Annotated in this window: 52 protein-coding genes (1 of these 52 only partly in view); 24 read left to right on the top strand and 28 right to left on the bottom strand. The window is 68.6% G+C overall.

All coding sequences use genetic code 11. The features are described 5' to 3' along the window. The 3 genes from ICN82_RS09850 to ICN82_RS09840 all read left to right on the top strand — a co-directional run. Window positions 1-805 carry the 3' portion of an efflux RND transporter permease subunit gene (locus tag ICN82_RS09850; RefSeq protein ID WP_193182149.1) on the top strand. It extends 2,750 nt beyond the left edge of the window, so only the last 805 of its 3,555 coding nucleotides appear in the window; its start codon lies off the left edge, out of view; its stop codon occupies window positions 803-805. 55 nt (window positions 806-860) lie between these two features. Continuing rightward, window positions 861-1,517 carry a DUF2161 domain-containing phosphodiesterase gene (locus ICN82_RS09845; RefSeq protein WP_193182147.1) on the top strand — a complete coding sequence of 219 codons (657 nt, stop codon included), beginning with the start codon at window positions 861-863 and terminating at the stop codon, window positions 1,515-1,517. Between the two features lie 66 nt (window positions 1,518-1,583). After that, entirely contained in the window at window positions 1,584-2,708 is a 1,125-nt protein-coding gene (locus tag ICN82_RS09840; protein WP_193182145.1) for a cytochrome-c peroxidase, read from the top strand. A gap of 61 nt (window positions 2,709-2,769) precedes the next feature. On the opposite strand, the gene ICN82_RS09835 is transcribed toward ICN82_RS09840, so the two are convergent. From ICN82_RS09835 to ICN82_RS09815, 5 genes are all read right to left on the bottom strand, one after another. After that, complete coding sequence (locus ICN82_RS09835; protein WP_193182143.1) at window positions 2,770-3,354, bottom strand: HNH endonuclease; 585 nt, start codon at window positions 3,352-3,354, stop codon at window positions 2,770-2,772. Window positions 3,355-3,524: 170 nt separating this feature from the next. Further along, window positions 3,525-4,199, bottom strand: a complete 675-nt coding sequence (locus ICN82_RS09830) for an alpha/beta hydrolase (RefSeq protein ID WP_193182142.1) — start codon at window positions 4,197-4,199, stop codon at window positions 3,525-3,527. Further along, a complete protein-coding gene (locus tag ICN82_RS09825) occupies window positions 4,196-4,828 on the bottom strand; it encodes a DNA-3-methyladenine glycosylase family protein (RefSeq protein ID WP_193182140.1) in 633 nt (210 codons plus the stop codon). Before ICN82_RS09825 ends, ICN82_RS09830 begins: the two co-directional genes overlap by 4 nt. Before the next feature lie 58 nt (window positions 4,829-4,886). Next, window positions 4,887-5,903 carry an aldose epimerase family protein gene (locus tag ICN82_RS09820; protein ID WP_193182138.1) on the bottom strand — a complete coding sequence of 339 codons (1,017 nt, stop codon included), beginning with the start codon at window positions 5,901-5,903 and terminating at the stop codon, window positions 4,887-4,889. 83 nt (window positions 5,904-5,986) lie between these two features. Further along, entirely contained in the window at window positions 5,987-6,796 is an 810-nt protein-coding gene (locus tag ICN82_RS09815) for a 2-dehydro-3-deoxygalactonokinase (RefSeq protein WP_193182136.1), read from the bottom strand. Between the two features lie 119 nt (window positions 6,797-6,915). Here ICN82_RS09815 and ICN82_RS09810 point away from each other — a divergent pair, with 119 nt between their 5' ends. After that, window positions 6,916-8,010: an ABC transporter ATP-binding protein gene (locus ICN82_RS09810; RefSeq protein ID WP_193182134.1), complete on the top strand. Its 1,095-nt coding sequence runs from the start codon at window positions 6,916-6,918 to the stop codon at window positions 8,008-8,010. A gap of 29 nt (window positions 8,011-8,039) precedes the next feature. On the opposite strand, the gene aroB is transcribed toward ICN82_RS09810, so the two are convergent. Both aroB and ICN82_RS09800 read right to left on the bottom strand, forming a co-directional pair. After that, window positions 8,040-9,158: a 3-dehydroquinate synthase gene (gene aroB / locus ICN82_RS09805; protein WP_330998984.1), complete on the bottom strand. Its 1,119-nt coding sequence runs from the start codon at window positions 9,156-9,158 to the stop codon at window positions 8,040-8,042. Then, window positions 9,142-9,702, bottom strand: coding sequence for a shikimate kinase (locus tag ICN82_RS09800; protein WP_193182130.1), 561 nt, complete (start codon window positions 9,700-9,702; stop codon window positions 9,142-9,144). Before ICN82_RS09800 ends, aroB begins: the two co-directional genes overlap by 17 nt. Window positions 9,703-9,823: 121 nt before the next feature. Between ICN82_RS09800 and ICN82_RS21505 the strand changes: the two genes are divergently transcribed. The 3 genes from ICN82_RS21505 to ICN82_RS09790 are packed head-to-tail and all read left to right on the top strand — an operon-like array spanning window position 9,824 to window position 12,364. Further along, window positions 9,824-9,955, top strand: coding sequence for a hypothetical protein (locus ICN82_RS21505; RefSeq protein ID WP_269142388.1), 132 nt, complete (start codon window positions 9,824-9,826; stop codon window positions 9,953-9,955). Continuing rightward, window positions 9,945-11,414 (top strand): hypothetical protein, encoded by a 1,470-nt coding sequence (locus tag ICN82_RS09795; protein WP_193182128.1) that lies wholly within the window; start codon window positions 9,945-9,947, stop codon window positions 11,412-11,414. The genes ICN82_RS21505 and ICN82_RS09795 overlap by 11 nt, the downstream gene beginning before the upstream one ends. Further along, window positions 11,411-12,364: a site-specific tyrosine recombinase XerD gene (locus tag ICN82_RS09790; protein ID WP_193182126.1), complete on the top strand. Its 954-nt coding sequence runs from the start codon at window positions 11,411-11,413 to the stop codon at window positions 12,362-12,364. The genes ICN82_RS09795 and ICN82_RS09790 overlap by 4 nt, the downstream gene beginning before the upstream one ends. A gap of 24 nt (window positions 12,365-12,388) precedes the next feature. On the opposite strand, the gene ICN82_RS09785 is transcribed toward ICN82_RS09790, so the two are convergent. From ICN82_RS09785 to ICN82_RS09775, 3 genes are read right to left on the bottom strand one after another with little or no spacing between them, the layout of a single operon-like run. Beyond that, window positions 12,389-13,447, bottom strand: a complete 1,059-nt coding sequence (locus ICN82_RS09785; RefSeq protein WP_193182124.1) for a patatin-like phospholipase family protein — start codon at window positions 13,445-13,447, stop codon at window positions 12,389-12,391. After that, a complete protein-coding gene (locus ICN82_RS09780; protein ID WP_193182122.1) occupies window positions 13,444-13,983 on the bottom strand; it encodes a carboxymuconolactone decarboxylase family protein in 540 nt (179 codons plus the stop codon). The genes ICN82_RS09785 and ICN82_RS09780 overlap by 4 nt, the downstream gene beginning before the upstream one ends. Window positions 13,984-13,999: 16 nt before the next feature. Next, window positions 14,000-14,773 (bottom strand): 3-hydroxybutyrate dehydrogenase, encoded by a 774-nt coding sequence (locus ICN82_RS09775; RefSeq protein ID WP_193182120.1) that lies wholly within the window; start codon window positions 14,771-14,773, stop codon window positions 14,000-14,002. Between the two features lie 447 nt (window positions 14,774-15,220). On the opposite strand from ICN82_RS09775, the gene ICN82_RS09770 reads away from it, so the two are divergent. From ICN82_RS09770 to ICN82_RS09755, 4 genes are all read left to right on the top strand, one after another. Further along, window positions 15,221-16,999 carry an extracellular solute-binding protein gene (locus ICN82_RS09770; RefSeq protein WP_193182180.1) on the top strand — a complete coding sequence of 593 codons (1,779 nt, stop codon included), beginning with the start codon at window positions 15,221-15,223 and terminating at the stop codon, window positions 16,997-16,999. A 62-nt stretch (window positions 17,000-17,061) separates the two neighbouring features. After that, window positions 17,062-18,582 carry a class I adenylate-forming enzyme family protein gene (locus ICN82_RS09765; RefSeq protein WP_226898402.1) on the top strand — a complete coding sequence of 507 codons (1,521 nt, stop codon included), beginning with the start codon at window positions 17,062-17,064 and terminating at the stop codon, window positions 18,580-18,582. Next, window positions 18,569-19,201, top strand: coding sequence for a DsbA family oxidoreductase (locus ICN82_RS09760; RefSeq protein ID WP_193182116.1), 633 nt, complete (start codon window positions 18,569-18,571; stop codon window positions 19,199-19,201). The genes ICN82_RS09765 and ICN82_RS09760 overlap by 14 nt, the downstream gene beginning before the upstream one ends. A gap of 67 nt (window positions 19,202-19,268) precedes the next feature. Further along, window positions 19,269-20,492 carry an MFS transporter gene (locus tag ICN82_RS09755; RefSeq protein WP_193182114.1) on the top strand — a complete coding sequence of 408 codons (1,224 nt, stop codon included), beginning with the start codon at window positions 19,269-19,271 and terminating at the stop codon, window positions 20,490-20,492. Window positions 20,493-20,544: 52 nt separating this feature from the next. Here the strand turns inward: ICN82_RS09755 and mfd are convergent, their stop codons facing one another. After that, window positions 20,545-24,006: a transcription-repair coupling factor gene (mfd, locus tag ICN82_RS09750; RefSeq protein WP_193182111.1), complete on the bottom strand. Its 3,462-nt coding sequence runs from the start codon at window positions 24,004-24,006 to the stop codon at window positions 20,545-20,547. 28 nt (window positions 24,007-24,034) lie between these two features. Beyond that, window positions 24,035-24,541: a component of SufBCD complex gene (locus ICN82_RS09745; RefSeq protein ID WP_193182109.1), complete on the bottom strand. Its 507-nt coding sequence runs from the start codon at window positions 24,539-24,541 to the stop codon at window positions 24,035-24,037. Window positions 24,542-24,665: 124 nt separating this feature from the next. Between ICN82_RS09745 and hemB the strand changes: the two genes are divergently transcribed. The 4 genes from hemB to ICN82_RS09725 all read left to right on the top strand — a co-directional run bounded on the left by hemB (window position 24,666) and on the right by ICN82_RS09725 (window position 29,527). Continuing rightward, on the top strand, window positions 24,666-25,664 hold the full coding sequence (hemB, locus tag ICN82_RS09740) for a porphobilinogen synthase (protein WP_193182107.1): 999 nt from the start codon (window positions 24,666-24,668) through the stop codon (window positions 25,662-25,664). A 131-nt stretch (window positions 25,665-25,795) separates the two neighbouring features. Beyond that, window positions 25,796-26,359 (top strand): lipid-binding SYLF domain-containing protein, encoded by a 564-nt coding sequence (locus ICN82_RS09735; protein ID WP_269142389.1) that lies wholly within the window; start codon window positions 25,796-25,798, stop codon window positions 26,357-26,359. 92 nt (window positions 26,360-26,451) lie between these two features. Beyond that, entirely contained in the window at window positions 26,452-28,920 is a 2,469-nt protein-coding gene (locus ICN82_RS09730; protein ID WP_193182103.1) for a penicillin acylase family protein, read from the top strand. A 79-nt stretch (window positions 28,921-28,999) separates the two neighbouring features. Continuing rightward, complete coding sequence (locus ICN82_RS09725) at window positions 29,000-29,527, top strand: winged helix-turn-helix transcriptional regulator (protein ID WP_193182101.1); 528 nt, start codon at window positions 29,000-29,002, stop codon at window positions 29,525-29,527. A gap of 296 nt (window positions 29,528-29,823) precedes the next feature. On the opposite strand, the gene hflX is transcribed toward ICN82_RS09725, so the two are convergent. The 9 genes from hflX to dusB all read right to left on the bottom strand — a co-directional run bounded on the left by hflX (window position 29,824) and on the right by dusB (window position 41,584). Then, entirely contained in the window at window positions 29,824-31,104 is a 1,281-nt protein-coding gene (gene hflX, locus ICN82_RS09720) for a GTPase HflX (protein WP_193182178.1), read from the bottom strand. Continuing rightward, window positions 31,104-31,337 carry an RNA chaperone Hfq gene (hfq, locus tag ICN82_RS09715; protein WP_108263468.1) on the bottom strand — a complete coding sequence of 78 codons (234 nt, stop codon included), beginning with the start codon at window positions 31,335-31,337 and terminating at the stop codon, window positions 31,104-31,106. The genes hflX and hfq overlap by 1 nt, the downstream gene beginning before the upstream one ends. 147 nt (window positions 31,338-31,484) lie before the next feature. Next, window positions 31,485-32,999: a TrkH family potassium uptake protein gene (locus ICN82_RS09710; RefSeq protein WP_193182099.1), complete on the bottom strand. Its 1,515-nt coding sequence runs from the start codon at window positions 32,997-32,999 to the stop codon at window positions 31,485-31,487. A 7-nt stretch (window positions 33,000-33,006) separates the two neighbouring features. Continuing rightward, window positions 33,007-34,383, bottom strand: a complete 1,377-nt coding sequence (trkA, locus tag ICN82_RS09705; protein WP_193182097.1) for a Trk system potassium transporter TrkA — start codon at window positions 34,381-34,383, stop codon at window positions 33,007-33,009. Window positions 34,384-34,447: 64 nt separating this feature from the next. Beyond that, entirely contained in the window at window positions 34,448-35,863 is a 1,416-nt protein-coding gene (gene ntrX / locus ICN82_RS09700; RefSeq protein WP_193182095.1) for a nitrogen assimilation response regulator NtrX, read from the bottom strand. A 16-nt stretch (window positions 35,864-35,879) separates the two neighbouring features. Then, window positions 35,880-38,132: a sensor histidine kinase NtrY-like gene (locus tag ICN82_RS09695; protein ID WP_193182093.1), complete on the bottom strand. Its 2,253-nt coding sequence runs from the start codon at window positions 38,130-38,132 to the stop codon at window positions 35,880-35,882. A gap of 67 nt (window positions 38,133-38,199) precedes the next feature. Next, window positions 38,200-39,564, bottom strand: coding sequence for a response regulator (locus ICN82_RS09690; protein ID WP_193182091.1), 1,365 nt, complete (start codon window positions 39,562-39,564; stop codon window positions 38,200-38,202). Then, on the bottom strand, window positions 39,564-40,640 hold the full coding sequence (locus ICN82_RS09685) for a two-component system sensor histidine kinase NtrB (protein WP_193182089.1): 1,077 nt from the start codon (window positions 40,638-40,640) through the stop codon (window positions 39,564-39,566). The genes ICN82_RS09690 and ICN82_RS09685 overlap by 1 nt, the downstream gene beginning before the upstream one ends. Then, window positions 40,637-41,584, bottom strand: coding sequence for a tRNA dihydrouridine synthase DusB (gene dusB / locus ICN82_RS09680; RefSeq protein WP_193182176.1), 948 nt, complete (start codon window positions 41,582-41,584; stop codon window positions 40,637-40,639). The genes ICN82_RS09685 and dusB overlap by 4 nt, the downstream gene beginning before the upstream one ends. Before the next feature lie 219 nt (window positions 41,585-41,803). On the opposite strand from dusB, the gene ICN82_RS09675 reads away from it, so the two are divergent. The 3 genes from ICN82_RS09675 to ICN82_RS09665 are packed head-to-tail and all read left to right on the top strand — an operon-like array spanning window position 41,804 to window position 43,931. Then, window positions 41,804-42,964 carry a bifunctional 2-C-methyl-D-erythritol 4-phosphate cytidylyltransferase/2-C-methyl-D-erythritol 2,4-cyclodiphosphate synthase gene (locus ICN82_RS09675; RefSeq protein WP_193182087.1) on the top strand — a complete coding sequence of 387 codons (1,161 nt, stop codon included), beginning with the start codon at window positions 41,804-41,806 and terminating at the stop codon, window positions 42,962-42,964. Beyond that, the gene (locus ICN82_RS09670; protein ID WP_193182084.1) at window positions 42,961-43,461 is read left to right on the top strand and encodes a phosphatidylglycerophosphatase A family protein; all 501 of its coding nucleotides are present in this window, start codon (window positions 42,961-42,963) and stop codon (window positions 43,459-43,461) included. The genes ICN82_RS09675 and ICN82_RS09670 overlap by 4 nt, the downstream gene beginning before the upstream one ends. Continuing rightward, window positions 43,458-43,931, top strand: coding sequence for a CinA family protein (locus ICN82_RS09665; protein ID WP_193182082.1), 474 nt, complete (start codon window positions 43,458-43,460; stop codon window positions 43,929-43,931). Before ICN82_RS09670 ends, ICN82_RS09665 begins: the two co-directional genes overlap by 4 nt. Window positions 43,932-44,003: 72 nt before the next feature. Here ICN82_RS09665 and ICN82_RS09660 read toward each other — a convergent pair whose 3' ends face one another. After that, a complete protein-coding gene (locus tag ICN82_RS09660; RefSeq protein ID WP_193182080.1) occupies window positions 44,004-44,450 on the bottom strand; it encodes a type II toxin-antitoxin system RatA family toxin in 447 nt (148 codons plus the stop codon). Between the two features lie 69 nt (window positions 44,451-44,519). On the opposite strand from ICN82_RS09660, the gene hpt reads away from it, so the two are divergent. From hpt to ICN82_RS09645, 3 genes are all read left to right on the top strand, one after another. Further along, window positions 44,520-45,059, top strand: a complete 540-nt coding sequence (hpt, locus tag ICN82_RS09655; protein WP_193182079.1) for a hypoxanthine phosphoribosyltransferase — start codon at window positions 44,520-44,522, stop codon at window positions 45,057-45,059. Window positions 45,060-45,163: 104 nt separating this feature from the next. Continuing rightward, entirely contained in the window at window positions 45,164-46,054 is an 891-nt protein-coding gene (locus tag ICN82_RS09650) for a cytochrome c (protein ID WP_193182077.1), read from the top strand. 131 nt (window positions 46,055-46,185) lie between these two features. Then, the gene (locus ICN82_RS09645; RefSeq protein ID WP_193182075.1) at window positions 46,186-46,662 is read left to right on the top strand and encodes a bacterioferritin; all 477 of its coding nucleotides are present in this window, start codon (window positions 46,186-46,188) and stop codon (window positions 46,660-46,662) included. Between the two features lie 83 nt (window positions 46,663-46,745). Here the strand turns inward: ICN82_RS09645 and lipA are convergent, their stop codons facing one another. After that, entirely contained in the window at window positions 46,746-47,702 is a 957-nt protein-coding gene (gene lipA, locus ICN82_RS09640; protein ID WP_193182073.1) for a lipoyl synthase, read from the bottom strand. 330 nt (window positions 47,703-48,032) lie between these two features. Here lipA and ICN82_RS09635 point away from each other — a divergent pair, with 330 nt between their 5' ends. Next, window positions 48,033-48,578 (top strand): peroxiredoxin, encoded by a 546-nt coding sequence (locus ICN82_RS09635; protein ID WP_193182071.1) that lies wholly within the window; start codon window positions 48,033-48,035, stop codon window positions 48,576-48,578. Window positions 48,579-48,692: 114 nt separating this feature from the next. Here the strand turns inward: ICN82_RS09635 and ICN82_RS09630 are convergent, their stop codons facing one another. After that, window positions 48,693-49,814, bottom strand: coding sequence for a DUF6456 domain-containing protein (locus ICN82_RS09630; protein ID WP_193182069.1), 1,122 nt, complete (start codon window positions 49,812-49,814; stop codon window positions 48,693-48,695). A gap of 239 nt (window positions 49,815-50,053) precedes the next feature. Here ICN82_RS09630 and ICN82_RS09625 point away from each other — a divergent pair, with 239 nt between their 5' ends. Both ICN82_RS09625 and guaA read left to right on the top strand, forming a co-directional pair. After that, the gene (locus ICN82_RS09625) at window positions 50,054-50,410 is read left to right on the top strand and encodes a DUF6477 family protein (RefSeq protein ID WP_193182068.1); all 357 of its coding nucleotides are present in this window, start codon (window positions 50,054-50,056) and stop codon (window positions 50,408-50,410) included. Between the two features lie 30 nt (window positions 50,411-50,440). Beyond that, on the top strand, window positions 50,441-52,021 hold the full coding sequence (gene guaA / locus ICN82_RS09620; RefSeq protein WP_193182066.1) for a glutamine-hydrolyzing GMP synthase: 1,581 nt from the start codon (window positions 50,441-50,443) through the stop codon (window positions 52,019-52,021). A gap of 157 nt (window positions 52,022-52,178) precedes the next feature. Here the strand turns inward: guaA and ICN82_RS09615 are convergent, their stop codons facing one another. The 4 genes from ICN82_RS09615 to ICN82_RS09600 all read right to left on the bottom strand — a co-directional run. Then, entirely contained in the window at window positions 52,179-53,195 is a 1,017-nt protein-coding gene (locus ICN82_RS09615; RefSeq protein WP_193182064.1) for a nuclear transport factor 2 family protein, read from the bottom strand. A gap of 113 nt (window positions 53,196-53,308) precedes the next feature. After that, window positions 53,309-53,851 (bottom strand): PNPOx family protein, encoded by a 543-nt coding sequence (locus ICN82_RS09610; protein ID WP_193182062.1) that lies wholly within the window; start codon window positions 53,849-53,851, stop codon window positions 53,309-53,311. After that, window positions 53,844-54,911, bottom strand: a complete 1,068-nt coding sequence (locus ICN82_RS09605; protein ID WP_193182061.1) for a lipocalin-like domain-containing protein — start codon at window positions 54,909-54,911, stop codon at window positions 53,844-53,846. The genes ICN82_RS09610 and ICN82_RS09605 overlap by 8 nt, the downstream gene beginning before the upstream one ends. Beyond that, the coding region (locus ICN82_RS09600; RefSeq protein ID WP_193182060.1) for an FtsX-like permease family protein at window positions 54,901-56,181 on the bottom strand (1,281 nt) is incomplete at its 5' end. The genes ICN82_RS09605 and ICN82_RS09600, both read right to left, overlap by 11 nt.

The raw sequence follows: 56,181 nt of genomic DNA, 5'->3' as shown, positions 1-56,181 counted from the left end.
CAATGAACGCATCGCGCGGCTGACCGAATGGCTGGCCGACAATCCTCTGCCCCCCGGGGTCGGATGGGAATGGACCGGCGACCAGGAGGAACAGCAGGAGACCGCGGATTTCCTGGGCAAGGCCTTCATCGCGGCGCTGTTTCTGATGTTCATCATCCTGCTGGCGCAGTTCAACAGCCTGTACAATTCGGTGCTGGTGCTTCTGGCGGTGGTGCTGTCGACGGCCGGCGTGCTGATCGGCATGCTGGTCATGCAGCAGCCCTTCAGCTTCATCATGACCGGCACCGGCGTGGTGGCGCTGGCGGGGATCGTGGTGAACAACAACATCGTCCTGATCGACACCTATCAGGAATACAGCCGCTACATGCCGCGGATCGAGGCGATCATCCGCACCGCCGAGGCCCGCATCCGTCCGGTCCTGCTGACCACGCTGACGACCATGGCGGGGCTGATGCCGATGATGTTCGGACTTAGCCTGGATTTCGTGGGCGGCGGGGCCACGATCGACAGTCCCACCGCGCTGTGGTGGAAACAGCTGGCGACGGCGGTGGTCTTCGGGCTGGGCGTGGCCACGGCGCTGACCCTGGTCTTCACCCCGGCCATGCTGGCGGCGCGGGTCTGGGCGGGAACCTATGCCATGGCCTTCCTGCGCTGGATCGAACGCTGGTCCGGCGGGCGGCGCAGCCGCGCGGCCGAGGACTGGCTGCTGCGCCGCCGCGCCCGGCGCCAGGCGGCGCCCGAGATCCTGTGGGATACCGGCCAGGCGGAGGCGGAAGCGGCCCGCCGGATGCGCGCGGCGGAATGACGGCCGGCGGCGGCGGGGGATTCCCTCCGCCGCCGATCCGCCCTAGGGTCGCGCCATGACCCGCTGCCGCGAAACCGACCTCTATGCCCCGCTCAAGGCCTTCCTCGAATCCCAGGGATACGAGGTGAAATCCGAGGTGGCGGGCGCCGATATCGTCGCCTGCCGCGGCGACGAGCCGCCCGTGGTGGTGGAGATGAAGACCGGGTTTTCCCTGGCCCTGTTCCACCAGGGGATCGCGCGCCAGGCCGTCACCGACGCCGTCTATCTCGCCGTGCCGCGCAGCACCTCCCGGGCCTTCCGCGACAATCTGGGGCTCGCGCGGCGGCTGGGTCTGGGGGTGCTGTCGGTGCGGCTGGCCGACGGGTTCGTCGAACCGCTTTGCGATCCCGGCCCCTTCGTGCCGCGCAAGGTGCCGAAGAAACGCGACCGGCTGCTGCGCGAATTCGCCCGGCGCGCGGGGGATCCCAATACCGGCGGGCGTCGCGGGGCCATCGTCACCGCCTACCGGCAGGATTGCGAACGTCTGGCGCGGCTTCTGCTTCAGCAGGGCGCGCTGCAGGGGGCGGTGGCGGCGCGCGCGGCAGGCGTGCCGGCGGCCACCGCGATCATGGCGGCCAATCACTATGGCTGGTTCGACCGGGTCTCCCGCGGGGTCTACGGGCTCAGCGATGCCGGGCGCAGCGCCGCGGCCGCGCTTTCCGATGCCGTCTGAGACCGCGTCGCGGTTGCGGCGCGAAAGTCCGATTGTTATGCTCGGGAAACGCCGCCGGATCTTCTCATGCGCCGCCTTTTCCTGACCGCCCTGCTGACCCTGTCCGGGCTGTGCCCCGCTGCCGCCCAGGGGCCGGACAGCCTTGTCGATCTGGGCCGGGCGCTGTTCTTCGAGACCGCCCTTTCGGCCAATCGCACGCAATCCTGCGCCAGCTGCCACATGCCGGAAGCGGGGTTTTCCGATCCGCGCGGCGCGGCCTCGCCGGGGGATGACGGGATCAGCCTGGGCGACCGCAACGCCCCGTCGATCGGCTATGCCGTTCTCACGCCCGATTTCCACCGCCGCGAGGACGGCCGCTATGCGGGCGGGCAGTTCTGGGACGGACGCGCCGGGGGGCTGGCCGCGCAGGCCGGAATGCCGCCGCTGAACCCGGCCGAGATGGGCATGCCGGACGAGGCCGCGGTGGTCGCGCGGCTGCGGGCGGATCCGGATTACGTCTCGGCCTTCGCGCGGCTTTTCGGCGCGGATGTCCTGGAGGACGCCGAAACCGGATATCGCGCCATGACCGAGGCGCTGGCGGCTTATGAGGCGGGCCCGGATTTCGCGTCTTTCGACAGCAGGTACGACCGCTACCTGCGCGGCGAGGCCGAGCTGACCCGCGAGGAGGAACTGGGCCGGATCCTGTTCTTCTCGCAGCAATTCACCAATTGCAACCAGTGCCACCAGCTGGGCCGCTCGGAGATGGACCCGCGCGAGACCTTCACCAGTTACGAATACCACAATATCGGCACGCCGCGGAACACGCGGCTGCGCGGGCTGAACGGCATCGCGCCGGATCTGGTGGACGAGGGGCTGTTCGCCAATCCGCTGGTCGCCGATCCGGCCGAGCGGGGCAAGTTCAAGACCCCGTCGCTGCGCAATGTTGCGGTCACCGGTCCTTACATGCATAACGGCGTCTTCGAGGATCTGCGCACGGTGGTCCTGTTCTACAACCGGTACAATACCCGCGATCCCGACCGGCTGATAAATCCCGAAACCGGGGCGCCCTTCGGTCCGGCACCGGTGCCCGAAACCCTGTCCATGACCGAACTGACCTCCGGGCCCGCCCTGGACGATCAGCGCATCGACGCGATCGTCGCCTTCCTGCGGACGCTGACCGATGCCCGCTATGAGCCGCTTCTGGAGGACTAGCCCGCCGCCCCCGGCGGTTGCACCTGAAAACCCTCATGCAGGGCATTGAAAGTACGGTTATTCAGCTTTCCAGTTCTGCATCCCAGTAAAGGTAGTCGACCCAGCTGTCATGGAGGAAGTTCGGCGGGAAGCGGCGGCCCATGTTGCGCATCTCTTCCGAGGAGGGACGCCGCGGCGGCTTCTGCAGGCGGAACCCCACCTGTTTCAGCGTCTTGGACCCCTTGCGCAGGTTGCACTTGCCGCAGGCGGCAACGACGTTTTCCCAGCTGGTGATCCCGCCGCGGGCGCGCGGCACGACATGGTCGAAGGTCAGGTCGCCCTTCGCCCCGCAATACTGGCAGCAGAATTCGTCCCTCAGAAACAAATTGAAGCGCGTGAAGGCCACGCGCTTCTGGGGTTTGACGAATTCCTTGAGCACCACGACCGAGGGTATTCGTATCTCCAGGCTGGGGCTGCGCACGACATGGTCGTATTCGGCGATGATGTTGACCCTGTCGAGAAAGGCCGCCTTCACCGCCTCCTGCCAGGGCCAGAGTGACAGCGGATAATAGGAAAGCGGCCGGTAATCGGCGTTCAGCACCAGTGCCGGATGATGCCTGAGACTGTTGGGTTCGCGGACGAATGCCGTCCTGAAGTCTGCCTGCATGGGTGAAGTGTCCTCGCCCTGTCTGCCCTTCGCGGCACCAGAGCGGGCCCTCCCGCCCTAGTCTGCTTCGACTATATATCGTGTTTGCAACGGCACAAGCCCCGCAAAATGCGGTGTGCCTGCCGAGGGTTTTAAACCCGCTACATGAAAAAGCCGTGACAGCGGGACCGTCAGTCCCCGGAGGCCAGTCCCATCCGGTCGCGCAGGAAGGCCAGCGCCACGCTCAGCCCGTCGGGATCGATGCCATGCCCGGTGCCGCGCATCGTATGGGCATAGACCCGGAACCCCGCCGCCGACAGGGCATCGCCGGCCTCTGTCAGAGAGGCATGCGGGACGACCGGATCGGCATCGCCGTGGATCAGGATCACCGGAGGCGTGGTCGCCGCCTCTGCCGCCAGCCGTTCCGGCGCCAGCAGCCGTCCGGAAAATCCCACGACGCCGCCGATCTCCGCCTTGCGGCGCGGCGCAAGATGCAGGCTCAGCATCGTGCCCTGGGAGAAACCGAAAAGGAATATATCCTCGGGTCTTACACCGGTTTCTTGAAGCACCTCGTCCAGCAGGGCATCGAGGTCGGCCACGGCCTGCTCCATGGAGGCGCGCGACGCTTCCTCGCTGGATCCGTCCAGCCAGGGAAGCGGGAACCACTGGAATCCCATGGGCGCCCCGGCACAGGGCTCGGGCGCATCGGGCGCCAGGAACAGTGTATCGGGCAGATACTCGGCCAGCGGCTGCGACAGGCCCAGCAGATCGGCCCCGTTGGCGCCGTAGCCATGCACGAAGACGACGACGTTCTTCGTCTCGCCCGATTTCGGCTCTGCCCGGCCCGTGTTCAGCCTGCGTGTCATCTGATGCCCTCGCGGTCCTTCGCCACCCGGTAGTAGGCCCACAGCAGCCGCGCCGCAACCGCGCGCCAGGGGCTCCAGCCTGCGGCCATATCGCGCAAGACCCGTTCGCCCGGCCGCGCCTCCAGATCGAACAGCAGCCGCGCCGCCTCCTGCAGCGCCAGGTCCCCCGGGGCGAACACATCCGCGCGCCCCAGCGAGAACATCGCGTAGATCTCGGCGGTCCAGCGGCCGATGCCGGGCACCGCGACCAGCGTGGCGATCACCTCCTCGGCCGGGACCTCGCGCAGGTCGCCATAGCGGATCCGCGCCGCCGCCAGTTCGCGGGCATAGCGGATCTTCTGGCGCGACAGGCCGCAGCCGCGCAGCTCCTCCTCGCTGGCGCCCAGGATCTTGCGCGGGCCGGTCAGGCGCGCCGCCTTCAGCCGGGTCCAGATCGCAGCGGCCGCCGCGACCGAGACCTGCTGGGACACGATGGCCGACAGCAGCGCCTCGAACCCGTCGCGGCGCAGCCGGAGCGGCAGCGTTCCGGTCAGCTCCAGCGCATGGGCGAAACGCGGCTCCTGCGCCGCCAGCCAGGCCGCGCCTTCGGCCACGCAATCCGGGCCCAGGATGATGCGTTCGCGCAACATGCCCGAGCCGTCGCATGCCCCGCGGCGCCCGGTCAATCCGGAAGCTGCCGCATCGCCGTCACGGCCCCTCGAAACGCCATTGCGTGACCTGTTCGACCGAGCGCCCGGCAGCGAGACGGATCGAGGGGAAATGCGGGTGGTTGCAGGCATCCGGCCAGCCCTGCGGCTCGATCGCCAATCCGCAGAATGCAGGATTGGCCCGCCCGTCATGGCCCGGCGCGCCGCCATCGGCGAAATTCGCCGCGTCGTAGAGCTGCACCCCCGGCTCGGTGGTCGAGACGGTCATCGACACGCCCGAGCGCCCGGTCAGCGTCAGGATCTCGGTCAGCGCACGGCGCTGGTCGGCCAGGCACAGATTGACATCCAGCCGCGGGTCCCGCCCCGGATGCAGCACCCGCCCCGCGCGGAAATCCAGCGGCCCGCCCGCGACCGGCTCGATCTCCCCGGTGACCAGCGAATCCGGCCCCATGACGCAGGCGCGGTCGGCCGCGACCTGCAGGTGATGGCCGTCATAGGTGTCGCTGCCATCGAGGTTCCAGTAGCCGTGATTGGCGAAATTGACGATCGTGTCGCGGTCGGTCGTCACCGCCACCCGCATCTCCAGCACGCCCTCGGCCACCAGCGCATAGCGCGCCGCCACCGCACGGTTGCCGGGAAAGCCGCCCGCGCCATCGGGCAGGTTCAGCTCCAGCGTCACCGAGACATCGTCGCGCTCGGCGATCTGCCACAGCGCGTTCTGCGTGCCCGCCTCGCCGGAATGCCGGGTATGGCGGCCATCCTGGTTGCGTTCGAATTCGACCCTCTGCCCGCCGATCTCCGTGGCCCCGCCCGAGATGCGGTTGATGACCGGTCCGATCAGCGACCCGCAGGAGCGCATCGCCGAGAGATACGGCTCCAGCGTGTCGGTGCCGATGGCCAGCCCGTGATCGACCCCCGCCAGGCGCACATCCTGCAGGATCGCGCCCTGCGTCAGGATCGCCGCGCCCAGGCGGCCGTCAGAGATCACGATCCGCTTCACCTCGCGCCCGTCGGGGCGATGGCCGAACGGGTAGAGACCGGGGGTCAGGGCTGCCATCATCTGTCTTGCTCCGCATCTGTGCTCCGCTGCCGGTCTGGCCCGGCCGGCGGCCGGGATCAAGCCCCCGCAGGCGGCGCGGCTCAGCCCAGGCGGGCCCGCGCCCCGGCCAGCCCGGCCAGGGTCATCGCCATCGCATCCGCCTGGATCGCGGGCACGCCCTGCGCGGCAAAGGCGGCATTCCAGGGGCCGGCGGCATCGCGCGGGGCGATCACCGCGACCGGCTGGCCCAGCCACCAGGCGCGGGCCGCGGCCATGTCGGCCCCGATGCGCAGCCCCAGGATCTGCGCGCGCCCGGCCCCCGGCGCCGCCTCGCCCAGCCGTTCGGCCGCGCGGATGCGCGCCAGCCCCGCCATCAGCGTCTCGGGGCGGCTGCGGGTGCGCTCCATCGCTTCCAGGAACAGCGCCTCGTCCCAGGGGCCCGGCGCGCTCTGCGCGGCCAGCCGGTCCAGCGGTCCGGCAAGCGCCGAGACGAAGCTGACCACCTCCCCGGCCGAGACATGGACCCAGTGGGTTTCCTCGGCGGGCAGGCAGATCACGCCGTCCCATCCGGGATTGAGCGCCAGGAACCCCGCGACGCGGGTCTCTGCGCCGGTCATCAGGGCCGGGCCCTCGCCGCGCAGACCCGGCACGCAGGCCAGCCGCGCCGCCTGCCAGTCCTGCACGGCGATCCGGCCGGGCAGCGGCGGCGCCGGGACCGTGCGCGGCGCCGGCGGCGCGGCGATGCCCTGCAGCAGCCCGCAGGCGAGGATCAGCCCCCCGTCCCCGGCCAGCCCGGCCAGATCCTCCGCCCCGACCGGAAGGCCGGGTCCCTCGGCGCGGTCCTCGCGCATCTGCCAGGCCAGCGCCTGCGGCTGCGAGGCATCCAGCGCGATCCAGTCTGTCTGTGTCATGGGTCTCTCCGTGGCGGTACGCCGTTGCGGCAAGTGCCTGTCGCGGCACCGGCAGGGGGATGACGCTGCCCGGTTTTCCGGCTAGGGGACAGCTGGAGGACAGCGCATCGGAGGACCATATGGCGCGCGTGGAGCTGCAGCAAGTCACGAAGCGCTTCGGCGATTTCCAGGCGGTGGGACCCGTCGACCTGGTTGCCGAAGAAGGGGAATTCCTGGTTCTGCTGGGGCCCTCGGGCTGCGGCAAGAGCACGACGATGCGGATGATCGCCGGGCTGGACGACGTGACCTCGGGCCGGGTCCTGTTCGACGGGACCGACATGGGACGCACGCCCCCCGCCGATCGCGACGTCGCGATGGTGTTCCAGAGCTATGCGCTCTATCCCAACCTGACGGTCTTCGAGAACATCCGCTTTCCGCTGAAGATGCGCAAGATGGCCCGCGGCGCGCAGGAGGCGCTGGTGCGCGAGGCGGCGGAGCGGGTCGGCCTTTCGGACCAGCTGGCCAAGCGCCCCTCGGCCCTGTCGGGCGGGCAGAAGCAGCGCGTGGCGCTGGCGCGGGCCATCGTGCGGCAGCCGCGGGTCTTCCTGATGGACGAGCCGCTGTCGAATCTCGACCACAAGCTTCGGCTGTCGACGCGCGCCCATATCCGCCACCTGACCCGCGACCTCGGCGTGACGACGATCTACGTCACCCATGACCAGGCCGAGGCGATGACCCTGGCCGACCGGATCGTGGTGATGCGCAAGGGACAGATCGTGCAGGTCGGCACGCCGCGCGAGCTGTATGAACGGCCCGGCTGCGCCTTCGTGGCGGGGTTCGTGGGCAGCCCGGCGATGAACCTGATGCGCGGGCGCATCCGCGGCGGCGTGTTCCGCGGCGAGGATGTCCAGATCGAGGGACTGGCGGCCGATGACGGCGAGGTGATCCTGGGGTTCCGCGCCGAAGAGGCGCAGGTGCTTTCGGAACACATGGGCTTCACCGGCTGCGAGATCTCCGCGCCGCTCTACGAGCTGGAGCCGCTGGGCGATTGCGTCATGGTGCTGGTCGAGGCCGGCGGGGCGATGGTCACCGCGCGCGCCCCCCGGGAGTTCGAGGCCCGGCCGGGCGACCGCATCCGCATCGTGGTGCCGCCCAATGCCTGCCATGTCTTCGATGCCGAAACCGGGGCGCGGCGCGATCCGGCGGCGCGGCAGGGCGGCGGCTGGGGCGGCTGATCCGCCCCGTCCGCGACCCGTCGCCCGTCTCAGGCGGCAAGCGCCTCCTGCAGCAGGCCGCGCAGCGCCTCGGCAGGCACGTCCGAGGTGACGAAAGCCTGCCCGATGCCGCGCGCGAGGATGAACCGCAGCTGTCCGTCCTGCACCTTCTTGTCCTGCGCCATCAGCCCGATCAGCGCCTCCGCGCCCGGCAGGTCGCCCGGAATGTCGCGAAGATCGGTCTTCATGCCCATCGCGTGAAGATGCGCGCGCACGCGCGAGGGATCCTCCTGCGGACACAGGCCCAGCCGCGCGGACAGCTCGAAGGCCAGCGCGCAGCCGATCGCCACGCCTTCGCCATGCAACAGGCGGCCGGAATAGCCGGTCGCCGCCTCCAGCGCATGGCAGAAGGTATGGCCCAGGTTCAGCAGCGCGCGCTCGCCCTGCTCCGTCTCGTCGCGGGCGACGATCCCGGCCTTCATCTCGACCGACCGGCGCACCGCGTGACGGCGCGCGGCCGCATCGCCCGCCGCCAGGGCCGGGCCGTTGGCCTCCAGCCACTCGAAGAAGGCCGCATCGCCCAGCAGCCCGTACTTGACCACCTCGCCATAGCCCGCCAGCAGGTCGCGCGGCGGCAGCGTGTCCAGGATGCCGGTATCGGCCAGCACCAGCGCGGGCTGGTGGAAGGCGCCGATCAGGTTCTTGCCATGGGCGGTGTTGATCCCGGTCTTGCCGCCGACCGAACTGTCGACCTGCGCCAGGAGCGAGGTCGGAATCTGCACGAAGCGCACGCCGCGGCGCAGGATCGCGGCGGCAAACCCGGCCAGGTCGCCGATCACCCCGCCGCCGAGGGCGATCACCACGTCGCGCCGTTCGACCTTCTGCGCCAGGAGCCAGTCGCAGACTTCCTCGAGCCGGGCCCAGCACTTGGTGGCCTCCCCGGCGGGCAGCTCCAGCGCGGCGCTGTCGATGCCCGCCTGCGCGAGCGCCGCCTGCAGCGGGCGCAGGTGATGCGCCGCGACGGTGCTGTCGGTGACGATCACCGCGCGCTTCTTGGACAGCAGCGGTCCCAGGTAGTCCCCCGCCGCGGCGATCAGCCCCTGCCCGATCACCACGTCATAGGCGCGCTCCTCCAGGGCCACATGGACCCGCTCAGCCGGTTCGCTCACCCGTTTCCTCCAGGATGTCGTTGCGTTTGGACAATTCGTCGATGACCCGCCGCACCGTGTCGGCGACGCTGTGGCTGGAAAACGCCGCCACATGCACGGGCGCCCGCGCATAGACGGGGTTGCGGCTGTCGCAGAGTTCGCGCAGCGTCTGGTAGGGATTGTCCGTCGCCAGAAGCGGCCGGCCGCTCTTGCCCTTGACGCGCGCCCAGAGAAGGTTCGTCTCGGCCTTCAGCCAGACCGCCAGCCCCAGCCGGGTGATGTTGATGCGGTTGGCATGGTTCATCCAGGCCCCGCCGCCCGTGGACAGGATCCGCGGTTCGCCCTTCAGCAGCCGCAGGATGACCTGGGTCTCCTTCTCGCGGAAATACACCTCGCCGAAGCGGGAGAAGAGTTCAGGGATCTCGTAGGAGGAGGCGCGCACGATTTCCTCGTCGGAATCGACGAATTCTGCCTCCAGCGCGCGCGCCAGTTCGCGCCCGACCGACGTCTTGCCGGATCCCATCATCCCCACCAGGACGACTGTCTTCTTCAGGCGGTAGCTCACGCGGGGTCCGGTTCCGATTGACTGATTGAGACGCGGGCGCGCCGTGTTATACTGAGCCGCGACGTATAAGTTGAACAAGAAACATCGTCAAACGCGCAGAGGCACCGAAGGCAGGTCCGAGATGAGATTACTGAAAGTACTGGTATTCCTGCTGATCGTGGCGGGCATCGGGCTGGTTGGATACGCCTATTTCGGCAATCTCGCCCCCGAACGCGGCCAGGTGACGATCCCGGTGGAACTTGGTGCGCAATAGCGCGGCACCCGCGGCGCTGCTGGGTCTTGCGCTGGCGCTCGGACCGGGGGCGGCGGCGGCGCAGCGCGCGCCCGAACCCGCCCTGCCCTGGCTCAGCGACAGCCTGTCCGCGCCGGGTGCGGGCGGCGCCGTGGAGACCGGGACCCTGGGCGGGCTTGACCGCGACGCGACCGGGCTGATCCCCGCCGCGGTCGCCGGGCTGCCGGCCGATCTGTGGGCAGGCGGCAGCAGCGACCGGGTCATCGCCCTGCTGGAACGGCTGCCGCCCTCGCCCTATCCCGGGGCGCAGGACCTGATGCAGCGGCTGCTGCTGAGCGAGGCGGACCCGCCCGCGCGCGGCGATGACGCGCTGCTGACGGCGCGGGTCGACGCCCTGTTGCGGCGCGGCGCGCTGGACCGGGCGCAGGCGCTGATCGAACGGGCCGGTCCGGGCACGCCGGACCTGTTCCGGCGCTGGTTCGACATCAGCCTGCTGTCGGATAGCGAAGACCGCGCCTGCGCCGCGCTCGAGGCCAATCCCGCGCTCGTGCCGAATCCCATGACGCGGGTCTTCTGCCTGGCGCGCGAAGGCCGCTGGAGCACCGCCGCCCTGACGCTGGAAAGCGGCCGCGCGCTGGGGGACATCGCGCCGGAGGATTACGACCTTCTGGCCCGGTTCCTCGATCCCGACCTGTTCGAGGGCGAACCGCGCCTGCCGCAGCCCGCGCGGGTGACGCCGCTGTCCTTCCGCATCTACGAGGCGATCGGCGAACCCATGGCCACGCGCGACCTGCCGCTGGCCTTCGCCTGGTCGGATCTGCGCTTCGTGGCGGGCTGGAAGGCCCAGCTGGAGGCGGCCGAACGGCTGGCCAGGGCGGGATCCATGCCCGGCAACCGGCTGCTGGGGCTGTATACCGAACGCAAGGCCACCGTCTCGGGCGCGATCTGGGACCGGGTGCGTGCCGTGCAGGCGCTGGACCTGGCGCTGAATTCCGGCGATCCCGCGGCGGTCTCGGCGGCGCTGATCGATGCGCGCGCGGCGATGTCCATGGCCGGGCTGGAGCCGGCCCTGGCCGGGATGGTCGCCCATCGCCTGACCCGGCTGGAGCTGAAGGGTCCCGGCGCCGAGGCAGCGCTGCGCCTGCGGCTGCTGGACGGTCAGCTGCCCGGGACGATCCACGAGGGCGCGGGCGACGACCTGCGGCTGGCCCTGGCGATCGCCACCGGCGGCAGCCCCGACCCCGATACCGGCGATGCCGAGGCGCTGCGGCGAGCCGCCGCCTTCGCCGCGCCCGCCGCGGCCGCCTCCGGCGCGGTCGGCGAGACGATCCTGGCGGCGCTGTCCCAGCTGGTGCCCGGGGCCGAGGCGGATGCCGAGGACCGCGCCGCCGCGCTTGGCGCCCTGCGCGCGGCCGGGCAGGAGGACGCGGCGCGCCGCATCGCCGCCGACATGATCCTGGCGGGGGGGATCGGACGATGATGGAGCAATGGATCAGCCGGTTCCTGGAGGCGCAGTCGGCCGAACTCGACGCGGCGCTGAACACGCGGCTGGCCTATGGGCGCGACCTGAAGGATTTCGCGGGCTGGCTGGCCGGGCGCGACAGCGACTTCCTGTCCACCAGCCGCAGCGAGATCGAGGATTACATCGCCTTCTGCGACGCCCAGGGGCTGTCGCGCGCCACGCGGGCGCGGCGGCTGGCCTCGATCCGGCAACTGTTCCGTTTCGCCTATGAGGAGGATCTGCGCAGCGACAACCCGGCCATCCAGATCCGCGGGCCCGGCCGGGCCAAGCGGCTGCCCAAGACGCTGAGCGTCGAAGAGGTCGAACGGCTGCTGACGGCGGCGGGCGAACATGGCCGCACCCCGGCCGACCGGCTGCGCACGCTGTGCCTCGTGGAGTTGCTGTATGCAACCGGCATGCGGGTCAGCGAATTGGTGACGCTGCCGGTCTCGGCGGCGCGCGGCAACCCCGCGATGATCCTGGTGCGCGGCAAGGGCGGCAAGGAACGGCTGGTGCCGCTGTCGCCCCCGGCCCGCCGCGCCCTGGCCGACTGGCTGGGCGCGCGCGACGCCGCCGAGGAGGCCGCCAAGGCGAAGCGCGGCAAGCCCTTGTCATCCTTTCTGTTTCCCGGGCGTGGCGCGGGCGGTCACATGACCCGGCAGGCCTTCTTCGTGCTGATGAAGACATTGGCGGTGAAAGCCGGCGTGTCGCCCGGCCTGGTGACGCCGCACACGATCCGCCACGCCTTCGCCACGCATCTGCTGCAGAACGGGGCCGATCTGCGCGCCATCCAGATGATGCTGGGCCATGCCGACCTGTCGACCACCGAGGTCTATACCCATGTCCTCGAGGCGAGGCTGCGCGAACTGGTCCTGGATCACCACCCCCTTGCCGTCCCCGTCGCCGCGGAAGATACGGATTGCACATGAAAACCACCCCGCAAGGGGTTGTTTTCAATTGAACATCGTCGCGATATCCACCGAGCTGTCATGGCCGATCTTGTCGCCGTGATCCCCCAGGAACGCATCGGCCGCGGCATAGCCCGCCTTGTGGAGCCGCCCCAGCAGATAGGGCGACGGCACCAGTTTCGTGCTGACCGACAGGCTGGTCATCAGCCGGTCATCGGCGATCATGTGGATGTTCACGTCGCGCATAGAGCCTTCAGGGATCCGCCCGGTCGCCAGCAGCCGCTTGACGAAGGTGATGGCGCGCAGCTCGCGCAGCAGCGAGGAGTTGAAGCTGATCTCGTTGACCCGGTTGGCGATGTCCTGCGGCGTGACCGGCAGTTGATCGCGTTCCAGCGGGTTGATGTTGATGACGACGATGTCATCGGGCAGATGCGGCGCGAACATCGGGTAAAGGGCGGGATTGCCGGTATAGCCGCCGTCATAGAAGATCTCGTCGCGGCCGGTCTTGGGATCGTGGATTTCCACCGCCTGGAAGATCGTCGGCAGGCAGGCCGAGGCCAGGATCGCCTCCACCGAGATTTCCGCGCCGGTGAAGATGCGGGACTTGCCGTCGCGCACGCGGGTGGTGCAGACGAAGAAATCGGGCCCCCGCGCGGTGGCGCAGACATCGTCGAAGACCAGCTGGCCGACGATATCCTCCAGCGGATTGCGATAGGCCGGTCCGTACATGTAGGGCGAGACGAAGCCGCTGGCCGCCTCGGCCGCCAGATAGGCCGGCGAGGCGAAATAGGCATCGCGCATGATCCCCATGACCGGACCGAAGACGTTGATCCAGGCGGTCAGGCGCAGGTCCTGCACCGCGCCGATGCGGGTCCACAGCCAGTTCAGCGTCTCGATCGCCTTCTGCCGCGGATCGGCGGCCTCGGGGCAGGACAGCCCGGCCTTCAGCGCCGCGCCGTTCAGCGCCCCCGCCGAGGTCCCCGAGATGGAGGCGATCTCGATCGTCTCTTCCTCCAGAAGCCGCACCAGCGCCCCCCAGGTGAAGGCGCCATGCGCGCCGCCGCCCTGAAGCGCCAGGTTGATCCGGCGGATATTGGCGCTCATTGCGGGGCCTCCTGCGCCGCCAGGCGTGCCAGCGCGCCGGGATCGGGCGTGCCGCAAAAGCCCATCGACCGGCGCAGACCCGGGATCAGCGCGGCCCCGTTCATCGCATAGGACAGCTCGATCAGCCCGTCCTCGCCGAAGGCGGCCCGCACGCGGTCGCGCGCCTCGGGATCGTCGCGCCGGTCGCGCACCACCGCATCGGCCAGCCGCATGACATCCGCCAGCGGGCCGGGCAGCTCTCCGGGGGCGGCGGTCAGGAATTCGCGCAGCAGCCCCTCGCGCAGACCGCCCGCCTTGGCCCGGGCGATCTCGGCCTCCAGGCTGGCGGCGCAATCCCCCGCCATCGCCCCGCGGATCCGCGCCAGGTGATAGGCCTCGGGCGGGACATCCTGGTTGGGGTCGAGGAAGGACAGGAACCGGCCATAGCGCATCAGCAGCCTGGGGCTGGTCTCGGCGATGCGGTGCACATGCGGAAAGCGCAGGCCCAGCCGGGCCTCGCGCCGTGCGATCATTGCCTTGGTCAGTCTGCCGAACATTCCCGTCCTTTCCCGGTCAGAGCGCCGTCCAGCCGCCATCCACCGAAATGGTGGTGCCGGTCACCTGGGCGGCATAGGGCGAACACAGGTAAAGCACCGTTCCGCCCAGCTGTTCGACCGTGGCGAATTCCTTCGAGGGCTGGCGCTCCAGAAGGACCTTCTCGATCACCTCCTCCTTGGACATGCCGTATTCCTTCATCGTGTCGGGGATCTGCGCCTCCACAAGGGGGGTCAGCACATAGCCCGGACAGATGGCATTGGCGGTGATCGGCTCGCGCGCGGTTTCCAGCGCGGTGACCTTGGTCAGCCCCACCACCCCGTGCTTGGCCGCGACATAGGCGGATTTGTAGGGCGAGGCGGTCAGCCCGTGCGCGGAGGCGATATTGACCACCCGCCCCCAGCCCGCCTTGCGCATCATCGGCAGCGCGGCGGCCGTGGTATGGAAGGCCGAGCTGAGATTGATGGCGATGATCGCGTCCCATTTGCCCGCCGGGAAATCGTTGATCGGCGCGACATGCTGGATCCCGGCATTGTTCACCAGGATGTCGCAGGCGCCCGCCGTCTCGATCAGCGCGCGGCATTCCTCGCCCGAGGACATGTCCGCCTTGATATAGCGCGCCTCGACCCCGTAATCGCGCGCCAGCCCTTCCGCCAGTTCGTGATCCTCGTCCCGGTCGGTGAAGGAATTCAGGACCACGTTGATCCCCGCCTTCGCCAGTTCCGTCGCCACACCAAGGCCGATCCCCGAATTCGATCCGGTCACGACCGCCGTCTTGCCCGCAAGGTTCATGTCGGTAACTCCTTCTGACGCGACAGAGGGTAGATGCTGTCGGCGCGATGACCAGCCAAATCATGCCCCCGTGATCGCGGGCACGAAAATGCCGCGCCCGCCCGAGATCGGCGGCAGGACGCCGAGAGAGATGATTCTTCCGGCACCGCGCCCCGCCCGGGCCCGGGATGCTGACAAAGTCTGTGGAGAACTGCCCTGCCCGGTGCTTTTGCCCTTGAATCCTTGGGGTCCCCAGACAAAAAAGACGCCAGCACAAGGCTGGCGTCAAGTCATTGAGGCAGGTTTCATACAGGCAAGAAACCTATCGAGCAGTGCTTCCTATATAAGCCCATCCTCGCGCCTCTCCAACCCCTAAGTTTTAAAATCGGCGCATATCTGCTAGGCAGGCGTTAACAAAACCGGAGCAGGAACAAGAATTTGACATATCGCGCAGGATGGACCGCCCGGATGGCGGCGGGGCTTCTGGCGGCGGGTCTGGCGGCAGGCCCGACCCTGGCCGAACCGCAGCACGGCATAGCTATGTATGGCGCCCCGGCATTGCCACCGGATTTTGTGTCGCTTCCCTATGCCGATCCCGATGCGCCCAAGGGCGGGCAGATCGTTCTGGCAGAACAGGGCGGGTTCGACAGCCTCAATCCCCATATCCTGAAGGGACGCGCCCCCTGGGCCGTGACCACCCATGTCTTTGAATCGATGCTGGGCCGGTCCTATGACGAACCCTTCTCGCTTTACGGGCTTCTCGCCGAGACGGTGGAAACCGGCCCGAATCGCGAATGGGTCGAATTCACCATACGCCCCGAGGCGCGGTTCTCCGACGGCTCGCCGGTGACGGTCGAGGACGCGATCTGGTCCTACGAGACGCTGGGCACCGAAGGGCATCCGCGATTCCTGGGCAGCTGGCAGAAGGTGGAGAAGATCGAGGCCACCGGCCCGCGGTCGTTCCGCATCACCTTCAACACGCCGGACCGCGAATTGCCGCTGATCATGGGGCTGCGGCCGATCTTCAAGAAGGCCCAGTGGGAGGGCAAGGATTTCGCGCAAAGCTCGCTGATCCCGCCGATCGGATCCTCCGCCTACCCGATCGCCGAGTTCGAGCCCGGCCGGTTCATCAATTTCCGCCGCAACCCCGATTACTGGGGCAAGGATCTGCCCTTCAATGCCGGGCGCAACAACCTCGACCTGATCCGATATGAATATTTCGCCGATGCGGGCGTGATGTTCGAGGCCTTCAAGGCCGGGGCGGTCAGCCTCTACCGCGAAGGCAATGCCGCGCGCTGGCAGGACAGCTATGATTTCCCGCTGATGCGGGAGGGGAAGGTGGTCAAGGCCGAGATCGCGCATGAGCGTCCCTCGGGCATTACCGGGCTGGTGATGAATACCCGCCGCGATCTCTTCGCCGACTGGCGCGTGCGCGAGGCGATGCTTCTGGCCTTCAACTACGAATTCATCGCCCAGACCCAGAATGGCGGCAGCGATCCGCGGATCTGTTCGTATTTCTGCAACTCGGTGCTGGCGATGCGGCCGGGCCCGGCCGAGGGCCGCGTGAAGGACTTGCTGACCCCCTTCGCCGAGGATCTGCCCCCCGGAACGCTCGAGGGCTATGCGCTGCCCGAGGGCGACGGCACGGCGCGCAACCGCAGGAACATCGCCAAGGCGGCGGCGCTGCTGGAAGAGGCGGGCTGGACCCCGAAGGACGGGCGGCTGGTCAATGCCTCCGGTCAGCCCTTCGCCTTCGAGATCCTGATGCTGCAGGGGGCGACGGAATACCAGTCGGTGGTCAATATCTTCGCCCAGGCACTGGACCGGCTGGGCATCGCGGTGCGCACCACCACGATCGACCCGGCCCAGTACAATGAGCGCACCAACCGCTTCGATTTCGACATGACCTTCTATACCCGGGCGCTGTCGCTGTCGCCGGGCAATGAACAGATGCTGTATTGGGGATCCGAGGCCGCCGACACGCCCGGGTCGCGCAACTGGATGGGCATGAAGAGCCCGGCGGCCGAGGCGATGATCGCCGCGATGCTGGAAACCGCCGACCCGGAGGAATTCCAGGCCGCGGTGCGCGCGCTGGACCGGGTGCTGACGGCGGGGCGCTATGTCATCCCGCTATGGTATTCGCAGGTCTCGCGCCTGGCCCATGATGCCAGCCTGCACTACCCGGCGCATGTCCCGCTTTACGGGGACTGGCCCGGCTGGGCGCCGGATGTGTGGTGGTCCGAGTGACGGCACGGGGGCGCGGGCGGCTTGCCTGTGTCCCTTCGACCGGGTAGCCCCGCATCATGGAGATGGATGACCCCGCCCTGCCGCCCTGCCCGGCACCGTTCAGCCTGGCCCGCCACGTGCTGGCCGGGGCGGCCCGCGATCCCGACCGCATCGCGCTGGCGATCCTGCGGCTGACGGGCTCCGAACGCTGGAGCCATGGGCGGCTGGAACGCGCGGTGCTGGGACTGGCGGGGGCCTTCGCGGCGCGGGGGCTGCCGCCGGGGTCGCGGATCCTGCTGCGGCTGGGAAACGGGGTCGATTTCCCGCTGGCCTTCCTGGGCGCCATTGCCGCCGATCTGGTGCCGGTGCCGACCTCGCCGCAGCTGACCGCGCCCGAGATCGCCCGCATCGCCGCCGAGCTGGATCCGGCGCTGATCGTGGCGGGCGACGGCATCGCCCTGCCCGATCCCTGCCCCTGGCCGGTGCTGGCCGCCGCCGGGCTGCAGGAGATGGCGGAGGGCCCGCCGCTGGCCCCGGTCGAGGGCGATCCCGACCGCCCGGCCTATATCGTCTACACTTCGGGCACCTCGGGGCAGCCGCGTGGCGTGATCCATGCCCATCGCGCCATCTGGGCGCGCCGGGCGATGTTCGGCGGCTGGACCGGGCTGGAACCGGGCGACCGCATCCTGCATGCCGGGGCCTTCAACTGGACCTACACGCTGGGCACCGGGCTTCTGGATCCGTGGAGCATCGGGGCCACTGCGCTGATCCCCGCACCGGGGATCACCCCCGCGCAGCTGCCGCTGCTGCTGAAACGCCACGACGCGACGATCTTCGCCGCCGCGCCGGGGATCTACCGCCAGATGCTGCGCGCGCCGATCCCGGCCCTGCCGCGCCTGCGCCACGGGCTGTCGGCGGGCGAAACGCTGCCCGATGCGCTGCGCGCCGCTTGGCAGGCGGCCACCGGCACGCCGATCCACGAGGCATTCGGAATGTCCGAGGTCTCCACCTTCGTCTCGGGCAGTCCCGCGCGCCCGGCCCCGGCGGGCACGCTGGGTCATCCCCAGCCCGGGCGGCGCGTCGCGATCCTCGGCCCCGGCCATGCCCCTGTCCCGCCCGGAGACACAGGACAGATCGCCCTGGCCGCCGATGATCCGGGGCTTATGCTGGGCTATCTGGGCGCCCCCGGCGAGACCGCCGCGCGGCATTCCCCGGACGGCCAATGGTTCCTGACCGGCGACATGGGCCGGATGGAGGCCGATGGCGCCGTCGCCTGGCTGGGGCGCGAGGATGACATGATGAATGCCGGCGGGCTGCGCGTCTCGCCGCGCGAGGTGGAGACGGCGATGGAGGCCCATCCCGCCATCGCCGAGGCCGCCGCGGTCGAGATCGGCGTCGGCCCCGGCACCACGGTGATCGGCCTTTTCTATGCCGGTGATCCGGTTCCCGAGGACGAGCTTGCCGGTTTCGCCGCCCAGAGGCTCGCCCGCTACAAATGCCCGCGGCTCTTCCGCCATTGCGATGCGCTGCCGCGCAATGCCAATGGCAAGCTGATGCGCCGCCAGATACGACAGGACCACGAGACTTCCCATGATCCAGCTTGACGTCATTTCCGACCCGATCTGCCCCTGGTGCTATATCGGCAAGGCGCGGCTCGACCAGGCGCTGATGGAACGGCCCGCCCATCCCTTCGTGATCGAATGGCACCCGTTTCAGCTGAACCCCGAGATGCCGCGCGCGGGCATTCCGCGCAAGGATTACTATCGCAACAAGTTCGGCAGCCGCGAAGCCGCGGCCGAGGTCGTCTCCAACATCATGGAGGCCGCCGCCGAAACGGGGCTGGATTTCGACCTCTCGGCCATTCCGCGGGTGCCCAACACGCTGGACGCGCACCGGCTGATCCTCTGGGCCGGGGTCGAGGGTGTGCAGCCGGCCGTCGTCTCGGCGCTGTTCCACGCCTATTTCCAGGACCTGCGCGACATCGGCGACCGCGACGTGCTGTGCGACATCGCCGATGGCGCGGGGCTGGATGCGGCGATGATCCGCAGGCTTCTGGAGGGAGAGTCGGACCTGAAACTGATCGTCGAGCGCGATGCCGCCTTCCGCGGCATGGGCGTGACCGGCGTGCCGACCTTCCTGGTGGACCGCAAGCAGGCCGTGCCCGGCGCCCAGCCCGCCGATCTGTGGGTGCGCGTGATCGACGAAATTGCGGGAGTCGGCTGAGCGGACTGCGCGCTGGCGCACGCAAATACCGGGTGACAGGCGGGGATCGTGCCCCTAAAGGGCGATCATGTCTGTGAAATCTTCCGAGTCGCAGCCCTCCAGGGGCGAGTTCGTCGCGCTCATGGCCATGATGATGGCCACGAATGCGTTTTCCGTGGATGCCATGCTGCCGGCGCTCAGCGAGATGGGCCAGACCCTGTCGCCCGAGGCGCCGGTGCGGGCCCAGCTGGTCATCATCGTCTTCATGATCGGCATGGGGATCGGCACCTTCTTCACCGGGCCGCTTTCGGATGCCTGGGGGCGCCGTCCGCTGGTGATCGCCTGCGGCGGGATCTACGCGCTCGGCGCGCTCCTTGCCTGGCTGGCCCCGTCGCTGGAACTGATCCTGGCGGCGCGGCTAATCCAGGGCTTGGGCGCCTCGGGCAGCCGGGTGGTCGCCATGGCGATGGTGCGCGACCGGTTCTCGGGGCGCGCCATGGCCCAGATCACCTCGCTGATCATCACCGTCTTCATGGTCTTTCCCGCCATCGCGCCCTCCATCGGCCAGGGCATCATCTGGATCGGCGGCTGGCGGTCGGTCTTCCTGTCCTTCCTGATCTTCTCGGCCATCGTGATGACCTGGTTCATGCTGCGCCAGCCCGAGACCCTGCCGCCGGAGAACCGCCGCCCGATCCGGATCCCGGTGATGCGCGCGGCCTTCGTGGAAATCGTGTCCATCCCCATGGTGCGCCGCACCGTCCTGGCGATGAGCTGCTGCTTTGCCATGATGCTGACCAACATCTCCTCGACGGAACTGGTCTTCGAGCAGACGCTGGGACTGGGCGCGCAGTTTCCGCTGTGGTTCGGCGCCGCGGCGATCTCGGCGCTGATCGCGCCGATGATCAATTCGCGCATCGTGATGAAATACGGCATGCACCGCATCGCCAGCCTGGCGATGACCGCGCAGCTGGTCCTGTCCGGCGCCTATCTGCTGGCGCTGAAGACCGGAGTCCTGCCGGTGGACCTGCTGCTGCCCTATTTCCTGTGGCAGGTGACGATCTTCATGACCATGGGTCTCAGCATGGGCAATCTCAACGCGCTGGTGATGGAACCGCTGGGCCATGTCGCGGGCATGGCCTCGTCGCTGATCGCGGCGATCTCGACGCTTCTGGGCGCGCTGGTGGCGATCCCGGCCTCGGCCAGTTTCGACGGCACGCAGATCCCGCTGGTCACCTGCATCTTCGGTTTCATGATCTTCGCACGGATCATGCTGTCGGGACGCGCCTACGACACCCGGCGCAGCGCCGCCTGACCCGCGCCGCCCAGACGGAACGCCAAGGCCGGAGCCCCGCTCCGGCCTTTTTTCATGCCCCCTTCTTCGGGGTCTCCGTGCGGACACGCTGCGCCAGGTCGCGGGCAATGGCGAAGGCGCCCTTGATCCTCTCGCTGGCCCTGTCCCAGTCGCGGCGCACGACGATCTTGTTCTCCTTGATCCTGGCCAGCCCCTTCTCGGACTGCACGTATTCGACCAGGCCGCCGGGATTGGGGTACTTGTCGTTGTGGAACTGGATGGTCACGCCCTTGGGCCCGCCATCGAGCTTGGCGATCGCCGCCTTCTTGCATTCCGCCTTGATCCGCACGACCAGAAGCAGCGTGTTGACCTCGCGCGGCAGCTTGCCGAAGCGGTCGATCAGCTCGGCGGCGAAGCCTTCCAGCTCCACCTTGGTGGTCAGCCCCGAGAGGCGCCGGTAGAGGCCCAGCCGGACATCGAGGTCGGGCACATACGTTTCGGGGATCAGGACCGGCACGCCGAGATTGATCTGCGGCGACCACTGGCCGTCATCCTCCAGCACCGCCTCCGCCTCGCCCGAGCGGATCTTGGTCACCGCCTCCTCCAGCATGTGCTGGTACAGCTCGTAGCCGACCTCCTTGATCTGGCCGGACTGCTCCTCGCCGATCAGGTTGCCTGCACCCCGGATATCAAGGTCTTGCGAGGCCAGGGTAAAGCCCGCGCCCAGGCTGTCCAGCGATCCCAGAACGCGCAGCCGCTTCTCGGCAGCGGGGGTCAGCTTCATCCGCGGCTTGGTCGTCATATAGGCATAGGCGCGGGTCTTGGACCGGCCGACGCGCCCGCGGATCTGGTACAGCTGCGCCAGCCCGAACATGTCGGCGCGATGCACGATCATCGTGTTGGCCGTGGGGATGTCCAGGCCCGACTCGACGATGGTGGTGGCCAGCAGCACGTCGAACTTGCCGTCATAGAAGGCGTTCATCCGGTCATCCAGCTCGCCTGCCGCCAGTTGCCCATGGGCGATGACGAAACTGACCTCCGGCACCTGTTCGCGCAGGAATTCTTCGATTTCGGGGATGTCGGCGACGCGCGGCACCACGAAGAAGCTCTGCCCGCCGCGGTAATGTTCGCGCAGAAGCGCCTCGCGCACGGTGACGGGGTCGAATTCGCTGACATAGGTGCGGATGGCCAGGCGATCGACGGGGGGCGTGCCGATGATCGACAGGTCGCGCACCCCCGAGAGGCTCATCTGCAGCGTGCGCGGGATCGGCGTCGCGGTCAGGGTCAGCACGTGGATGTTCGAGCGCAGCGATTTCAGCCGTTCCTTGTGGGTGACGCCGAAGCGCTGTTCCTCGTCGATGACCAGCATGCCGAGATTGTGGAATTTCACCTGCTTGGCCAGCACCGCATGGGTGCCGATGACGATATCGACCGTCCCCTCGGCCAGGCCCTTGCGCGTGGCGGCGGCCTCCTTGGCGGAGACGAAGCGCGACAGCTGCCGCACCTCCAGCGGAAAGCCGCGGAACCGTTCCTCGAAGGCGCGCGCATGCTGGCGCGCCAGCAGCGTCGTCGGCGCGATCACCGCCACCTGCTGGCCGCCCATCGCCGCGACGAAGGCCGCGCGCATCGCCACCTCGGTCTTGCCGAAGCCGACATCGCCGCAGACCAGCCGGTCCATAGGCCGCCCGCGTTCCAGGTCGTCCAGCGTATCCTCGATGGCGCGCAGCTGGTCATCGGTCTCGGCATAGGGGAAGCGCGCGCAGAACGCGTCCCACATGTCGTCCGGCGCGGCCAGGATCGGCGCCTTGCGCAATTCACGTTCGGCGGCGATGCGGATCAGGCGGTCGGCGATCTCCTTGATCCGCTCCTTCATCCGCGCCTTCTTGGCCTGCCAGGCGCCGCCGCCCAGCCGGTCCAGAAGCCCGTCCTCATGACCATAGCGCGAAAGCAGCTCGATATTCTCCACCGGCAGGTAGAGCCGCGCGGCCTCGGCGTAGTCGATATGGATCATCTCATGCGCCGCGCCCAGCGTGGTGATGACCTCCAGCCCTTGGTAGCGGCCGACGCCATGTTCGACATGCACGACCAGGTCGCCCGGCGAAAGCGTCTGAAGTTCGGTCAGGAAGTTCTCGGCCCGCTTGCGTTTTTTCGGCGCACGGATCAGCCGGTCGCCCAGCACGTCCTGTTCCGAGACAACGGTCAGCCCCTCGGCCTCGAACCCGTGTTCCAGCGCCCAGACCGCCAGGCTGACGGTCTTTTCTGCCTGAGAAACGGCCCGGAAATCATTGATTTCCTTCGCATCGATCAGGCCCTCATCCTCCAGGAGGCCCTTGAGCCTTTCGCGCGCGCCCTCGGAATAGCTGGCGACGATCACCGGACCGGCCTTTTGCCTTGCCTTAAGATGGTCTGACAGAGTCTTGAAAAGGCTTACATTCTCCATCTGACGTTCGGGCGAGAAATTGCGGCCGATGCGGCCCCCCGCATCGATCACGCCCGGGCCGGTCGATTGCGGCAGCGGGCTGAGCCGCATCACGCGCCGGTCGGCAGTTGCAGATTGAAACTCCGGATCGTCGAGATAAAGCAGCCCCGGCGGACAGGGCTTGTAGACCGAGGACATGCGCTTGCGGTCGCCCATCGCCTCGCGGCGCGTGTCGTATTGATCGGCAATGGTGTCCCAGCGCGACAGGCGCGCGGCATCGAACTGGTCGTCCAGAAGGATGCTGGCGCCGGGCAGATAGTCGAAGAGCGTTTCCAGACCGTCATGGAAGAAGGGCAGCCAATGTTCCGCCCCCTGGTGCTTGCGCCCCGCGCTGATCGCCTCGTAAAGCGGATCGTCGCTGCCCGCGGCACCGAACTCGATGCGGTAATTCTGCCGGAACCGGGTGATCGCCGCCTCGTCGAGGATGATCTCGGAGACCGGCGCCAGCTCCACCTCCTTGAGCGTCTCGGTCGTGCGCTGGCTGACCGGATCGAAGCGCCGGGCCGAGTCCAGCGTGTCGCCGAACAGATCCAGCCGCACCGGCCCGCCATCGCCCGGCGGATAGATGTCGATGATGCCGCCGCGCACCGCGTAATCGCCGGGCTCCATCACCGTCGGCGACTGGGTGAAGCCCATCCGCACGAGGAACCGTTTCAGCCCCGCCTCGTCGATCCGGTGCCCGACCCGCGCGGTGAAGGCCGCCTCGCGCAGAACGGCGCGGGCGGGGATCTTCTGGGTGACGGCATTCAGCGTCGAGAGGATCACGAACCGCGCGGGCATGCCATGGACCAGCCCCGCCAGGGTCGCCATCCGCGCCGCGGTGATGTCGGGATTGGGCGAGACCCGGTCGAAGGGCAGGCAGTCCCAGGCGGGAAAGGCGAAGACCGGCAGGTCCGGCGCGAAGAAGGCCAGCGCCGCGCGCATCGCATCCATGCGCTTGTCGTCGCGCGAGACATGCAGGACCGGCCCGCCCGAACGGTCCATCTCGCGCAGCACCAGGCGGGCATCGAACCCCTCGGGTGCGCCGCCGACGGTCACGTGTTTGGCATCGCTCATCGGGGAAACCTCCTTCGCCGGGCGGCTCTCAGAAATAGGCCCGTGCCAGGACCTGGTTCATGCCGAAGACGGCAGACACGAAGATGGAGGCCAGCGCAAGCAGTTGCAGCCTGATCCTCAGGCGCCGCACCAGCACCGCCAGCGCCGGTGGCTCTCCGGTTGCGGAGGCCATGCGCATCGCCGTCCCGAGGATCATGCCCTGCGCCAGCGCCAGGGGCGCGGCCAGGAGGAACAGCGCCTGGGCCAGTTCCGACCCGAGCGCCGCCAGCCCCAGAAGAAGCGTCAGCGCGCAGGCCCACAGCCCGACCATCCACAGCCGGGCCCGCCGCGACGGCGCCAGGGCCCGCGCGACGCCTGCCCGCAACAGCGCCGCCGCCCCGGCCTCGTCCCCCGCCGCCAGCGCGCGGTCGCATTGATCCAGCGGGATCCCCATCGGCGCCTGCGCCACGCGGGCCCAAAGAAGGGCCACCGTGACCCAGTACCAGAGGTTGGAAAAGGCGGCGGTACTGATCAGCTCGAATGGGCTCGGGGGCACGGGCGGCAGGCTCCGGATCGTCACACAGGTGTGACGGTGCTACCCCCAAGCGGCGGCGAGGGCCAGCCTTGAGATGCGCGGCGATCCGTGGCACTCGGATGCACCGTTCCAGCCGGAGTCCGAGATGACCAGCCCCCACGCCTTCCAGATGCGCAGCCGTCCCCGCCGCACCCGCCGTTCCGAGGCGCTGCGCGCCATGGTCCGCGAAACCACGCTGGGCACCGGCGACCTGATCTGGCCGATCTTCGTGCGCGAGGGCGAGAATATCGAGGAGCCGGTGGAGTCCATGCCCGGCGTGCTGCGCTATTCGGTCGACCGCGCCGTGGCCGCGGCCGAGGGGGCGGCGGCGCTGGGTATCCCGGCGATCTGCATCTTTCCCTATACCGACCCGTCGCTGAAGACTCCCGCCTGCGAGGAGGCCTGGAACCCCGGCAACATCGCCAACCGCGCGATCCGCGCGATCAAGGCGGCGGTGCCGGATCTGGCGATCATGACCGATATCGCGCTGGATCCCTATAACAGCAACGGCCATGACGGCATCGTCCGCGACGGGCGCGTGGTCAATGACGAGACGGTGGTGGCGCTGGTGCGCATGGCGCTGGCCCAGGCCGAGGCGGGGGCCGATATCCTGGGGCCCTCGGACATGATGGACGGGCGCATCGGCGCGATCCGCGACGCGCTGGAGGCCGGCGGCTGGCAGGATGTCGCGATCATGAGCTATTCGGCCAAATATGCCTCGGCCTATTACGGCCCGTTCCGCGATGCGGTGGGGGCGGCGGGCGCGCTGAAGGGCGACAAGAAGACCTACCAGATGGATCCGGGCAATAGCGACGAGGCGATGCGCATGATCGCCCGCGACCTGGAGGAAGGCGCCGACATGGTGATGGTCAAGCCCGGCCAGCCCTATCTGGATGTCTGCCACCGGGTGAAATCCGAATTCGGCGTGCCGACCTTCGCCTATCAGGTCTCGGGCGAATACGCGATGATCGAGGCGGCGGCCCGCAATGGCTGGATCGACGGCGAGAAGGTGATGCTGGAAAGCCTGGCGGCGTTCAAGCGCGCGGGCTGCGACGGGGTTCTGACCTATTTCGCGCCGCGCGTCGCCCGGCTGCTTTCGGCCTGAGCCGGGGCGGCAGGCGCATTGGCCATGACATTGCCCGCACCTTCGCCTAGACTGCGCCGCGAAAAGCGTCGGCAAGGCGCATGGTGGCAGGCAGGATCCGCGACGGGTCCGGGACAGATGAGGCGAGCATGATGAATCCGACGCGACGGAGCCTTCTGGGGCGGGGCGTTCTTGCAGGGGGCGCCGCGCTGCTGGCGGCCTGCGACAATTCCGTGGGCACGAACGGGGCGGGCGTGATCGACCAGCGCGTGCGCCAGACCCTGGCCTACATGTACGCGAACTACCCCGAAACCCGCGACCTGGCGGCGAAATCCTCGGGCATGCTGGTCATGCCGCTGATGGGCGAGGCCGGGTTCATCATCGGCGGCGGCTATGGCGAGGGCGCGCTGGTGATCGGCGATGCGACGGTAGATTACTATTCCGCGACCCAGGCCAGCTTCGGCTTCCAGATCGGGGCGCAGCAATATGCGCATGTCCTGTTCTTCCTGACCCCCGAGGCGCTGCGCGAATTCCGCACCTCGCCGGGCTGGTCGGGCGGGGCCGATGCCGAATACACGCTGGACAAGCAGGGCGGCAACCTCTCGGCCTCCACCAGCGTCAGCGGCAAGCCGGTCGTCGCGATCCTTTTCGCCCAGGCCGGGCTGCGCGCCGCGGCGACGCTGGCAGGCACTAAATACACCCGCATCCTGCGCTAGGCCGCCTGCGGGTCTCGACGGTTTCAATCTGCAACCGGGGCGCTGGTCTCCCCGGCCCGGGGGGGCACCCCCGCATCCTGAGGTGAGGACGCATGCGTTTTGTATTCCGTTGGGGGCTGCGGCTCTTCCTAGCGCTGGCGGCGCTTGCGGTCGCGATCGCGGCGCTGGCCTGGTACCTGGCGATGCGCTCCCTGCCCGATTACGATGACAGCTTCACGCTTTCGGGGATCTCGGCGCCGGTGGAGATCGTGCGCGACACCTATGCCGTGCCGCATGTGGTCGGCCAAAGCGACGAAGACGTGTTCTTCGGGCTGGGATTCGCCCATGCGCAGGACCGGCTTTGGCAGATGACCATGTTCCGCCGGACCGCCCAGGGGCGGCTGTCCGAGCTGTTCGGCGAACGCACCGCCGGGCTGGACGATCTTCTGCTGCGGCTGGGGCTGTACCGGGCGGCGGAGGCCTCCGTTGCCGCCCAGACGCCCCGGACGCGCCGCGCGCTGGAGGCCTATGCCGCCGGGGTGAATGCCTGGATCGACCAGGTCAACGACCGGGCGCTCGGCCGCGGGGCGCCGGAATTCTTCCTCTTCGGGGCCGATGTCGCGCGCTGGCGCCCGGCTGACAGCCTTGCGGTGATGAAACTCATGGGGCTGCAGCTGTCGACGCATCTGTCGGCCGAGGTGACGCGCGCCCGCGTGGCGCTGGCCCTGCCGCCGGGCCGGGTCGACGATCTTCTGGCCGAAAGCCCGCAGGCCGTTGCCGCGCTTGGCGATTTCGCCTCGCTTTTCCCTGCGGGCGCGATGCCCGATGCGCCTGTCGATCTGGCGCAGGCCTTCCTGTCGCCGCTGCCCGCCCCCGGCGCGGCGGGCGCCTCCAATGCCTGGGCGGCCGCGGGCGGGCGCTCTGCCAGCGGCGCGCCGATCCTGGCCAATGACCCGCATCTGGAACTGACCGCGCCCTCGATCTGGTACCTGGCAGAGCTTCAGCTGCCGTCGGGCGGGGTGATCGGCGGCACGATCCCCGGCATGCCCAATGTCTTCATCGGGCGGAACGGCGATTTCGCCTGGGGCCTGACCAGCGCCTATCTGGACGACCAGGACCTGCATATCGAAGAGGTGAACCCCGAGGATTCCGGCCAGTATCGCGGCCTCGACGGGTGGTTGCCGTTTGAAACCGAACAGGTGATCCTGAGGGTGAAGAACGCCGCGCCGCGCACGCTTACCCTGAGGCGGACGGAAAACGGCCCGGTCCTGCCCGGCAGCGTCTATGACCTGGCCGCCGTCACCCCGCCGGGCCATGTCATGTCGCTGAACTGGACCGTTCTGGATCCGGCCGACACGACGATGAGCGCGGCGCTGGCGCTGATGCGGTCGCGCTCGGTTGCCGAGGCGACCGAGGCCGCCGCTGGCATCGTCGCCCCGGCGCAGGTGCTGACGATGGCGGATCGCAACCATATCGGGATGCAGCTGATCGGCCGCCAGCCCGCCCGCGACCCCCGTCACGAGACCCGGGGCCGGCTGCCGTCGCGGGGCTGGATCGCCGAGAACCGCTGGCAGGGCACCCTGCCCTATGAGGACAATCCGCGCTTCCTCGATCCCGCGGGCGGGATCCTGGGCAATACCAACAACCGGTTCACCGACGCGCCCTTCCCCCGCCATGTCAGCTTCACCTGGGGCGACACCCAGCGGGTACAGCGCTGGCAGAGGCTGATGCAGGCGCGCGAGGTCCATACCCGCGACAGTTTCATCGAGGCGCAGCTGGATACCGTCTCGGTTTCGGCGCGCACGCTGCTGCCGCTGGTGGCGGCGGATCTGTGGTACACCGCGGATGCCGCGGCCGAGGGCACGCCCGGACGCCGCCGCCGCCAGGCGCTGGACCTGCTGGCCGACTGGAATGGCGAGATGAACGAGCATCTGCCCGAGCCCCTGATCTACATGGCCTGGATGCGGGCGCTGCAGCAGCGGCTGATCGAGGATGACCTTGGCGGTCCGCTCGCCGCGCAATTCGCCCATGTCGAACCGCTTTTCCTGGAAAGGGTGTTCCGCAACGTGGACGGCGCCGCGGCCTGGTGCGACGTGGTCCAGTCCCGGCGCGCCGAGACCTGTGCCGAGATGGCGCGGCTGTCGCTGGACGACGCGCTGGTCTGGCTGGACGAGACCTATGGCGGCACGCTGGAATCGCTGCGCTGGGGCGATGCCCACGAGGCGCGGCATGACCACCCGGTGCTGGGCCAGGTGCCGGTTCTGGACTGGCTGGTCAATATCCGGCAATCGACCTCTGGCGGGGACCAGACCCTGGCGCGCGGCCAGACGGCGGGAACCGGGCCCGATCCGTTTGCCAATGTCCATGCCTCCGGCTATCGTGGGGTCTATGACCTGAATGATCCCAATGCCTCCATGTTCGTGATTGCAACCGGCCAGTCGGGGCACCCGCTGTCGCGCCATTACGACGACCTGGGCGAATTGTGGCGCCGCGGCGAATACATCCCCATGACGCTGGATCTGGACCTGGCCCGCGCCGGGGCCGAGGGCACCGTCTGGCTGCGCCCGGAAGAGCTCCGATAGCACCGGATCAGGGTTAATGGGTTGTCAGCATCTGTCTGCGAATTCTGGTCCCGCAGACAGATTGCAAGGTGAAACCGCCATGACACGACCCGAAGACACCGCCCCCGCAGGCGAGGACCCGCTGTGCCGCGCGACGCGGCTGCTGGGGGATCGCTGGACGCTGCTGATCCTGCGCGACATCATGTTCGACGGCCATCGCGGGTTCCGCGAATTGAAGGACGGATCGCGCGAGGGCATTGCCAGCAACATCCTCTCGGCCCGGCTGAAACGCATGGTGGCGGCGGGGCTGCTGACCCGCGCGCCGCAGGCGGATGCCCGGCGGCGGCGGCCCTATGCCCTGACCGAGGCGGCGATCGCGCTTCTGCCCGCCATTGTCGAGCTTTGCGCCTGGGGGCTTGATCCCGCCCCGGGGACCGGGGATCTGCGCGCCCGGCTGTTCTATGGCGGCGGTCCGAGATTGTGGCGCCGCTTCCAGGACGAGCTGCGGGCCGAGCATCTGCAGGACCGTCCGGCCCGCCTGTCGATCCGCGTGCGCCTTTCCGAGGCAGAGGGCGACGTGATCAACGGCTTCGGCCCGATCGCCCTGCCCGCGGACCGCGCCGCCTGAGCCTGCCTGCCGATCGCGGGCCCATCCGCGCCCCCCCCCCGGAGAGGCGGCGCGACCTCTCTGACTGTCCGGCACGATGCGCGGGGTGCCCCCGGCGGCAGGTGCATCCTTCGCCCTGGTTGCGGACTGAAACCACGGGAATGCGAAGCTCCGCGGCGCCGCGCCTTTTGCCGCTGTTCAGGTTGCATCATGCAACCTGCAGCTTCGCCCGACAGTTTCGCCCGGCTATCGGAACAGAAAAGCGGCCCGGGCGGGCGGCGCGCGCCCGCGGCCGGGGTTGCGATTTGCAACCGCCGTCAGAGACGGCGGTAGCGGTCGGCCTGGCGCTGGGTCCAGAATACGGTGAGGGTGAAACCCTCCTCGGTCTGGGTCTCGGATTGGACGACATTCTCGTCGAAAAGCCAGGCCCGCCGGCGGCCGTCGCCGAAACCCAGCTCCAGCACCTCTTCGTGGCGATGATCCTGGAACTGTGCGGCAACCGCCTCCAGCAGCCCCTCGATCCCCTGCCCGCTCAGCGCGGAGATGGCGAAGATGCCGTCGCTGCGCGCGGCGCGATTGGCGATCTCCTCGCGCTCGGGCCCGGGCAGCTGGTCGATCTTGTTCCAGATCTCGAATTGCGGCACGTCCTTGCCGACGCCCAGACCGGTGAGGATCTCGGTGACGTTCTCGGCCTGCATCGCCGTCTCGGGATGCGAGATGTCGCGCACATGCAGGATCAGGTCGGCCGACAGAACCTCCTCCAGCGTCGCGCGGAAGGCGGCGACCAGCTGGGTCGGCAGGTCGGAGATGAACCCCACCGTGTCCGACAGGATCACCTTGGGCCCGTCCCCGATCTGCAATTCGCGCATGGTCGGATCGAGCGTGGCGAAAAGCATGTCCTTGGCCAGGACTTCCGCACCGGTGACGCGGTTGAACAGCGTCGACTTGCCCGCATTGGTATAGCCCACCAGCGCAACCACCGGATAGGGCACCTTGGCGCGCGCCGCGCGGTGCAGCGTGCGGGTCTTCACCACCTTTTCCAGCTGCCGCTTGATGCGGACGATCTGTTCGTCGATGGCGCGGCGGTCGGCCTCGATCTGGGTCTCGCCGGGACCGCCGACGAAGCCGAGCCCGCCGCGCTGCCGTTCCAGGTGGGTCCAGGCCCGCACCAGCCGCGTGCGCTGGTAGCTGAGCGCGGCCATCTCCACCTGCAGCACGCCCTCGCGGGTACGCGCACGGTCGGCGAAGATTTCCAGGATCAGCCCGGTCCGGTCCAGAAGCTTGACCTTCCACGCCTTTTCCAGGTTGCGCTGCTGCACCGGCGTCACCGGTCCGTCGATCAGCACCAGGTCGGCCTCGGCCGCCTTCAGCATCTGGCCCAGCTCGTCCATCTTGCCGGAGCCGAACAGGTAGCCTGCCCGGGGCCGGGCAAGCGGCACGACAGCCTGGCCTGCCAGCTCGATGCCCGGCAGGGCAGCCGCCAGCGAGACGGCTTCTTCCAGCGCCCTGGCGGCCTCGCGCCGGTCACGGTCCGATTTCAGGTCGGGATGGAGGACGAAGGCGCGGGCCGGCCTTTCCTCGGTCTCAGGGGTATCGATCAGTCGTCCCCGTCATAAAGATTGATGGGAGAGCTCGGCATGATGGTCGAGATCGCGTGCTTGTAAACCAGCTGGGACTGTCCGTCCCGGCGCAGCAGCACGCAGAAATTGTCGAACCAGGTGATGACGCCTTGCAGCTTGACACCGTTGATCAGGAAGATCGTCACCGGAACCTTGGTCTTGCGGACGTGATTGAGGAACGCGTCCTGGAGATTTTGCTTGTCTGACGGCATTTTGTCTTGTTCTTCCGTTTTTGTCGGACCGGATACGCACGCGCCCGAGTATGTCGCGGCCTCCGGGGGAGTTCCAGACCCCGGCAAGCCTGTTCCGCGGAAATATTTCGCATTGCGGCAATAATGCAAAACGCCGCCCCGCCGGGCTCAGCGGCGCCAGAAATTCGGATTCAGTAGCGCGATGATGGCCAGGGTTTCCAGCCGCCCCAGCGCCATGGCCGCCGCCAGCACCAGCTTGGTCGCGGGCGACAGCGAGGCCGGCACGATGGCGGGCATCACCGCCACCTGGGTCAGCTGGCCGGTATTGGAGATGGCGGCCAGGGTCAGCACGGTCGCGGTCTCGAAACTGTGCCCCACGAGGGACAGCACCATCGAGACGAAGGCGATGGACAGCGCCGTGACCATGAAGAAGAGCCAGGCGATGAAGGCCGCCTCGCGTCCGAAAAGCCGTTGGCGGGACCCGACGCCGCCGACCGTCGAGGGATGGATCAGCCGCGAGATTTCATGCTGGCCGTGCTTGTAGAGCACGTAGATGCGCAGGAGCTTCACCCCGCCGGCCGAGGTCGCCACCCCGCCGCCGATCAGCGCGAGCCCCATCAGCACCATGCCCGGCGTCGACAGGCCGGACCACAGGCGGGCGATTTCCCACTGCTCGCTGACGAAACCGGTGGTGGTCAGGAAGGAGGCGGAGGTGAAGACGGCGCCCCACACGGCCCGCGGGATCAGCCCGATGCCGAAGCTCTCGGCCGTTTCGAACAGCACGTACCAGTGGCGCATGAACAGGACCATCGTGACCAGCGCGACGCAGCCCGCCGCCACCATCACCTCGGGTTCCTGCCAGATCCAGCGATTGCCGAGCGCGGGCAGATCGCGCGAGAAGCTGCGGCGGCTGACCGCGAAGATCAGGAAGGCGAAGATCACCAGTTCTCCGGGAATGCCCGCCTGCCCGCCGGTCAGCCCGCCCACCGGCGAGATCCCCGAGGTGGAGAGCACGGCCATCGCGTGGCACAGCGCGATGAAGGGCATTTCCCCCACCACCATCAGCAGGATCCACAGCGCGAAGGTCAGCCCGGCATAGACCCATCCCAGCGTGGCGGTGGCGCGCAGGATGCGCTGTTGCGGCGTCATGGCCCTCTGGCCCATCCACTGCACCTCGCGGCGGATCTCGCGGTTGCGCGGCAAGATCAGTTCGAACCCGCCGATCCGCAGCGGCGCGAGGATGGCGATCGCCGCCACCCAGATCAGCAGCCCGCCCAGCCAGCCGATCTCGGCACGCCACAGATGCACCGCGCGGCTCCAGGCAAGGGGGGCGGGCTCCATCGTCATGCCGGTCGTGGTGGCGGCCGAGACCATCTCCAGCCAGGCATCGAGCCAGGCCAGCCCCGGCGCGGCCTCCATCAGCGGCCAGGCCAGGATCGCCGGCAGCACGGTGAAGGCGCCCAGCAGCGCCAGCAGCTGTTCGCGCGCGGGCATGGCCGAGGGACGGTTGTTCATCGCCAGCGCGATCATGAAGGTCACGCTGCACAGAAGCACCGCGCCGTAGAGGAACGGCCGGCCGGCCTCGAAATCGCCATCCGTCGCCGCCAGAAGCGCCGGAGGAAGCATCGCCAGCGCGCAGATGCCGGTGAACCACAGGAAAAGCGGGACCCGCTCCCAATGCATCCGCATGTCAGAAGAAGTCGATGGAGACCTGCAGCAGGCGCTCCACCTCCGGCACATCCGCGGTCAGCGCGAAAAGCGAGATGACGTCGCCTTCCTCCAGCCGCGTGTCGCCCCTGGGGGTGATGACGGTCTCGTCCTTCAGCACCGCCCCGATCAGCACGCCCTCGGGAAAGGCGATGTCGCGGATCATGTTGCCCGCGATGGGCGAGGTCGACAGCACCTGCGCCTCGATGATCTCGGCCTCGGCATCGCCGATGGAATAGACGCCGCGCACCCGTCCGTGGCGGACATGGCGCAGGATCGAGGACACGGTGGTCGAGCGCGGGTTGATATAGGCGTCGATCTCCAGGGGCCCCATCAGCGGCAGAAGCGAGGGATCGTTGACCAGGCTGATCGCCATGGGACAGCCCTTGGCCTTGGCGCGCACGGCGGCCAGCAGGTTGACCTTGTCGTCATCGGTCACGGTCAGGATGGCATCGGCGCGGTCGATCCCCGCCTCCTCCAGCAGCGCGGCATCCAGCCCGTCGCCGTTCAGCACGATCGTCCGTTCCAGCGCATCGGCCGCGCGTTCGGCGATCTGCCGGCTGCGCTCGATCATGCGGACGCGGACGCGGCGGGCCTGTTTCTCCAGCCGCCGCGCGACGGCCAGCCCGACATTGCCGCCGCCGACGATGACCACGCGTTCCTGCTTGGGATTGGTCTTGCCGAAGATCTCCATCGTGCGCTCGGCATCGTCGACATGGGTGAAGACGTAGATCTCGTCCCCCGCGAACAGCATGTCGCCGGGATCGGGCGCGAACAGCGTGCCTTCGCGCCGGACGCCGACCACCACCGCGCGCAGGGTCGAGAACAGGTCGGTCAGCTGGCGCAGCGGCGTGTCCAGCACCGGGCAATCCGGTCCCAGCGCGATCCCCAGAAGCTGCGCCCGCCCGCCCAGGAACTGCTCGGTATCGAAGGCCATGGGCACGGCCAGCCGCGACAGCGCCGCCTCGGCGACCTCGCGTTCGGGGCTGATGACCACGTCGATGGGCAGGTGGTCGCGCCGGTAGAGGTCGGAATAGATCGCGTCCAGATAGCTCTGGGCGCGCAGCCGCGCGATCTTGCGCGGCACGGCAAAGACCGAATGCGCCACCTGGCAGGTGACCATGTTGACCTCGTCGGAATGGGTCGCGGCGATGATCATGTCGGCATCCTTCGCCCCCGCCCGCGCCAGCACGTCGGGATAGGAGGCAAAGCCCGAGATCCCCTGGACATCGAGGTTGTCGGTGGCGCGGCGCACCAGTTCGGGATTGCTGTCGACGACGGTCACGTCGTTCCTCTCGACCGAGAGGTGCCGCGCGATCTGCCAGCCGACCTGGCCCGCGCCGCAGATGATGACTTTCATGCCGCGTCCTTCATCAAGCTCCGGCCCCGTCCTGACACGGGCGGGGCGCCGGGGTCAATTCCGCTCAGGGTTCGCCCTCGTCGATCAGCGCGGCGATGCGCGCGCCGGTCTTGGCCGAGGTGACCACGCCCAGCGATTTCAGCTTGCGATGAAGCGCCGAGCGTTCCATGCCGACGAAATTCGCCGTGCGGGAGATATTGCCGCCGAAGCGGTTGATCTGGGTCAGCAGGTATTCGCGCTCGAACAGCTCGCGCGCCTCGCGCAGCGGCAGATGCGCGATGGCATTGGACAGGATCAGCCGCTCTTCCTCGCTGCCCGCCCCCATCGCCCCGTCGGGGCCCGGCAGTTCGCCCGGCTCGATGGCGCCGCGATCCTGGCCGAGGATCAGGATCCTCTCGATCATGTTGCGCAGCTGGCGGACATTGCCCGGCCAGCTCATCGTCTGGATCAGCGCGGCCGCATCCTCGCTCAGCTCCCGCGCGGGCAGCCCCTCCGCCTGGTGGAAAAGCTCGATGAAATGCAGGGCCAGTTCCGGAATGTCGCTGCGCCGTTCCTCCAGCGCCGGGACATGGATCGGCACCACGTTCAGCCGGTGATACAGTTCCTCGCGGAACCGACCCGCCGCGATTTCCCGTTTCAGGTCGCGCGCCGTGGCCGAGATGATGCGCGCATCGACATTGATCTGGGCGGAGCCGCCGACGCGCTGGAACCGCTGGTCGACCAGCACCCGCAACAGCTTGCCCTGGGTCTCGGGCGACAGATCCGCCACCTCGTCGAGATAGAGCGTGCCTTCATCCGCCTGCTCCAGCAGCCCCGGCTCCACCTGCTGGCCCTCGGATTCGCGGCCGAACAGCGCCGCCTCCAGCCGCTCCGCCTCGATGGCGGCGCAATTCATGGTGACAAAGGCCGCGCCTGCGCGCGGGCTGTTGCGGTGGATGTAGCGCGCGGCGGTTTCCTTGCCCGCGCCCGGCGCGCCCATCAGCATCACCCGCCCGTTGGAGCGCGTGACCTTGTCGAGCTGGGCGCGGAAGGACCGGAAGGCGGGGGAGGAGCCGACCAGTTCCGTCGGCGTGGCCTCCGCGCGGCGCAGTTCGGAATTCTCGCGCCGCAGCCGCGAGGTCTCCATCGCGCGGCGGATCACCACCAGGAGCTGGTCGATGTTGAAGGGCTTCTCGATGAAGTCATAGGCGCCCTGCTTGATCGCCGCGACCGCGATCTCGACATTGCCGTGCCCCGAGATGATGACCACCGGGACCTCGGGCGTCTCGCGCTTGACCTTGGAGAGGATGTCGATCCCGTCCATGTCGCTGTCCTTCAGCCAGATATCGAGGATCATCAGCGCGGGCAGCTGGTCGGACAGCGCCGCGATGCAGGCATCCGAGGTGCCGACGCGCCGGGTGGAGAATCCCTCGTCCTCCAGGATGTCGCCGATCAGTTCCCGGATGTCGCGTTCGTCATCCACGATCAGAATGTCGCTCATGCCTCTGTCCTCTTTTTCATTCCGCCGCCCGTTCGGGCACGGCCCCGGACCATGGCGGCAGGCGCATCACCACCCGCGCGCCCTGGTGCCCGTCCGCACCGAAGGGGGCCGCGTCCTCCAGACGCAATTCGCCGTCATGTTCCTCGACGATCTTGCGCACGATGGCCAGGCCCAGCCCGGTGCCCTTCTCGCGCGTCGTCACATAGGGTTCGAAAAGCCGCGCGCGGTCCTCGGGGAAACCGGGCCCGTTATCCTCTATCGCGATCTCGGCCATGCCGCCCGGCGCGGCCGGGACCAGCGTCACGCGCACCTCCGGGGCGAAGGCGGCGGCCGCGCCCTTCTCGGCGCGGGTCTCGGTGGCCTCGATCGCGTTCTTCACCAGGTTGGTCAGCGCCTGGGCGATCAGCGTCTTGTCGACATCCCCCCAGACGGGACCCTCGGGCAGATCGGCGCGCAGCCGGATGCCGGGATTGCCGCTTTTCTGCAACGTCACCGTCTCGCGCAGCAGCAGGACCAGGTCCTGGCGCGCGGCATTGGGTTCGGGCATCCGGGCGAATTTCGAGAATTCATCGACGATGCGCCGCAGATCCTCGGTCTGGCGGACGATCACATCGGTCAGCTCGCCCAGCTTCACGGGCTCCGCCACCTCGCGCGAGAATTTGCGCTTCAGCCGCTCGGCCGAAAGCTGGATGGGCGTCAGCGGGTTCTTGATCTCATGCGCGATGCGCCGCGCGACATCGCCCCAGGCGGCGGTGCGCTGTGCCGAGACCAGTTCCGTCACGTCGTCGAAGGCGATCACGAAACCTTCGAGTTCGCCGTCGTCGCCGCGCCGCTCGCCCATCCGCGCCAGCACGCTTTCCATCGCGCCCTTGCGGCGCAGCTTCAGCTCCTGCTGGACCTGTCCGCGCCAGCCGCCGCGCAGCGTGTCCAGCAGCCCCGTGAATTCCGGCACGATCTCGTCCAGCTCCTGCCCGGCGGGCTCGAACCCTTCGAGATCCAGCATCGAGCGCCCCGAGCGGTTGATGAATTCCACCCGGCCCGCGGCATCGAGCCCGATCACCCCGGCGCTGACCGAGCCCAGGACGGAATCGAACAGCCGCCTCTGGGTTTCCGAGGCGGCGGCATTCTCCATCAGGCTGGTGCGCTGGCGCGACAGTTCCGCGGTCATCTGGTTGAAGATGCGCCCCAGCATGGCGATTTCGTCATCGCCCTCTTCCTCGCGCACCTTGACGTTCAGATGCCCCTGCCCCACGCGCTGCGCCGCCGAGGCCAGGCGCCCCACCGGCTTCGACAGCTTCTCGGCGAACCACAGGCCCAGCCAGATCGAGGCCAGGATCAGGATCAGCGCGAAGCCCAGGTAGATCAGGCCGAATTCGAACAGCAGCCGCCCCCGCTGGGTTTCCAGCTGGTTGTAGAAGGTGGCCGTCGCCTGCGTGTCGTCGAGAAGCGTCAGGATCCCGCCATCGACCGTGCGCGAGACATAGAGATAGCGGTCGACGAAGGCGTCCAGCCGGATCAGCGCGCGGTATTCGTTATGCGGCCAGTCCTCGATGATGACGGTCTCGCCGGCCTCGGCGCGGCGCAGGTCATCGGCGGCGGGCGCTTCGTAATTGAACAGGTAGGACCGGTCGCCGCGGGCGCGGATCTCGCCGCCGCCATCGATGACATAGGCCTCCTTCAGGCCGCGCTGGATGGCGCCCTGCGCCTGGCCCAGGACCTGGCGGACATCGCCGTCGGACATCAGCACGGTCTGCTGGCGCTGGCGGTCGAGGAAATCCGCGACGGCCCGGGCATCGGTGGCCAGACCCTCGCGATGTTCGTTCTCATAGGCCTGGGCCGCGGCCAGCGAGGTGCCGACCACCTGCCGCACCCGGTCGGAGAACCAGCCTTCGAGGCCGACATTCAGCGTCAGCCCGGCAAAGACCGCGACCAGCACCGTGGGCCCCAGCGCCACCAGCGCGAAGACCCCGGTCAGGCGCAGGTGCAGACGGCTGCCGGCCGAGCGCGCCCGCCGCGCCGCCACCATCTTGGCGATGCGGCTGAGCACCAGCGTCGCGATGACCAGCACATAGACGAGGTCCGCCAGCAGAACCAGCCGGAGCGGCATGCCGCTGCTGCCCTGATCCAGGGGCCCCAGCACGAGGAAGGTGGCCACCGTCATCACCGGACCCAGAAGCACCAGCCCCAGAGTCGCGGCATTGGACATGCGGCCCCGCTCCAGGCGGAGAAAGAATTCACGCCAGGCCGACTGGCCCAGATTGGCTCGCATCAGTTCACCCGAAACCCACCGGGCGCGATTCCGTCTTCTGCGGCATTCGCGCCACGCTGTGGCAGGTTTACATCAATTTACGGCGGCGTGTCACCCGAATATCGAGATCGGTGATCTTTTTACGCAAGGTATTGCGGTTGATCCCCAGAAGATCGGCACATTTGGCCTGGTTGCCGCCCGTGGCATCCAGCGCGATCTCGATCAGCGGCAGTTCCACCTCGCGCAGGATCCGCTGATACAGGCCCGGCGGCGGCAGCACCCCGCCATGCAGGTCGAAATAGCGCCGCAGATGCTTGCCCACCGAGGCCGAGAGCTTCTCGCCGTCGCCGCGTCCCGACAGGGGTTCCATCGCGGGCTGGTTGCCCAGGATCTGGTCGACCTCGGCGCGGGTGATCTCTTCCTCGCCCGCGGTGATGACCAGGCGGCGGATGGTGTTTTCCAGCTGCCGCACATTGCCCGGCCAGCTATAGGCGCGGATCATCTCCATCGCGTCATTGGTGAAGCGGCGCACCGGCCCGCCATCGCGTTCCGACCGGCCCAGGAAATGCTCGGCCAGAAGCGGGATGTCGTCCACCCGCTCGCGCAGCGAGGGCACGGCGATCGTGACGCCGCCCAGGCGGTAGAACAGGTCCTGGCGGAACCGGCCCTCGTCCATCTTCGAGGCCAGGTCCCCCTGCGAGGAGGCCAGCACCCGCGGCGCCGGATCGCCGAACCCGTCCAGCATCCGCACGATGCGCGCCTGCGCCTCGTCGTCGAAATCGCCCACCTCGTCGAACAGGATCGACCCGCCGCGGGCGCGGGCGATGATCTGGGCCGGCCCGTCCATCGTCGCAAGGTCAGAGGCCGAGACCACCACGAAGGGCATGGTGCGGCGGTCCGAGAAATCGTGGATGGCCCGCGCGATCAGCGATTTGCCGGTTCCGGATTCGCCGGTGATCAGCACCGGCAGTTCCGAATTCATCACCCGCGCGACCAGGCGGTAGAGCGCCTGCATCCCCGGCGTGCGCCCGACCAGCGGCAGATCGCCGGTGGCCTGCTCGGATTCCTTGCGCGGCTGCGGCGCGCGGCGCTTGACCTCCAGCGCCTTGCCTGCCCGTTTCATCAGGTCGGGCAGGTCGAAGGGCTTGGGCAGGTAGTCGAAGGCATCCGCCTCGGCCGCCTGGATCGCCGTCATGATCGTGTTCTGCGCCGAGATCACGATGACCGGCAGCCCGGGGCGGTATTCGGCGATCTTGGGCAGCGCATCCAGCCCGTTTCCGTCGGGCATCATCACGTCCGAGATCACCAGGTCGCCCTTGCCCTCCTCGACCCAGCGCAGGAGCGTCATCAGTGACGAGGTCGCGTGGACCTTGCAGCCGGCGCGCGTCAGCGCCTGGGTCAGCACCGTGCGGATCGTGCGGTCGTCATCTGCAACTAGTACGGTCCCGTCCATCAGTCATTCTCCGTATTCTTGGGCGCCACGGGCAGGGAGATGCGGAACACCGTGCGGCCCGGCACGCTTTCCACCCCGATCCACCCGCCATGTTCTGAGACGATCTTCGACACCAGCGCAAGCCCCAGCCCCGTGCCGTTCTCGCGGCCCGAGACGAAAGGATCGAAGATCGCGTCGGCGATCTCGGGCTTCAGCCCCGGACCGTCATCGATGATTTCCACCTGCAGCGGCAGCGCGGCACCCGATCCGTCGGTGCGCCGCAGCCTGAGGCTCAGCTCGTAGAAGGTGCGGATGCGGATCGTTCCCGCCCCCTCGGAGGCCTCGGCGGCATTCTTCAGCAGGTTGAGGAACACCTGCAGCATCTGGTCGCCGTCGACGAAGGTCGAGGGCAGCGAGGGGTCGTATTCCTCGATGATGCGCATATGCGCCGCGAACCCCACCACGGAGGAGCGCCGCGCCCGGTCCAGCAGGTCATGCACGTTGATCGCGCGCAGCTCCGGCGGGCGCAGGTTGCCGAACTGCTCCACCTGTTCCAGGAGCTTGGTGATGCGCCGCGTCTCGGCCACGATCAGGTCGGTCATCTCCTGATCCTCGCCCGACAGGTTCATGCTCAGCAGCTGCGCCGCCCCGGTGATGCCCGCCAGCGGGTTCTTGATCTCGTGGGCCAGCATCTCGGCCATGCCGATGGCGGATTTCGCCGCCGATTTCACCGCATGCGCGCTTTCCATCCGGTCGGCGATCTGGCGCGGCTCCAGCAGGACCAGGACCATGTCCGGCGTGTCGATCAGCGGACCGATCTGGATGTTGCACTGCACGGGCGGGCGGTTGCCGCCGCCGACATCGACATTGTTGATGAACAGCCCCGACTGGTCGCGGCGGACGCGGGCGAAGGATTCCTCCAGCGGCGCGTCGATCATCAGCTTGTCCCAGATCGGGAAGCCGATCAGCGCCTTGTCGGACATGTTCAGGAACGCCTCGGCCGTGGGCGTTATGTCCGCGATCGTGTCGTCGGCATTGAGCAGAAAGGCGGGAATGGGCAGCGAGGCCCAGAGCTGTTCGGTCCAGTCCGCGGTCATGCGGCAAGAGCCTCCGGTTCGAGAATCGCGCGCTCCAGGAGGCGGTGCACCTCCTGCGGCGCGCGGGAAGTCAGCACGGCGCGGCGCAGCGCGGGCGAGGTCCCGGCCGCATCCATGTACCAGCCCAGGTGCTTGCGCGCGATGCGCAGCCCCAGCTCGGTGCCGTAGAAATCGAGGATCGCGCGGTGGTGATCTGCAACCATCGCCGCCAGCGCCGGGCCCCGCGGGATCGCGGGGGCGGGCCAGCCTGCGAGGGCGTGACCGATTGCAGACAGCAACCATGGCCGCCCATAGGCGCCGCGCCCGATCATCACCCCCGCCGCGCCCGACAGGCGCAGCGCCTCGGTCGCGCTTTCGGCATCGGTGATGTCGCCATTGGCGATCACCGGCACGGACACGGCCTCCACGACCTCGCGGATCGCGGCCCAGTCGGCGCGGCCCTTGTAGAACTGGCAGCGCGTGCGGCCATGGATGACGATGCGCTGCACCCCCGCGGATTCGGCGCGCCGCGCCAGATCGGGCGCGTTCATCGTGTCGGAATCCCAGCCCAGCCGGGTCTTCAGCGTGACCGGCACATCGACCGCCCCGGCCACCGCCTCGATCAGCCGCAGCGCCAGGTCGAGGTCGCGCATCAGCGCGGATCCCGACAGGCCGCCCACCACCTTCTTGGCCGGACAGCCCATGTTGATGTCGATGACCTGTGCGCCCTGCCCCGCGACCAGCCGCGCGGCCTCCGCCATCCAGTGCGGATCGCGCCCGGCCAGCTGCACGGCGCTCCCGCCCTGGTCCAGCCCCAGTTCGGCACGGTCGCGCATCTCGGGCTTGGCCTGGACGATCTCCTGGCTGGCCACCATCTCGCTGGTGACCAGATCCGCCCCGAAGCGCGAGACAAGCTGCCGGAACGGCAGGTCGGTGATCCCCGCCATCGGGGCCAGCGCGATCATCGGCGCATCGGCTGTCGCCAGCTGTTTAGTCAATTGCCCAATCCTTGCGCAGGTCTGCTTCGGAACTAAACGCCGACGAAAAGCTGTGCAATCGCTCGCGGCGCAGAAGGACCGGAAAAACGCCTTTCGCACAAATAATGTGCTGTTTTCCCCGGCGAGCTGCACGGATTGTCAGCATCGCCCGCGCGGTCTAAGCACGCGCGACGAAGGAGACAAGCCATGTCCGTCACAGCCCTGATCGTCGCGGCCGGCCGCGGCACCCGCGCAGGCGGCGATATAGCCAAGCAATATCAGCTTCTTGAAGGCGAACCCGTGGTTCTGCACACGCTGCGCGCCCTGCGCGCGCACCCGGCGGTGCAGGCGGTGGTCCTGGTGGTGCATCCTGCCGACCGCCCGGGCCCCCTGTCCCGGCTGCCCCTGCCCCCGGGGACGATCCTCGTCGATGGCGGCGCCAGCCGGGCCGCCTCGGTGCGGGCGGGGCTGGATGCGGTGCCGGAGGGCACCAGCCAGGTGCTGATCCACGACGCGGCGCGGCCGCTTGTGTCGCCGGAAGTGATCGACCGCGTGCTGGTTGCGCTTTGCAACCATGCGGGGGCGGCCCCCGCCCTGCCCGTCACCGATGCGCTGTGGCGCGGATCGCAGGGGCTGGTTTCGGGCCTGCAGGACCGCGCGGGACTGTGGCGCGCGCAGACGCCGCAGGGGTTCGCCCTGGACCGGATCCGGGCCGCGCATGCAGGCTGGAGCGGCCCCCCGGCCGCGGATGATGTCGAGGTGGCGCGGGCGCACGGGCTTGACGTGGCGATCGTCGAGGGGGATGACGACAATCTGAAGATCACCCATCCGCCGGATTTCGCCCGTGCCGCGGCGATCCTGCGGAGGCACAGACGGGACGACCAGATCATGGATATCCGCACCGGCACCGGCTATGACGTGCATGCCTTCGCCCCCGGCGATCACGTGATGCTCTGCGGCATTCGCGTGCCCCACGACCGGGCGCTGAAGGGCCATTCCGATGCCGATGTCGGCATGCATGCGATCACCGACGCGATCTACGGCGCCCTGGCCGAGGGCGATATCGGCCGCCATTTCCCGCCATCGGACCCGCAATGGAAGGGCGCGGCAAGCGCCATCTTCCTGCGCCACGCGGCCGAGCTGGCCGGCGAACGCGGCTATGCCATCGCCAATATCGACTGCACGCTGATCTGCGAAAGGCCGAAGATCGGACCCCATGCGGAAGCGATGCGCGCGGAACTGGCGGAGATCACCGGCATCGAGCCGGCCCGGATCAGCGTCAAGGCCACGACCTCGGAACAGCTGGGATTCACCGGGCGCGAGGAAGGCATCGCCGCCATGGCCAGCTGCCTTCTGGTTGCACGATGAGACCCTCGCGGCTGGTCGGCACGTTCGGCGGCATCGGACTGCTGCGCCCCGCCCCCGGCACTTGGGGGTCTGCGGCGGCGGTCCCGTTGGGCTACCTGCTGCACGGGATCGGTGGTTTCACCTTGCTACTGCTGGCCACGGCCGCGGTCTTCGCCGCAGGGATCTGGGCCTGCCGGGCGGAACGCGCCGCCACCGGGCGGAAGGATGCGTCCGAGATCGTCATCGACGAGGTGGCCGGGCAGTGGGTGGCGATGTGGCCGCTGTCGCTGGGGCTCAGCCATGCCGGGGTCGATCCCTGGCTGTTCCCCTGGCCCGGCTGGGTCGGCGCCTTCGTGATGTTCCGGCTGTTCGACATCTGGAAACCCGGCCCGGTCGGCTGGGCCGACCGCAAGGACGCGCCCCATTGGGTGATGATCGATGACGTGATCGCGGGGCTGATGGCGGCCGTCGCCGTGGCGCTTGCCGCGGGGCTGGCCCACGGGGTTCTGGGCGCATGAGCGCCGCGCGGCTTCTGGAGCTGGCGCGCGCCCGCGGCGTGATGATCGCCACTGCCGAAAGCTGCACCGCCGGGCTGATCGCCGGGGCGATCACCGAGGTGGCAGGCAGTTCGGCGATCTTCGATCGCGGCTTCGTCACCTATACCAATGCGGCCAAGGCCGAGATGCTGGCCGTCCATCCGCGCACGATCCAGGCGGTGGGCGCGGTGTCGGAGGCCGTCGCGCGGGAGATGGCCGAAGGGGCGCTGAACCGGTCGGCCGCGGATCTGGCCGTCGCCGTCACCGGCATCGCCGGCCCCGGCGGATCGGAGCACAAGCCCGAGGGCCGCGTCTGTTTCGGCCTCGCCCAGACAGGGCGCCCCACCCATGCGGAAACGATGGAGTTCGGTGCGATCGGCCGTGCGGCGGTGCGCGCCGCCACCGTGGCGCATGCGCTGGATCTGCTGATCGCCCGGCTTTCCAGCCCCTGAGCGCCGACCTTCGCTTGCGGATTGCAACCGGGGCAGTGGCGGGTTGCAACCTGCAACCGCCGCGCCGCCGCCTCAGCCGTAGATCTTCCTGGCCCGGTCCTCGAAGGCACGGACGATGCGCTGCATCGCCTCGTTGAACACCACCCCGATCACGCCCTGAAGCATCCGGTTGCGGAATTCGAAATCGGTCGAGAACTCGACCGTGCAGCCGCCCCCGGGCCGGTCCGCGAAGCTCCAGGTCGAGGTCATGTAGCGGAACGGTCCGTCGATATATTCCGTGTCGATCCGCCGCTTTTCGGGCCAGAGCGTCACGCGCGAGCCGAATTTCTCGCGGAAGACCTTGAAGGAAATCACAAGATCCGCCTCCATCACCTCGTGGTCGCCCCTGTCCTCGCGCGAGCGGATGCGCGCCGCGGCGCACCAGGGCAGGAATTGCGGGTACGACCCGACATCCGCCACCAGCGCATACATGTCATCGGCGGAATAGGGCAGCTGGCGGGTCTCGTGGTGCTTGGGCATCGGTCTCGTGGAACTTCCTGTCTGGAGAGTGTTATCCTAGCGATCACGAGGAAGTTTCAAGGGGGCGTCATGCCGGAAAGACCCTATGTGATCGATCAGATGATCTCGGCCAAGGCCATCGCGGCGCGGATCGAGGCGCTGGCGCGCGAGATCGAGACCACCTATGCAGGCGTGGACAAGCTGGTGATGGTGGGATTGCTGCGCGGCAGCTTCATCTTCATCGCCGATCTGGTGCGCGAGCTGGATATCGGCATCGAGGTCGATTTCATCGAGGCCTCCTCCTACGGGGACGCGACCGAATCAAGCCGCGAGGTGCGCATCCTCAAAGACCTGCGCAGCGGCATCGAGGGGCGCGACGTGCTGGTGGTGGAGGACGTGGTCGATACCGGCTTCACGCTGCATCACGTCACCAACATGCTGGCCTCGCGCAATCCGCGGTCGCTGGCGACGATCGCGCTTCTGGACAAGCCCAGCCGCCGCGAGGTCGATTTCGCCGCGCGCTGGATCGGCTTCGAGATCCCCGACGAATTCGTCGTCGGCTATGGCATCGATTTCGCCCAGAGAAACCGCAACCTGCCCTATATCGGAAAGGTCCGTTTCCTGGACTGACCGCGCCGCCCCCCGGGTTCGCGCGCGGCGGCGGAAAACCGTTGAACGCGGTGCCGCCGCCGCCCTAGGCTGGCCATGGCCAGTGACTTCAGCGGAGCGAGCGGATGGGATTTCTCAGAGGAGCGGCGGCCCTGGCCGTGCTGGCGGTGCTGGCCGCGGCGGGGTTTTTCTGGATCACCGCCCCTCCGGGCCTTCCGCGCGACATGGCGCAGGCGCTGGCATCGGCGGTCCCGGATGCGCAGCGCGGCGAACGGATCTACCTGGCGGCGGGATGCGGGTCCTGCCACGCGGCCCCCGAGGCGGAGGGCGAGGCCCGGCTGGTGCTGGCGGGGGGCATGCGGTTTCCCTCGGATTTCGGGACCTTCCTGGCGCCCAACATCTCGCCTTCCGCGGCGGGCATCGGCGGCTGGAGCACCGCGGACCTGGCGCTGGCCCTGACGCGGGGGGTGTCCCCCGAGGGGCGGCACTACTACCCGGCCTTTCCCTATACCTCCTATATCGGGATGCAGCCCGGCGACATCGCCGATCTGAAGGCCTATCTGGACACGCTTCCCGCATCGGAGGCGGCAAGCCTGCCGCATGAGGTCGGATTTCCCTTCAGCTATCGGCGGAGCCTGGCCATCTGGAAACGGATGTTCCTGCGCGAGGGCCCCGTCATCGCCGACGCGCCGGAGCCGGGGCGATACCTGGTGGAGGTGCTGGGCCATTGCGGCGAATGCCACAGCCCGCGCAATCCGCTGGGCGCGGTGGATCGCAACCGCTGGCTGAGCGGGGCCGAGATTGCGGGCGGGCAAGGCCGGGTGCCGGACATCACCCCCGCCGGGCTGGACTGGTCGCAGGAGGATATCGCCTATTACCTCGAATCGGGCTTCACCCCGGATTTCGATTCGGTGGGCGGCCACATGGCCTATATCGTCGACAATTACGCGCGCCTGCCCGCCGCGGATCGCGACGCGGTGGCCGCCTATCTGGCAAATCTGCCCGCCGGGGAGTGACGGGACCGGTCCGGCAGGCGAAGTTGAGATGAATCAATGCAGATCGCGGCCCGCCCTGATTGAGTGCGGCGGCGTGCGGAACCCCGTGGCGCGGATCGCGTTGCTCCCGAAAGCGAAAGGAGACCGACGGCATGTCGAACACCCAGACCATCGAGAATCTTCAGAAGGCCCTGCAGATGGAGATGACCGCCGCGCATCAGTACCAGCTCCACGCCCATGTCCTGGAGGATTGGGGCCTGGACCGGCTGGCCGAGAAGATGCGCGAGGAGATGACCGAGGAGCTGGGCCATTCCGACCGCTTCATCGAGCGCATCATCTTCCTCGGCGGCACGCCCGATCTGGGATTCGACAAGTCGCCCGTGAAGGCCGAATCGCTGGTCGATATGTTCAAGATGGACATGGATGACGAGGGCGAGGCGATCGAATTCTACACCCGCGCCTCGGAACAGGCCCGCGAAGTCAGCGATATCGGCACCCGCCGCCTGTTCGAGGATATCGTGATGGACGAGGAAGGCCACAAGGAATGGCTGGAGCTGCAGATCAGCCTGATCGAGCGCATCGGCGAAGCGAATTACAGCGCCAAGTACATCACGCCCGGCGCCGAATGATCCGCGACGGACCGGGCGCCCGGTCCGGCCCGTGACGCCCATGAAAGCCCCGGCACGCAGCGCATCGTGCCGGGGCTTTCCTGTCAGGCGGGAAGCCTGCCCAGCTTGCGCAGGCGGTTTTCGCGCAGCCGCGCGAAATCATCCCCGGCATGATAGCTGGACCGCGTCAGCGGCGTGGCCGAGACCATGAGGAAACCCTTGCCCCAGGCGGTCTTCTCGTAGCTCGCGAATTCCTCGGGGGTGACGAAGCGGGCGACGGCATGATGCTTGGGCGTCGGCTGGAGGTATTGGCCGATGGTCAGGAAATCGACCCCGGCGGCACGCATGTCGTCCATGACCTGCTGCACGGCCTGCCTGTCCTCGCCCAGCCCGACCATGATGCCCGACTTGGTGAACATCGAGGGATCCAGCTCTTTCACCCGCTGCAGCAGCCGCAGCGAGTGGAAATAGCGCGCGCCCGGACGCACCTCGGGATAGAGGCCGGGCACGGTTTCCAGGTTGTGATTGAACACGTCAGGACCCGCCGCCACGATCTGTTCCAGCGCGCCCGGCCCGCATTTCAGGAAATCCGGGGTCAGGATCTCGATCGTGGTCGCGGGCGAGCGGTGGCGGATCGCGCGGATCGTCTGGGCAAAATGCGCGGCGCCGCCATCCTCCAGGTCGTCGCGGTCGACCGAGGTGATCACGACATGGTTCAGCCCCAGTTTCTGCACCGCATCGGCGACGCGGCCCGGCTCGAACACGTCCAGATTGTCCGGCCGCCCGGTGGCGACATTGCAGAAGGTGCAGCCGCGGGTGCAGATATCGCCCATGATCATCATGGTGGCGTGGCCCTGGCTCCAGCATTCCCCGGCATTGGGACAGGCGGCTTCCTGGCAGACCGTGACCAGGCGATGTTCCTCCATGATCGCCTTGGTCTTGCGATACCCTTCCGAGCCGGGCGCCTTCACCCGGATCCAGTCCGGTTTCTTGGGCTGGGCATTGTCCTTGCGATGCGCCTTTTCGGGGTGCCGGTCGCCGGGGATCTTCAGGTCGCGCATGGGGGCCTCCAGGTTCTGCAGGGTACTTATACCCGTCGGACGCGACCGGCCAAGGGCAGATGCGCGCCAACGGGGCGCGCAAGGCGGGACCCGGGCCGAATCACGGCTGCATCCCGCCCGCCCCCGGCTTGCGGCCGCGGGCGCGGTCCGGGCAGCGCGCTGGAATATTGAGCAAAACCCTCGGGAAATGCCGGGAAATATCGCCTCTCGTCCCGGGATCCTCCGGCTTCGGGTTGCACAGGGGTTTGGAACAGTTCTAAGTGACCTCGCTGCGTCGCGGCAAAAGCGCGTGGCCAGAGATATGATGCTCACGAGTTAAGGAATATCCCGATGAAAGCCGGACTCCCCCTGCCGAAAGTCACCTTCAGGACCCGCGTGCGCGACGAGGCCGTGGGCGGGCCGAACCCGTTCCGCTGGCAGGATATGACCACCGACGACTATTTCGCCGGCAAGCGGGTCATCCTGTTCTCCCTTCCGGGCGCCTTCACCCCCACCTGCTCCACCTACCAGCTGCCGGGTTTCGAGAACAATTTCGCCAAGTTCCAGGAACTGGGGATCGACGAGATCTACTGCATGTCGGTCAATGACAGCTTCGTCATGAACAAGTGGAAGGAAGCCCAGGGCATCGAGAACGTGAAGGTGATCCCCGACGGGTCGGGCGAATTCACGCGTCGCATGGGCATGCTGGTCAACAAGGACAACCTGGGCTTCGGCGCGCGGTCCTGGCGCTATGCCGCCGTGGTCAAGGATGGCGTGGTCGAAGCCTGGTTCGAGGAACCCGGCCTGTGCGACAACCATGGCGAGGACCCCTATGGCGAATCCTCCCCCGAGACGCTGCTGGCCTATCTCGAGAAGGCAAAGACCGAAGCGGCCTGAGCCTTGTCGGCGGTTGCGCGATGCAACCGCGGCGGATTTTGAGGGTTGCATCATGCAGCCATGAAAAAAGGGGCCTCCAGGGCCCCTTTCTGCTGCCATGGCGGAACCGGCATCTCAGCCGATCAGCGGTCCGAACTTGCCATGCGTTTCCTCGTAATGGCGCTTGAGCCGCTGCAGGGCGATGCGCAGCACGACCTTGCCCGATCGCGCCGACCAGCCCAGGCGCCTTTCGCAGCTTTCCATGCCCTCGAGATAGCAACAGCATCGCAGCACCACATCGCCCAGCCCCGGCCCCAGGTCGCGCAGCGCCGCCTGCACCCGGTCGCGTGCCGCCTGCGGTCCGAATCCCGCCTGCGCGCCCGGCCCGCCTGACGGTCTTTCCCCCCCGGTCAGGAAGGACTCCCAGTTCTGGGTCACGCGGGGGCCCATCTGCGCCAGCTCGAAATCCTCGCGCAGCCGCTCTCCCGCCGCCACCAGGTCGTTGGACAGGAAGGGCTGCCCGTCCTTGTCGCGGCGCCGACCCAGCACCGCCAGCGGCGATTCCGCAAGGTTGAAACGCCCCCGTTGCGCCCGCGCGCCTTCGACGGAGATGTCCCTTTGCTCCGTCTCGCGCTGACGGACCCCGAAGGGGGCCATCGCCTCGGCAAACCCGTCCTGCTCCTCCTCGGCCAGCATCCGCTTCAGCGCGGCGCGCCCGGCCGGTGTGATCGCATAGCGCGAGATCCGTCCCGTCGTGCGGCAGGCGATCCAGTCCTTCAGGGCCATCGCCTCGGCCACGGCGCGGTCGACGGCGGCGGTGCGCGCGCTTGCGCCGCCGGGCAGGTCGCGCACGATGACCGCGCGCTCCATGTCCTTGGCCACGGCCAGCACCGCGCCGCTTTCGGCCAGGCGCCGCAGCACCCGCGGAAAGGCGGCTTCCAGTTTCAGGTCCGCGCTTGTTTCTAGCTTGATCCTCGTCAGTGCCGACATGATTGCGGGCTCCTTTGCGCTCTGGCTCCGGGCGAAGCGGGCGAAATGTTTCTGTCCCAGCCGGTCCAGCGCCTCGTCGATCAGCGGATCGTCGCGGCGGCTCTCGAACCGGCGGACCTGCCGGGAAATGGTGGAGGCGTGGCATCCGGCATGGCGCGCGATCTCGCGGATGGAGCGGCCCAGCTCGGTATGGGTGAGGTAATGGATGACGGCCACGGGCAGCGCGGTCCCCGGTGGTTCTGCGGCGATTTTCGGCAGCGCGTTCATCCGCCCTGTCTCCTTTTTCTTCGCGGCGCCGGGCGTTAACCGGTCGGCGCCTGGATTTAATACAATTTCAACCCTCAGAGGCGTCCGTTAGAAGATGGTTAAAATTGAACGGTCCCTTAGGTATTGTTTCTAAAGCCTAAACCTTTTCGACTTCACCGTTCGCCCGAACGGTCGGCACGCAACACCGGGTCGGGCCAAGCGAGATTTCTGTGGACAACCTTGTGGAAGGACCCGCGGAAATGAACGATGTCATGTCGCTGCTCGAAACCCTGCACCGCCCCCGCCTTCTGATGCAGGCGGCCCGTCACGGCGCCCGCCTCTATCGTCGCGAAACCCAGCTGCCCCGGCTGCTGTGCAGCCCGGTTCTGCCCGGTCCGCGCCAGGCGGCGATCCGGCTTCTGTGCCTTGAGCAGGACCACGAGGCGGCACGCCGCAGCAGGGCGGCGGATTACTGCGCCGCGCGCCACCTGGAGGTGCTGATCGCGCTGATCTGCGAGGCGCGCGCCATTCTTGCCGCCGCGCCGGTGCTGCCCTGCAGCGCCCGATCCGGGGGCCAGGTGCAAAAACAGCGGCCCGCCCGCATCGCGGAGGCTTGAACTCGCATCGGCGGCTGCCTATCAGGCGTCATGACAGCCATTGCCCATGATCGCCTCCTCATCATCGACTTCGGCAGCCAGGTGACGCAGCTGATTGCGCGCCGCCTGCGGGAGCTGAACGTCTATTGCGAGATCCATCCCTATCAGAACGTCACTGACGCGTTCCTGAAGGACTTCTCGCCCAAAGCCGTCGTTTTCTCGGGCGGCCCCGACAGCGTGACCCGCGAAGGGTCGCCGCGCCCCCCCGCCTCCGTCTTCGATCTCGGCGTGCCGATCCTCGGCATCTGCTACGGCCAGCAGGTGATGATGGAGATGCTGGGCGGCAAGGTCGAATCCGGCCATGGCACCGCGGAATTCGGCCGCGCCTGGATCGCCCCGACCGACAAGTCGCTGGACATCTTCAACGGGCTGTTCCTCGAATCCGGTCCGGACGGCACGCCCCGCGAACAGGTCTGGATGAGCCATGGCGACCATGTCGCGCGCATCGCGCCGGGCTTCGAGGTCTATGCCACCTCGCCGGGCGCGCCCTTCGCCATCACCGCCGACGAGACCCGCCATTTCTATGCCGTGCAGTTCCACCCCGAGGTGCACCACACCCCGAACGGCAAGACGCTCTACGAGAATTTCGTCAGGATCGCCGGTTTCTCGGGCGACTGGACCATGGCGGCCTATCGCGACGAGGCGATCCGCAAGATCCGCGAGCAGGTGGGCGACAAGCGCGTGATCTGCGGCCTGTCGGGCGGCGTCGATTCCTCGGTCGCGGCGGTGCTGATCCACGAGGCGATCGGCGACCAGCTGACCTGCGTCTTCGTCGATCACGGGCTGTTGCGGATGAACGAGGCCGACGAGGTCGTCGCGATGTTCCGCGACCATTACAACATCCCGCTGATCCATGCCGACGAGGCCGATCTGTTCCTGGGCGAGCTGGACGGCCAGTCCGACCCGGAGACCAAGCGCAAGATCATCGGCCGGCTTTTCATCGACGTGTTCCAGAAACACGCCGACACGATCGAGGGCGCCGAGTTCCTGGCCCAGGGGACGCTCTATCCGGACGTGATCGAGTCGGTCAGCTTCTCCGGCGGGCCCTCGGTGACGATCAAGAGCCACCACAATGTCGGCGGCCTGCCCGAGAAGATGGGGCTGAAACTGGTCGAACCGCTGCGCGAGCTGTTCAAGGACGAGGTCCGCGCCCTGGGCCGCGAGCTTGGCCTTCCCGACAGCTTCATCGGCCGCCATCCCTTCCCCGGGCCGGGCCTGGCGATCCGCTGCCCCGGCGAGATCACCCGCGAAAAGCTGGAGATCCTGCGCAAGGCGGATGCGGTCTATATCGACCAGATCCGCAAGCACGGGCTTTATGACGAGATCTGGCAGGCCTTCGTGGCCATCCTTCCGGTGCGAACCGTCGGCGTGATGGGCGACGGACGCACCTATGATTATGCCTGCGCGCTGCGCGCGGTCACCTCGGTGGACGGCATGACGGCGGATTACTACCCGTTCAGCCACGACTTCCTGGGCGAGACCGCGACGCGGATCATCAACGAGGTCAAGGGCATCAACCGGGTGACCTACGACATCACCTCGAAACCGCCGGGCACGATCGAGTGGGAGTGACCGCGGCGCGCGACGCCCGAGGCTGAGACGCTGCGGGGCCTGCGGATATCGCGGGCTCCGCCACATGCGGCACCGCGGCCCCACCGGGAGGCGCCGCGTCGGGGCGCGGCGCGAGACGGTGCCATCGACCGGGCGCGCGCCATTCCCCCAAGTGCCTTCAGGCGGCGGCCAGCAGGAGCTGTTTCCAGATGGCGACCTCGTCGATCAGGGTCCATTCCCGGCGCAGGCCCCGCGGGCCGAATTCGGCATGGGTGATCCCCATCACATAGGCGAAGCAGCCGGTTGCCGGCCCGAACAGCCCCGGGCCGTCATGCTTGCCGTAAAGCGACCAGCGCAGCGCGGCGCGGGGCATCTGGCCCTCTTCCTCCATGCCGCTGACATGGTCCACGCGGAAGGCCGCCGCGGGAAAGGCGGAGCGCAATCCGAGCCAGAACCGGTCGGCGGCGCGATGGCCCTGTTCGGACAGGCCGCCGGGATAGGCCAGTTCGCAGGCCCGGTCATAGCGGTCGGGAATGACCGAGAAACCGCCGGACATCAGTTCGCGCAGCAGATCCTCCAGCTCGGCCCCGGGCTCGCTGCGATTGCCGCGGCCGAAATACGGCCCCTCCAGATCGGTATCGGGCGTGAGCGGCACCACGCAGCGCTCCGGCCCGCCCTCGGCCACGATCAGCCTTTCGGCCATGGCCCGCGATCCGCCGCAGAGCTGATGCGCCAGCGCGGCGCTGTCGGCGACCGTCCAGATATCGCGGATGCGGTTCTGCGAGCACCACATATCCGTCATCACGCGGGCCGTGCCAGGGCGGCCGGTGGCGGCCCCATGGCGGCCTTCTCCCAGGTGGGTGGCCCGGCCATGGGCGCGCAGCGAGGCGTGAAAGCCCGCCGCGACATCCTTGCCCGGCGGGGTGTCGTGCCAGATGACATCCTCCCCCAGCATCTCGCGATCGGGAAATTCCGCCAGTTCGGACATCGCCTCCGCCAGGATGGCGCGGGCCCCCGACAGAACCCGTGCCGGGCTGCGCGAAATGGCGGCCGCGTCGTGATGTTCGAGAATCGCCGAAAGGCCCCGTCCCTCGCAGAGTTCCCAGGAGAGCCCCAGGACATATTCGGGAACGCTGTCCCAGCGATGGGCGAAGCCGGGCGCAATCGCACCGGGAATATGGGAAATCTCTGCCATGGCACGTCCTTCTGGATACGCGGAAACCGTCTGCCGCCCGGCAAGCCCCGAGTCGGCCCTGACCACGTCCCTTGCTAGGGCGCGCATGGTTAAGATGACGCTACGCCGGGCGGTCAGGGGGCGATCCAGCCCCCCTGCCAGCCGGTTTCGGCCCGGAACAGCGCGCGCCGATGCGGCTGCGCCTCCAGATGAAGGATCTCCAGCGCCTGCAGATCGCAGATCAGCGCCAGATGCCGGGTGATGACCGGATCGGCATGCCAGTCGGCGGGATCGGCCAGCGGCGTTCCGGGCGGCGGGGTTCCGCCATAGGCGGCGCGCGCCAGTTCCGGCACGGCCTGCCAGCGCCCGGGATCCCCCGCCAAGAGCCCGACCCGCACCTGCAGCCGCAGCTGCATCTGCCGCGCGGGATCCCAGACCAGCAGCGTCGCGGCCGGATCGCGCGCCAGTTCCGCCGCCTTGAGGCTTGCGGCATCTGCATGGATTTCCAGCCGCCGCGCCGCCCGGTCCGCCCCGCGCAGCACCACGACCCGCGCCGAGGCGCCGCCCTCAAGCCCGGCCGTGGCCAGCACCGGCAGCCGCGCGGGCGCGGCGCGGTCCGACAGCGCCGCCTCCAGCAGTCCCCAGGCCGTGTCCCACAGGCGGGCAAGATCAGTCATGGCCGGTCATCTCCAGGTAGCCGATGCCGCTGCGGCTGCCGGTGACGCGCACCGGGCCTTCCCAATAGGGGATGCCGGTCCCCATCCAGGCATGGGCGTTGACGGGGCGGGTCTCGATCTGCAGCCCGCGCGAGGGAATGCGGATCCGCCAGGAGGTCGGCAGCCGCCGTTCCCCGATCCGGGTCCAGTCCAGGGGGGCCAGTTCGATGGCGCCGTCGGCGATCGCCTCGGCCCGGCCATCCGGCGAGATCCAGGTCCCCGGCACATGGCCTGCCCCGCCATCGCGCAGCCGGTAGACCATCAGCCTGTCGCCGCCGTCGAGATGCAGCGAGAACCAGTCCCAGCCGGTCTGATCCGCATCGAGCGGCTGGGAGGACCATTCGCGGTCCAGCCAGGCCAGGCCCGTGACCTCCTCCGCGCCGCCGGGCCAGCCGAGGCGCCCGGTCACGCGGTAGCCGGGCTGGGAATAGTAATAGCTGGCCTGTCCGCGCGGATGCTTAAGCGAATAGCCGCCCTGCCCGTGCAGGACCAGCGGGCCGGCGGCGGCCAGCGACAGCTCATAGGACCAGTCCCGCCCGGCGGCCCGCAGCGACAGCCGGTCCAGCGCATCGGCGCCCGGATGTCCGGTCATCTGCCAGTCATCGATCCAGGCGGCGAAGGGCGCAGGCGTCACGCCCGCCTGGCCGATCCCGCCGCGGGCCCGGCGTTCGGCCACCAGATGCGCCTCGGGGCCGGTCATGGCGGCATGGGCGAACCAGATCTGCGGCGAGGCCCAGCCGGGACGCTCCTGCGGGGCCAGGGCAGACCGGAACAGCGTCCACTGGATCCCGCGATCCGCGCCCGCGGCGGTCTTCAGATTGGCGGTGACGTACCACCATTCGATGCGGAATTGCGGATGCGGTCCGTGATCGCGGGGAAAGCGGAACGCCGGATCCGGGCGCGGCATCGCGAAGCCCCCGGCCTCCTGCCCCAGCCCGGCGAAGCCCTGGCCCCGGACCGGGGTGGCGGCAGAGGCGGCCAGCAGCGCCAGGACGCGGCGGCGGGCAAGTTCAGCGGGCATCGGCGAACACCCTCAGCAGGCGCGCAGGCGAGATCCGCGCCAGCCGCAGCGCCGGGAGCGCGGCCGCGGCGATCGCCGCCGCCGCCGCCGCCACGCCCAGCCGCAGCCAGTCGCCCGGAAAGAACAGCAGCGGCAGCCGCCAGCCGAAGGCGGCGACATTGACCACCGCCAGGAGGACCCAGGCCAGCACCAGCCCCACAGGCAGCGCGACCAGCGCCGTGCCCCCGGCCAGGATCGCCGCCCGCGCGAGATCCAGCGCGGCCAGCCGGGCGCGCGTCAGCCCCATCGCCCAGAGCGGCGCGACCTGCGGCAGCCGCAGCGCCTGCAGCGTCAGCAGCGCGGTGAAGATCGCCAGCCCCGCGACCGCCAGGGTCAGGATGTTCAGCGCCCCGGTGGCGGCGAAGGTGCGCTCGAACACCCGCTGCGAGTCCGCCTTCAACGCGGCCTGATCCGTCACCTGGTCGGGGCGCAGCCCGGCGCGGTCGACCAGCCGCGCCGCCTCCGCCGCCCCGTCGCCGTCGCCGTCGAGGCGCAGGGCGAAGCGTGTCTCCGGCGTTCCGGGAAAGGCGCGGCGGAAGGCATCGGGCGCGACCATGGCCTGCGGCCGCGGATTGCCGTAATCGGGATAGACCCCCAGCACCCGGTAGCCGGTCCCGTCGATCGACGCCGTGTCGCCCGGTCCCAGATCCGCGCGGCGGGCCCATTGCTCGTTGATCAGCACGCCTTCGCCCGCCGCCAGACGGTCCCACATGTCCGGAACCGTCGCCAGGACAGGCCAGTCCGCGCGGTAGAGGGGATCATCCGCCAGCGCCTGCACCTGTCCGGGGTCGCCGCCCAGATCCGCCTCGGCGCGCATCTGCGGCAGGATGGCGGTCGCGCCGATCCCCGGCAGGATCCCGGCGGCCTGCGCCTCGCTGTCGAAGGAGACGTAGAGATCGGCCGAGATGCGCCGCTCGAGCCAGATGTCGAAGCTTGCGCGGAAGCTCGACACCATGGTGGAGACGCCGATATTGGCCGCCAGTGCCAGCAGCAGCGCCATCAAGGCCAGCGACAGGCCGGGCAGCTGCTGGCGCGCATCCGCCCAGAGCCATTGCGCCAGCGCGCCTCGCGCGGTCCTCTCGGCCAGGCGCAGGAGCCGCGACAGAAGGAAAGGCAGCATCAGCGCCGCGCCCAGCATCAGCCCGGCCAGGGCGGCGAAGCCCGCCATCAGCCCCTGCCCCCACAGGATCGCCGCCGCCCCGGCCGCGATCCCGGCCAGGCCCGCCGCCGC

It is taken from the genome of Mangrovicoccus algicola (genome assembly GCF_014903745.1).
GTDB lineage: Bacteria > Pseudomonadota > Alphaproteobacteria > Rhodobacterales > Rhodobacteraceae > Mangrovicoccus > Mangrovicoccus algicola.
This window is presented reverse-complemented; position numbering and strand designations above follow the sequence as displayed.

Excerpts from the sequence above, each read along its gene's own strand:
- ICN82_RS09630 (WP_193182069.1), bottom strand. The coding sequence starts at position 49,814 with ATGAACGCGCTGCCGAAAATCGCCGCAGAACCACCGGGGACCGCGCTG.
- lipA (WP_193182073.1), bottom strand. The coding sequence starts at position 47,702 with ATGCGCGACCTGAAGATCCCCGGCGACCGGCACCCCGAAAAGGCGCAT.
- ICN82_RS09810 (WP_193182134.1), top strand. The coding sequence starts at position 6,916 with ATGGCGCGCGTGGAGCTGCAGCAAGTCACGAAGCGCTTCGGCGATTTC.
- ICN82_RS09670 (WP_193182084.1), top strand. The coding sequence starts at position 42,961 with ATGAGACCCTCGCGGCTGGTCGGCACGTTCGGCGGCATCGGACTGCTG.
- ICN82_RS09725 (WP_193182101.1), top strand. The coding sequence starts at position 29,000 with ATGACACGACCCGAAGACACCGCCCCCGCAGGCGAGGACCCGCTGTGC.
- ICN82_RS09815 (WP_193182136.1), bottom strand. The coding sequence starts at position 6,796 with ATGACACAGACAGACTGGATCGCGCTGGATGCCTCGCAGCCGCAGGCG.
- ICN82_RS21505 (WP_269142388.1), top strand. The coding sequence starts at position 9,824 with ATGAGATTACTGAAAGTACTGGTATTCCTGCTGATCGTGGCGGGCATC.
- ICN82_RS09650 (WP_193182077.1), top strand. The coding sequence starts at position 45,164 with ATGGGATTTCTCAGAGGAGCGGCGGCCCTGGCCGTGCTGGCGGTGCTG.
- ICN82_RS09615 (WP_193182064.1), bottom strand. The coding sequence starts at position 53,195 with ATGGCAGAGATTTCCCATATTCCCGGTGCGATTGCGCCCGGCTTCGCC.
- ICN82_RS09730 (WP_193182103.1), top strand. The coding sequence starts at position 26,452 with ATGCGTTTTGTATTCCGTTGGGGGCTGCGGCTCTTCCTAGCGCTGGCG.
- ICN82_RS09780 (WP_193182122.1), bottom strand. The coding sequence starts at position 13,983 with ATGTTCGGCAGACTGACCAAGGCAATGATCGCACGGCGCGAGGCCCGG.
- ICN82_RS09690 (WP_193182091.1), bottom strand. The coding sequence starts at position 39,564 with ATGGACGGGACCGTACTAGTTGCAGATGACGACCGCACGATCCGCACG.
- trkA (WP_193182097.1), bottom strand. The coding sequence starts at position 34,383 with ATGAAAGTCATCATCTGCGGCGCGGGCCAGGTCGGCTGGCAGATCGCG.
- ICN82_RS09830 (WP_193182142.1), bottom strand. The coding sequence starts at position 4,199 with ATGACACGCAGGCTGAACACGGGCCGGGCAGAGCCGAAATCGGGCGAG.
- ICN82_RS09695 (WP_193182093.1), bottom strand. The coding sequence starts at position 38,132 with ATGCGAGCCAATCTGGGCCAGTCGGCCTGGCGTGAATTCTTTCTCCGC.
- ICN82_RS09710 (WP_193182099.1), bottom strand. The coding sequence starts at position 32,999 with ATGCATTGGGAGCGGGTCCCGCTTTTCCTGTGGTTCACCGGCATCTGC.
- ntrX (WP_193182095.1), bottom strand. The coding sequence starts at position 35,863 with ATGAGCGACATTCTGATCGTGGATGACGAACGCGACATCCGGGAACTG.
- ICN82_RS09765 (WP_226898402.1), top strand. The coding sequence starts at position 17,062 with ATGGATGACCCCGCCCTGCCGCCCTGCCCGGCACCGTTCAGCCTGGCC.
- ICN82_RS09760 (WP_193182116.1), top strand. The coding sequence starts at position 18,569 with ATGATCCAGCTTGACGTCATTTCCGACCCGATCTGCCCCTGGTGCTAT.
- ICN82_RS09635 (WP_193182071.1), top strand. The coding sequence starts at position 48,033 with ATGAAAGCCGGACTCCCCCTGCCGAAAGTCACCTTCAGGACCCGCGTG.
- ICN82_RS09785 (WP_193182124.1), bottom strand. The coding sequence starts at position 13,447 with ATGAGCGCCAATATCCGCCGGATCAACCTGGCGCTTCAGGGCGGCGGC.
- ICN82_RS09605 (WP_193182061.1), bottom strand. The coding sequence starts at position 54,911 with ATGCCCGCTGAACTTGCCCGCCGCCGCGTCCTGGCGCTGCTGGCCGCC.
- mfd (WP_193182111.1), bottom strand. The coding sequence starts at position 24,006 with ATGAGCGATGCCAAACACGTGACCGTCGGCGGCGCACCCGAGGGGTTC.
- guaA (WP_193182066.1), top strand. The coding sequence starts at position 50,441 with ATGACAGCCATTGCCCATGATCGCCTCCTCATCATCGACTTCGGCAGC.
- dusB (WP_193182176.1), bottom strand. The coding sequence starts at position 41,584 with ATGATCGCGCTGGCCCCGATGGCGGGGATCACCGACCTGCCGTTCCGG.
- ICN82_RS09675 (WP_193182087.1), top strand. The coding sequence starts at position 41,804 with ATGTCCGTCACAGCCCTGATCGTCGCGGCCGGCCGCGGCACCCGCGCA.
- ICN82_RS09625 (WP_193182068.1), top strand. The coding sequence starts at position 50,054 with ATGAACGATGTCATGTCGCTGCTCGAAACCCTGCACCGCCCCCGCCTT.
- ICN82_RS09645 (WP_193182075.1), top strand. The coding sequence starts at position 46,186 with ATGTCGAACACCCAGACCATCGAGAATCTTCAGAAGGCCCTGCAGATG.
- hemB (WP_193182107.1), top strand. The coding sequence starts at position 24,666 with ATGACCAGCCCCCACGCCTTCCAGATGCGCAGCCGTCCCCGCCGCACC.
- ICN82_RS09775 (WP_193182120.1), bottom strand. The coding sequence starts at position 14,773 with ATGAACCTTGCGGGCAAGACGGCGGTCGTGACCGGATCGAATTCGGGG.
- ICN82_RS09820 (WP_193182138.1), bottom strand. The coding sequence starts at position 5,903 with ATGGCAGCCCTGACCCCCGGTCTCTACCCGTTCGGCCATCGCCCCGAC.
- ICN82_RS09770 (WP_193182180.1), top strand. The coding sequence starts at position 15,221 with ATGGCGGCGGGGCTTCTGGCGGCGGGTCTGGCGGCAGGCCCGACCCTG.
- ICN82_RS09610 (WP_193182062.1), bottom strand. The coding sequence starts at position 53,851 with ATGACTGATCTTGCCCGCCTGTGGGACACGGCCTGGGGACTGCTGGAG.
- ICN82_RS09665 (WP_193182082.1), top strand. The coding sequence starts at position 43,458 with ATGAGCGCCGCGCGGCTTCTGGAGCTGGCGCGCGCCCGCGGCGTGATG.
- hfq (WP_108263468.1), bottom strand. The coding sequence starts at position 31,337 with ATGCCGTCAGACAAGCAAAATCTCCAGGACGCGTTCCTCAATCACGTC.
- ICN82_RS09660 (WP_193182080.1), bottom strand. The coding sequence starts at position 44,450 with ATGCCCAAGCACCACGAGACCCGCCAGCTGCCCTATTCCGCCGATGAC.
- ICN82_RS09845 (WP_193182147.1), top strand. The coding sequence starts at position 861 with ATGACCCGCTGCCGCGAAACCGACCTCTATGCCCCGCTCAAGGCCTTC.
- ICN82_RS09825 (WP_193182140.1), bottom strand. The coding sequence starts at position 4,828 with ATGTTGCGCGAACGCATCATCCTGGGCCCGGATTGCGTGGCCGAAGGC.
- ICN82_RS09755 (WP_193182114.1), top strand. The coding sequence starts at position 19,269 with ATGTCTGTGAAATCTTCCGAGTCGCAGCCCTCCAGGGGCGAGTTCGTC.
- ICN82_RS09790 (WP_193182126.1), top strand. The coding sequence starts at position 11,411 with ATGATGGAGCAATGGATCAGCCGGTTCCTGGAGGCGCAGTCGGCCGAA.
- ICN82_RS09685 (WP_193182089.1), bottom strand. The coding sequence starts at position 40,640 with ATGACCGCGGACTGGACCGAACAGCTCTGGGCCTCGCTGCCCATTCCC.
- ICN82_RS09840 (WP_193182145.1), top strand. The coding sequence starts at position 1,584 with ATGCGCCGCCTTTTCCTGACCGCCCTGCTGACCCTGTCCGGGCTGTGC.
- ICN82_RS09835 (WP_193182143.1), bottom strand. The coding sequence starts at position 3,354 with ATGCAGGCAGACTTCAGGACGGCATTCGTCCGCGAACCCAACAGTCTC.
- ICN82_RS09735 (WP_269142389.1), top strand. The coding sequence starts at position 25,796 with ATGAATCCGACGCGACGGAGCCTTCTGGGGCGGGGCGTTCTTGCAGGG.
- hpt (WP_193182079.1), top strand. The coding sequence starts at position 44,520 with ATGCCGGAAAGACCCTATGTGATCGATCAGATGATCTCGGCCAAGGCC.